This window comes from Dactylosporangium darangshiense (assembly GCF_039537565.1).
GTDB classification, from domain to species: domain Bacteria; phylum Actinomycetota; class Actinomycetes; order Mycobacteriales; family Micromonosporaceae; genus Dactylosporangium; species Dactylosporangium darangshiense.
In genome coordinates this window covers 54,760-108,830 of record NZ_BAABAT010000032.1, presented here as the reverse complement: position 1 = coordinate 108,830, position 54,071 = coordinate 54,760, and the positions used below count along the sequence as shown (strand labels likewise).

Genomic DNA, 54,071 nt, shown 5'->3' with positions numbered 1-54,071 from the left:
CTTCGGCTCCGACCAGGGCCCGTCGGACAACGCCGTCGCCGAGACCCTCGCCGCCGCGACGCGCGCCGTCGACCTGGCCCGGCGCGCGAACGACCCCCTCGCCGTCTCCGCCGCCCTCGACTCCCTCGCTGGCGCACAGAGCTGGGCGGGCGACAGCTTCGGCGCCGCCGCGACCGCGCGGGGGCGTATCGAGCTGCTGTCCGCGGTATCGGTGCAGCCCGCAAGCATGCACGAGCTCACCGACGCCCTCGTCTCGGGCGTCGACACGAGCCTCGGCGTCGGGGACCTGCACACCGCCCGCCGCTGGAGCCGGCAGCTCGCCGACCTGCCGCTGCTGGCCGAGGTCGGCCACTACGCCCTCTCCTGGCGGCTGATGGTCGACGTCCTCGCCGGCGAGGCCCACGACGTGCTCGCCGCGAGCGACCGGTTCCTCGAGGCGTGGGAACGCACCGGCCGCCTCCGCGCGCCCCGCCTGGCCGCCACCGCCGCCGCGGTCGCGATGCTCCACGGCCTGCGCGGCGACGACGGCGCGCGGGCGCAGTGGCTCGGCATCGCCGACCGGCTCGGCGCGACCCCGGAGCGCAGCGTCGGCTACGGCGCCGTCTTCGACGCCACCGTCCACCTCCACCACGGCCGCCCCGAGGCGGCGCTGCAGTGCGTGGCCGCCGAGCCCGCGCAGGTGTGGAAGTGGGTGACGTGGATCTGGCTGCACTGGTACGTCGCCCTGGGCGCCGAGGCGGCCGCGCTCGCCGGCCATTCCGACGCCCGCGCCCGCATCGCCGCCGCCCGCGCGACCGTCGGCGCCAACCCGATCGCCGCCGCCCAGCTCGACCGCGCCGAGGCCCTCCTCGACGGCGACCGGGCCCGCCTGCTCGCCACCGCGGACGCGTTCGAGGCCGCCGGCGCCCCGTACCAGCGGGCCCGGACCCTGCTCCTCGCGGGCGGCGACGAGGCCGCGATCGGTGCCGCGGCGATGACCGGCGGCGGCATCGACCCCGGCGCCCCGCTGCCTACGCTGTAACGGCGCGGAAGGCGCGCCGGTAGGCGGCCGGCGTCGTGGACAGGGCGCTGCGGAAGTGCCGCCGCAGGTTCACCGCCGACGACAGCCCGACGCGCGTCGCGATCGTCTCCACGGGCAGGTCGGTCTCCTCCAGCATCGCGCGGGTCCATGCGATGCGCCGGTCCAGCAGCCACCGCCCCGGCGACGTCCCGAGCTGCTCCAGGAAGTGGCGGTTGAGGGTGCGCGGCGACATGCGCGAGCGCTGCGCCAGGTCGCGCAGGGTCAGCGTCTGGTCGAGGTTGGCGATGGCCCAGTCCAGCAGCGGGCCGAGGGACTCCGGCGCCGGGCGGAGCGTCGCCGGCGCCGGGCCCTGGCGCTGCTCGCCCTCCCGGGCGGGCGCCGCGGAGAGCTGCCGGCCGATCCGCATGGCGAGGGCGGCGCCGTGCTGCTCGCGGACCTGGTTGAGGCACAGGTCGACGACCGAGGCCGAGGCGCCGGCCGTCGCGACGTCGCCGTGGTCGATGTAGAGCACGGAGCCGTCGGCGTTGACGCGCGGGTAGCGCCGGGCGAGGTCGGCGGTGCACTCCCAGTGCACGGCGGCGCGGCGGCCGTCGAGCAGGCCCAGCGCCGCCGGCACGTAGACGCCGCCGAACACGCCGACGATCCGGGCGCCGCGGGCGTGCGCCGCGAGGACGGCGCCGCCGAGCTCGGGCGAGAAGTCCGGGCCGGGGCACCAGCCCGCGACCAGGACCGTGTCGGCGTCGTCGAGCGCGGCCAGGCCGTCGGGGACGACGATGTCCGCGCCCATCGTGGTCGGTATCGGCCCGGGCCGCTCGGCGCACAGCCGGAAGTCGTAGTGCTGCGCGATGTCCGGGCCGTGGTAGCCGAACACGGCGGAGGCGCACGTCACGGGGTACAGCTCCAGCAGCGGGCCCACCAGCGCGACCACCCGATGACGTGTCATGGCACGAATGTACCCAAGGATGGCGCTGCGCAGGCCTGTGCCGGCGCCCCGGCGTGACCAGAATCGGCGATCATGGAGTTCGTCGCATGACCACGGCCGTCGATCAAGGCGCGGTCACGAGCGCCCCGGAAGTGCTCTGGACCAGGGATTTCTCGCTGTACTTCGGCGCGCGGACGGTATCGCTGCTGGGCGACGCGATGATGCCCGTCGCGGCCGCGCTGGCCGTCGGCGCCCTCTACGGGGTGTCGGGCGTGGGGTACGTTCTTGCCGTCTGGACGGCGCCGTTCGTCCTGCTCGTCGTCTTCGGCGGCGTCTTCGCCGACCGGATCGGCGCGCGGACCCTGATGGTCGGCGCCGACGCGGTACGCACGGTCACGCAGGGCACACTCGCCGCGGCCTTCTTCGCCGGCGTACCGCCGATGTGGCTGCTGCTGCTCGCATCCGCGCTCTCGGGCGCCGCGGCCGCCATGTTCCAGCCCGGCGTCAACGGCATGGTGCCGCTGGTGGCACGGGACCCACAGCGCGCCAACGGCACGCTCAAGATCGCCGACGCGATCACCCAGCTCGGCGGCCCGGCCCTCGCCGGCGTGCTGATCGCGCTCACCGGCCCCGGCACCGTGTACGCCGTCGACGCCGCGACCTTCCTGCTCAGCGGCGTGTGCCTGGGGCTGATCCGCCGCACACCGGTCCTGGAGGGCCGGCAGGCCTCGACGGTACTGCGCGACCTGCGCCGCGGCTGGCAGGAGTTCCGCTCGCGCACGTGGATGTGGTCGGTGATCCTCATCTGGATGTGCTTCGGGCTGTTCGTCTTCGGCCCGTACATCCCGCTCGCGTCCCACCTCGTCGGCGGCCGCCTCGGCGAGGCCGCGTACGGCTGGGCGGTCGCCGGCCTCGGCACCGGCACCGTCATCGGCGGCCTCGTCACCATCCGGTTCCGCCCGGCCCGCCCGCTCGCCGCCGGCGCGGTGGCGCTGATCGGCTTCGTCGCCGTGCCGCTGTCGGTCGTCCTGGAGCCGCCCCTGCCCGCGCTGGTCGCCGGCCACATCCTCGGCGGCGCCGCGTGGGCGTTCTGGTCCGTGATGTGGTCGACCAGCGTGCAGACGCTCGTCCCCGCGGAGGTCCTCAACCGGGTCACCGCCTACGAGGTCGCGGGCTCGGTGTCCGGGATCGCGGTCGGCCAGGCGCTGGTCGGCCCGGTGTCCACGCTCGTCGCGCCGCGCGACCTGCTGGCGGTCTCCGCGCTCGTCACCGCCGCCGTGGTCGCGACCCTGCTGCTCGTCCGCCCGGTCCGAACCTTGCGCCGCGCCCCCTAGCCGACGTTCTTGGGCGGCGCCCACTGGGCCGCCCGCGTCGTCGCGGGGCACGTGTCAGGCTCCACGATCTACCTGGCGGCGAACGGCCCGGCCCCGATCTGAGCCCAGTTGGACGCGACGCCGAGGCCGGCGTCGGCGCCGTGGCCTACGGCGCAGGGGCGATGACGGCGCGGGCGCGACGGGCGTCGATGCGGTCGGGGTCGTCGACGAGGTGGCGGATCGTCGCGGCCAGCTCGTCGGCGGAGGCGAGCAGGGCGCGGGCCGCGTCGGCCTCGCCGGCGTCGGCGGCGCTGATCGCCACGGGCGTGCTGATCCCGCTTGGGCCGGCGGCGGCGAGCCTGACGAACTTCGCCGGGTACGTCGCGTGGTGCGTGTGGCTCCTCGCGATGTCCGCCGCCGTCTGGCGCGGCGTGCCGTCAGCCGCGAAGGCCGGCGTGGAGGTGGCGTAGCAGTTCCACGATCCGGTGTATCCCGGGGGAGGCGTGCCGGATCGCCCACCGGACCTCGTCGTCGCCGGCGGCGGTGTCCCCGCCCGCCGCGAGCTCGCGGGCCCGGGCGCAGTAGAGCGCCGGCGACAGGACGTGGCGCACCTGGTGCGGCATGGCCAGGGCGCGCGTGTAGGGTCCCGCGGCCGCGCAGGACGCCGCCCGGGCCGCGGCTGCGGCCACTGGGTCGTCGGCCTCGCGCGCGGCCGCGTGCGCCGCCCAGGTGACCGCCCGCAGCCGGGCCGTGCGCCGCCCGTGGAGGGTGTAGGCCCGCACACCGTCGATCGCCGCTCGCGGCCGCGGGTCGTCGGGCCGCCGCGCCTCGAACAGCGGCAGCACCCGCTCCGCACAGTCCGCGGCCCAGGCGCCGAGCGCGCGGCGGTCCTCGTCACTGAGGGCGAATTCCACATGCATGAGGCTTCATCGTACCGCTGAACCACCGAGGCAGACTTTCGTCACGCTGACCGAAAGTCGGGCCGGTAAAGTCTCAAACCGCGAGTCCCCTTGACCGGACGATTGAGAGCGCTAACATTTATCCCAGTCTAAGCGACTCGCGCGGCGCGGCGGCCGTGCTCCCGACGGATCCACCCAAGGGGTGTCCATGCGCCGCAGCAGCCGTTCCCTCCTCACCGCCGCGCTCGTCGCCGGCGGCGCCGTCGCGGTCGTCGCGGCGCCGCCCGCCGCCTCGGCCGCCACACCCTCCGTCGACGGGTTCACCGCCGGCAACGCGGCCGTCGCCTCCGTCGACCTGGCCGGTCAGTGGTCGTTCACGCCGCAGGGCCGGGCGGCGACGTCGATCGCGGTGCCGGGCGGCGGCTGGTACAAGCAGGGGTTCACCGACGTCACCCGGGCTGTCTATTCGCGCACGGTCACGGTGCCGGACTCGGGGCAGCCGCAGTCGGCGTGGATCGAGTTCGGTGCGGTGAACCATGAGGCGACGCTGTCGGTCGACGGGCGGGTGGTGGCGACCCAGACGACGGCGTTCACCCCGTCGAAGTTCGACATCACCGCGTTCGCCGCGCCGGGCACGACGCACACCATCTCGGTGGATGTGAAGGGGCGCGGCGCGTTGAAGAACGCGGCCAACGGCAAGTATCTGGTGCCGACGGCGGCCGAGTGGTCCGAGGCCGTGCCGCAGGGCATCTTCCGGTCCGCGTTCCTGCGGGTCTATCCGGCCGTGTACGTCAGCGATACCTTCATCCGCACGTCCGTGGCGAACCAGACCCTCACCTACGACGTGTCCGTCACGAACACCTCGGCCAGTGCCCGGACGGTGACGCTGACCGGGTCGCTCTCCTCGGACAACGGCGCCTCCTTCGCCTATCCGGGGCTGCCCAGCCGTACCGTGTCCGTCCCGGCGCGCACGACGACCAAGGTCACGGTCGGCCCGGTCGCCTGGAACCTCGGCACCACCTCCTACTGGTGGCCCAACGTGCCCTACCGGTCCGGATACCGCGCCCAGTTGCACCGCCTCGCCGTGCACGCCGCGACCGACGACGGGCGCGCCAGCGACGCGCTGTACCGGTTCGGGTTCCGGGAGAGCACGCAGAACGGCGAGTACTACTACCTCAACGGCGTGCGGGTGAACTACCGCGGCGACAACCTGCAGGGCGCCGACTACGACCGGATCAACAACGGCGGTGCCGGCGACGCCTACGACACGCTGCCCGGGTTCCTGCCGCCGTCGCCGGGTAACGGCGGCTGGCCGCAGGCGGTGGACAACTACCAGCGGCTCAACTACAACGTCGTGCGCGTGCATCAGGAGCCGGCCAGCCCGTACATGCTCGACGTCGCCGACGAGATGGGCCTGATGCTCGTCGACGAGACCGCGATCCGCGGCTCCAACGGCCTGGAGGACTTCCAGGCCGGCCACGACAACATGGTCGGGCACGCCCGCGCCCTCGTCCTGCGCGACCGCAACCACCCCGCCGTCACGCGCTGGAGCCAGAGCAACGAGCCCGGCCTCAGCGGCGACACCGAACAGTTCGAACAGGACCTCTACGCCGCCGTCAACGGCAACGACGGCACCCGCCCGGTCATCGTCGACGGCGAGGACCCGAACAAGTACCCGAACATGCGCTACGCCAACTTCGCGTCGTTCCCGCACTACCTCGACGGCCTCGGCGCCTACACCGAACGCGTCGTGTCCACGCCCGGCCGCCCCGACGGCGAGACCGAGTTCATCTGGCCCAAGTGCAACACCAAGCAGGGCTTCGAGTGGTTCGCCACCCTCACGGCCGCCAAGCGCGGCAAGGACGCCAGCGACCTGCGCCCGTACACGCTGCTGTCCGGCTGGGCCGGCTTCGTGCCCGGCGTGCGCACCACCGACTTCGTCCCCGAGGAAGGCGGCCGGCCGATCTACGGCGCCGACAATCTCCCCGACCCGTGGTCCAACCCGCAGATCCAGCGCATCCAGATCGGGTTCCACCCGATCGCCGCGATCGACCTGCCCTACTGGTCCGCCTCCGGCATCTCGGACGCCTCCGGCACGTTCCCGCTGCCGCAGGCCGTGGACTCCTACGCCTACAGCGCGCCGGTCACGCGTACCGTCACCGTCTTCAACGACGACTTCTCCGGCACCGCCGTGGGCCTGGTGTGGTCCGCCCGCCTTGACCGCCCCGACGGCGCGCTCGTCGCGTCCGGCTCGGTCGCGCTGACGGTCCCGCTCGGCTCCCGCGTGGCCCAGCCGATCTCCTTCACCACGCCGGACACCGGTTCGCGGGTCTACCTGACCCTGTCCACCACGAAGAACGGCGCCACGATGTTCACCGACTCGGTGGAGTACCTCAGCCTCGGCTCCGCCGGGTCCAATGTGGACGACACCGATCCGCGCGTCGTCTACTCGGGCTCGTGGGGCCACGCCTCCGGCGAGCCCGGCCCCTATCTCGGCACCAACTCCTACACCAACGTGGCCGGCGACACCGCCACCCTGACCTTCGTCGGCACCGGCGTCACCCTGCACGCCGTCACCGACCCGGGCCACGGCGTCGTCGGCGTCTCCGTCGACGGCGGCGCCGAGACCCTCGTCGACGAGTACTCGGCGGCGCGCACCGGCGACGTCGCCGTCTGGACCAGCCCGCGCCTCGCCTCGGGCACCCACACCGTGCGGGTGCGCGCAACCGGCACCCGCTGGTCCACCGTGGACCGGTTCGAGATCGCCACCGCCCCGGCCGCCGGCACCAACTACCGCATCGTGAACCGCAACAGCGGCAAGCCCCTCGCGGTGGCCGGCAACGCGACCGCGGACGGCGCGGCCGTGGTCCAGCAGACGGGCGCCGGTGCGTGGACGGTCGCCACCGCCCCCGGCGGCGCCTACACGCTGCGCTACGTGCCGACGGGCAAGGTCCTCGACGTCAACGGCGGCAGCACGACCGCCGGCCTGCCGCTGCAGCAGTGGACGGCCAACGGCGGGACCAACCAGATGTGGTACCTCCGCCCGTCCGCCGACGGGTACTTCACCATCGTCGGCGTCGCCACCGGCCTGCTCGCCGACGTCTACGGCCAGGCCACCGCCGACGGCGCCGCGGTCGTGCAGTGGAGCGCCAACGGCGGCGCCAACCAGCAGTGGCAGCTCGTGCCGGCCTGACCCTGTACGCTGCGCCGATGCCCGATAACGAGCTGGACGCCCTGCGGGAGCACCCCTTCCCGCAGGGCCAGGTCGCCGCGATGCGCGATGCCGCCTGGATGATGGACGAGCCCGTCGACGAGCTCGTCGTGGCGGCCACCGAAGACGACGCCGCGGACCCGGACGTGCGCCGCGCCGACCCGCCGCCCCCGGCCCACGCGATCGCCGCCGCCGTGCGCGGACTGCCCGGCGCCACGATCGTCGCCATCGACGGCGCCGGCGGCTCGGGCAAGACCACCGTGGCCGCCGCGGTGGCCGCCCTGCTGGACGGCGCCACGATCGTCCACGGCGACGACTTCTACCGCCCGATGCCGGAGCCGGAGCGCGAGCGCCTCAGCGCCGAGGAGGGCTATTGGCGGTACTTCGACTGGGAACGCCTCCGCGACGAGGTCCTCGCCCCGTTGCACGCCGGCCGCCCCGCCCGCTACCGCAGCTACGACTGGGAGACCGGCGACCTCGGCCCCTGGCACGAGATCGCAGCGGGCACCGTGGTCGTCGTCGAGGGCGTGTACACGGCCCGCCCGGAGCTGGCGCGGTACTACGGACTCACCGCGTACGTCGACACCCCGCGCGAGACCTGCCTGCGCCGCGTGCGCGACCGCGGCGAGAACCCGCCGGAGTGGATCGCGCGCTGGCGCGCGGCCGAGGACCACTACATCCGCACGACCGCACCCCAGACCCGCGCGGACATGGTCGTCCGCGGCGACTGAGCCGTATCGTCCGTCCCGATCGGCGTGGCGATCAACCTCTGCACCCGGTAGGCCGGGTCAGAGGGCTACCGCGTGGGAGACCTTCCAGGTGCCCGACGTGCGGATCATCGTCAGTACCACGCGGTTCTGGTCGACCTTCTCGCCGGTGATGTTGGTGTTGCGGCGGTACTGGTCGACGTACAACAGCAGGTCGACGCTGGACGGGGTTGCGGTGATCACGCCCGCTGACGAGACCGCGGCGCGGACGATTGCCTGTTCCGCTACCGCGTTGGCCTTCAAAGCCGCGGTGGTCTTCGCGTACTCCTCGGCGAACTCGCCCGTGATGAACGTGCGGGCGTTCGCGGTGCTGGCGTCGAAGCTGCGGTAGTCGTACGAGAAGATCGCCTGGGCGGCCGGAGTCGCGGCGGCCAGGGACTGGCGTGCCGCGGTCTCGCGGGAGCGGGCCGCGTCGTGCTGGTACCAGGACAGGGCGCCGGCGCCGGCGGCCAGGACGATGGCGAGCAGCAGGGCGGCCGTCGACCGGCGGCGGCGCCGCGCGGTGAGCAGGGGCTTGAGCTTCGGCATGGCAGGGCCCTTCGAAGAGAGTCAGCCGACGAACTGCAGCTTGGCGACCAGCCAGCGGCCGGACGCTCGGTCGTGGGTCAGGTCGAGCTGGATGCGGAAGTGCGAAGCGCGGCCGTCGGGGGACTTCGCGTTGCGGACGGTGGCGTCGATCGCGACCAGGACGACCGCGTTGCTGCGGTCGCCCGACAGCAGCGCGGCGCGCAGGACGGTGCCGCGCGAGTCGACGTTGTTCTCGACGACCGCGGCGCGGACCTGGGGCTGGCCGCGCACGAACTCATCGCGGAAGTCGCCGGTGGCGCCGTCGACGATGCGCTGCAGGTCGCGGTCGACCGTTGCGGCGCTCACCGAGACGAAGTCGACCGTGGTCTGCTTCGCGGCCGCCACGGCCTGCTGGTGTGCGCGTTCGAGGGTGCGGTCGCCGTACCAGCGGTAGGCGAAGACGCCGGCGACGGCCAGCAGCGCGCACAGCAGGGCCGCGAGCAGTGCCGTCGACACAGAGCGACGGGTCCGCTCGGGGGGTGCCGCCGGGTCCAGGACGGGCTCCTCGTCCAGGTGCTCCAGGGCGGCCGTGATGGGGTCGCGGCGGTGGGAGATCCGCCGGCGGACGGCGGCCCGACGGCGGACGCTGCGGGGCGGCAGGCGTTGCTCGTCGTCGGCGGCGCCGCCGCGGACCAGCCGCAGGGCGTGCTTCGAGTCAGCGGACACGTCATACCTCCAGGGATCAGGGGGCCAGGCCCGACAACAGCAGCTGTTTCCAGGACTGGTCGCCGGCGAGCGCGTACTGGCCGCCGGTGGAGCCGAAGAGCAACGGGTTGCCGTCGTCACCGGTCACCGTGGACGACGGCGGGGGTGGGTCGCCGCCGCCCGGGCGCGGGGCGTTGCCGGTGCAGCGGATGCCCTTGCCGTGCTCGCACGGCGGCGGGTTGTTGACGTTCAGGACCAGGCCGAGGTGCGCCGTGCCGTCGCCGGGGGTGACGGTGAAGCCGCCGGCGACCGCCAGCGGGTACACCACGAGCAACTGCTCGATCCCGGGCAGCCGGCGGGCGGCGACGCCGTCGACGGCGATGAGATTGGCCAGCAGGGTGCCGATCTGCGGGTCGAGGTCGTCGAGCAGGGCGACGAGCTCCTGCGCGGCGGGCGGGGCGTCGGCGATGATGCGGCGCAGGTCCGGGTCGGCGGCGCGCAGCGTCGCGGCGATCTGGGCCAGGCCCGCGGCCCACTGGCGGATGGCGGCCGCGGACTGTTCCTGCGTGGCCAGGACGGTGCGGGCGTCGTCGATGAGGGTGCGGGTCTGCGGCAGCGTGCCGGAGGCCTGGCGCAGGATCAGCTCGCCGGCGTCGAGGATGCGGCGCAGGGCCTGCGCGTCGCCCTCGAAGGCGGTGCCGAGCTCGTCGATGACCGTCGACAGGGCCTGCGGGTCGACGGAGCGCACGAGCGCGTCGAGGTTCGCGAGGAGGGTCTCCGGGGCCAGGGGCGTGCCGGTGCGCTCGCGCGGGATGACGGAGCCGTCGCGCAGGTACGGGGCGGTGTCGGAGTCCGGGCGAAGGTCCAGGAACTGCTCGCCGACGGCGGAGCGCTGGGAGACCACGGCGCGGGTGCCGGCGGGGACGCGGACGCCGGCGTCGAGGTGCAGGCGGGCGCGGGCGCCGCCCTCGTGGAGCGCGACGCGTTCGACCCGGCCGACGGGGACGCCGCGGTAGGTGACGGGGGCGTTGGCGAACAGGCCGCCGCCCTCGGCGAGGTCGGCGTAGACGGTGGTACCGCGGCCGAGCAGGCGGTCGCCGAGGCCGACGTAGGTCAGCCCGACGTACACGATGCCGAGCACGCCGACGACGAGGAAGGCGAGCACCTGCAGCTTGGCGGAGCGGCGGATCACGGCAGCAGGCCCCCTCCGAGGACGTCGCCGAGGCCGCCCTGGTTGCCGGTGATCGCGCCGGTGACCGGGGGCAGCAGGCAGGCCGGCGACAGGGCGAAGCCGGGCGGCAGGACGGTGCCGGGCGGGAACACGGTCCCGGGCGGGACGATGCCGCCGGGCGGGCGCAGGCTCCCGGGCGGCGCGGCGGTGCCCGGCGGGATGAGGATGCAGTCCTTCGGCAGGCCGCAGCCGTCCGGCGGCTTCCACCCCGGCGTGAGCACGCCGTCGAGGGGCAGGCACTGCAGCGGCAGCACTGCCGGAGGCTTCCCACCGGCGCCCGATGGCGAAGAAGAGGAAGAGGAGGAAGAGGAGGACGACGATGACGAAGGCTTGGCGGGAGCCGGCTTTGGAGCGGAGATCAGGAGGTTCGACAGGATCGTCGTGGCGTCCAGGTCCGCGGTGGCGCCGAGGTTGACGTAATCGCCGACGATCGCGCCGCTGACGTTGGGCGGGAACGGGAACGTGAGCATGAAGTCGAGGGACTTCGGCAGCGCGTCGCCGGCCTCGGCGAGGCGCTGCAGGATCGGCTGCAGGGCGCGCAGCGACGCCAGGGTGTCCTCGCGGCTCTGCTCCACGACGCGGGTGCCGATCTTGCCCAGGTCGCCGAGCGCCGTCAGCGCGAGGGTGAGCTGCCGGCGCTGTTCCGAAAGGACGGTCAGGCCGGGCGCGAGGGACTGCAGCGCGGTACCGATGACGTCCCGCTGCCTGGCCAGGGAGCCGGAGAGGCGGTCGAGGGCGTCGAGGGCGCGGACGATGTCGGCCTTCTGCGCGTCGAGGCCGCCGACGAACGCGTCGAGCTGGTGCAGGGCGTCGCGGGCCTCGGGCTCGCGGCCCGCGAGGGCGGCGGACAGCTCCTCGTTGATGGTCCTGAGCTGGGCCAGGCCGCCGCCGTTGAGGAGCATGCCCAGCGCGGCGAGGACTTCCTCGACCTCGGCGGCGCGGCGGGTGCGGCTCAGCGGAACGACGGCGCCGTCGGCGAGCCGGCCGTGGGGCGCCTCGGTGGCAGGCGGGTCGAGGGCCACGTACTTCTCGCCGAGCAGGCTGGTCTGGCGCACGGCGGCGGTGGCGTTGGCGGGCAGGCTCACGTTCCGGGCGATGCGCAGCTCGACGCGCGCGGTCCAGCCGGACAGCGAGATGCGCTGGACGCTGCCGACGGTCACGTCGTCGACCTTGACGGCGGCCTGCGGTACCAGATCCAGGACATCGGCGAACTCGGCGGTCACCCGGTAGCCGTCGCCGGACGGCGCGCCCCCCGGCAGCTCGCATCCGCCGGCGGCGAGCACCAACGCGGCAAGGCCGATCGCGGCGCGCCTCATCGGGTGCCCGCCAGGATGCCGCCCAGCGTGAGGTCCTGCGGCACGGAAGGGGTCTGGGTGACGGAGGGGGTCTGGGTGACGGGCGCCGGGGCCGGAACCTTTTGCACGGAGCCAAGGGCCAGGCATTCCTTGGGAATCTGCGCGGCAGGCAGCGCGTCGGCGATGGCGGCGCAGACGTAGGTGGCGGCGTCGTAGGGGCCGAGCGCGTTGTCGCGGGTGTCGAGGGTGCCGGAGCGGGCGTTGTACGCCAGGTTGAGGTTCGACACGGCCAGCGGCGCGACGTCGAGGATCTCGATGATGGCCTTCTGCTGGCGCACCAGGATGCCGGTCACGTCGGCGAGGGCGTCCACATTGGACTTGAGCGCGTTGCGGTTGTCGCGGATGAACCCGGTCACCTGCGATAGCGCGGTGGCCAGGCCGCGCAGGGCGGCGGCGAGGTCGTCGCGCTCCCCCGCGAGCTGGCCGGCGACGTCGGCGAGGCGCTGGTTGAAGATCCGGACCTGCGCGTCGCTGCGGGCCAGGGCGGTGGTGAGCTCCTGCAGGTTGACGAGGGTGCCGAAGAGGTCCTGCCGGCCGTCGGCGATGGTGCCGAGGGCGCGGTCGAGGCCGTCGAGGGTGGCGTGCAGGTCGTCGCCGTTGCCGTCGAGGTTGGCCTTGCCGGCGGCGACGAGATCCGTGAGGGCGCCGTCGGCGTTCGCGCCGCCGGGGCCGAGCGCGCGGTTGAACTCGTCGAGCGCCCGATAGATGTCGTCGATCTCCATCGGTACCGCGGTGCGCGCGACGGGCAGGTCGGCTCCTTCGGCGAGGGTGGCGCCGCCGGTGTACGCCGGAGTCAGCTGCACGTAGCGGTCGCTGACGACGCTGGGCGGGATGATGAGGGCCTGCGCCTCGGCGGGAATCGGCCATTCGGCGTCGTAGCGCATCTCGACGCGGACCGTGGCGCCCTGCGGTGTGACGGCGGTGACCTCGCCGATGCGCACGCCGAGGACGCGGACCGACGAGCCGGGGTGGATGCCGACGGTGCGGGCGAAGTGGGCTACGAGGCGCCGTTGCGGGTGGCCGGGGAGGTAGAGGAACAGGGCGGCGGCGACCGCGGCGGCGGCGGCCAGGGCGACGAGCCGGCGGGTGCGCATCAGCGGCCTCCGGTGGTGGGCACGTAGGGCTGCAGCAGGCCGGCGAGGTAGGAGTCGAACCAGCGTCCGTTGCCCACGACGTTGGCGAAGGCGGCGACGAACGGGCCCATGCGCGCGATGGTCTGCTCGAGGTTGTCGCGGTTGCGCTGCAGGATGGCGACGACGCCGCGCAGCTGCTGCAGCGCGGGTTCGAGCCGGTCCCGGTTGTCGGCGACGATGCCGGACAGCTGGGTCGCCAGGGCGTTGGTGCCGACGAGGAGGTCGTGGATCGCGTCGCGGCGGCGGCTGACCTCGTCGAGCAGCGCCGAGCCGTCGGCGACGAGCTTGCGGAACTCCTCGTCGCGGGCGGCGAGGACGGCGGTGACCTCGTGCGCCCGGGCAAGCAGCGCGCGCAGCTCGGCGTCGCGGTCGGCGACGGTCTGCGACAGCCGCGACAGCCCGTCGAGGGACGCCTTGACGCTGCCGGGGGTGTCGGCAAACGCCTGGGCGATGGTGGTGAAGGCGTCGGCGAGCTGGGTGGTGTCGATGTGGTCGAGGGTGTCGGCGAGTCCGGTGACGGCCTGGACGACGTCGAAGGGCGCGGCGGTGCGCTCGAGGGGGATCTCGGCTCCTTCGGCGAGGCGGCCGGGGCCGGCGGGTGCGAGGGCGAGGTACTTCTGCCCGAGCACGGTCTTGATGCGGATCGTGGCGGCGGTGGCGGTGCCGAGGCGCACGCCGTCGTCGTCGACCCGGAAGGTGACCCGGACGTACGGGCCCGAAGGAGCCCGGGCCAGGCCGACGCCGGTGACCTGGCCGACGCGCACGCCGGCGACGCGGACCTCGTTGCCGGGGGCCAGGCCGCTGGCGTCGCGGAACGCCGCCCGGTAGGCGGTCGCGGTGAGCGCCGCGATCGCGTCGATCTTGAAGGCGCCCAGGACGAGGGCGGCGAGCACGGCGAGGCCGGCGGCGCCGACGGCCGCGGGGTGGCGCTCGCGCAGGCGTTTCATGCCGCACCCGCGCATCGGGCGGCCGGCGAGCTGAACGTCGCCGGGTTGAGCTTCGTGCCGGCGACCGTGACGGTGCCGTCGAAGTCGCAGAGGTAGAAGTTGAACCAGGAGCCGTAGGAGGCGACGCGGGTCAGCCCGGCGTAGCGCTGCGGCAGGTCGGCCAGCGTCCGGTCGATGACCGCGGCGTTGTCGTTGAGCGTGCCGGCGACGGTGCCGAGCCCGTCGACGTCGGCGGCGAGCGGTGCCCGGGCGTCCTGTAGCAGCCCGGCGGTGGCGCCGGTGAGCGTGCCGAGGCCGGCCAGGGCTTCGCCGATCGCGGCGCGGTCGCCCGACAGGCCGGAGACGAACTGCTGCAGGCGGGCGATGACGGTGTCGAGGTCGTCGCGGTGGTCGTCCAGTGTGGACAGCACGGCGTTGAGGTTGGACACGACGCGGCCGATGACGGCGTCGCGGTCGGCGAGGGTGCCGGTGAGCGACGCGGTGGCGCGCAGCAGGCTCGCCACGGTGCCGCCCTCGCCCTGCAGGACCTGGATGATCTCGTACGCGAGCTGGTTGACGGCCTGCGATGTGAGCGCGGTGAACAGCGGCCGGAAGCCGTTGAACAGCACGGTGAGGTCGAGCGCGGGCGTGGTCTGCGATTGCGGGATGAGCCCGCCGGCGCGCAGCGGGGTGCCGTCACCGGGGCCCTCGGTGAGGGCGACGTAGCGCTGGCCGACGAGGTTGCGGTACCGGATCTTGGCCCGGACGCTCGTGGTGAGCGGGATGTCGCCGGTGACGGTGAAGGCGATCTCGGCGGCGGTGTCGTCGACGACCTTGATGTCGCGGACCTCGCCGACCTTGACGCCGGAGATCCGCACGTCGTCGCCCTCGAGCAGACCGGTGACGTCGGCGAAGCGGGCCCGGTAGCGGGTGCCGCCGCCGCCGAACGCGCCGAGGGTCTGCGCGAGCAGGGCGGTCAGCGCGACGGTGACGAGCGCGAACGCGGCGAGCTTGAGCAGTGGGCGGATCATTTGGCGTTCACCACCGCGCCGCGCAGCAGGGGTCCCCAGAGCAGCACGGCGATGTCGGGCACCTCGGCGGGCGGCACGCCCATCGCGGCGCCGAGCAGCGGCTGCAGCAGCCGGCGCTCCTCGGCGGTGCCGGCGTCGGCCGACGGCAGCGCGGCGGTCGTGCCGGGCACGGTGCCGACGGGCAGCTTCGCGGCGGGCGGCCGGGCGGCGCCGTAGTCGTAGCCGTCGTTGATGGGGGTCTGGGGCGCGGGGACGGCCGGGTTGGGCAGGCCGCGGCAGTCGGGGCCGTTGCGGGCGCCGTAGACGGGCTCGTCGCCGGGGCGGTAGGGGCCGTTGTCGCGGGTGATCTCGAGCGTGATGTGCATCCGGCCGCCGGCGAAGACCTGCTCGACGCGCGGCTGGAGCGCGACGAGGCCGCGCATGAGGCAGGGGTACTCCGGTGCGTAGGCGGCCAGCAGCTCCAGCACGGGCCGGCTCACGTCCCCGACCTGGATGAGCTGGTCGCCGTGGCGTTCGAGGAAGAGCCGTGTCACGTCGGCGGCCTCCGTCGCGTCGGCGTAGAAGGTGGCGAGCTGCTCGCGCTCCTCGGCGACGGTGGTCGCGGTGACCGAGGCGTCGCGCAGGATGGCGAGCAGGTCCGGCAGGGCGCCGTCGTAGACGTCGAGGACGGCGGCGAGGCGGCGCACGTCCTCGGCGATGGCCGGCATCTGCTCGTTCAGCGCGGCGAGGTACGCGTCCAGCGTCACGAGGTCGTCGCCGAGCCGGTCGCCGCGGCCCTCCAGTGCCGTGGCGAGGGCGCCGAGCGTGGTGGCGAGCTTGTCGGGGTGGATGGCCTGCAGCAGCGGCAGGGCGTCGTCGAGGACCCGTTCCAGCTCGACGCCGCTCGCGCTGCGGTCCTGGCCGATGACGTCGCCGTCGCGCATCGCGCGTCCGCCGTGGAGCGCCGGTGGGACGAGGGCGACGTACCGCTCGCCGAACAGGGTCTTCGGCAGCAGCCGGGCGCTGACGTCGGCGGGGATCTGGGGCAGCAGCGCCGGGTCGAGGGCGAGGCGCAGCCGGGCGCCGGAGCCGTCGGACGTCACCGTGCGCACCTCGCCGACGACGACGCCGTGCAGCTTCACCTCCGCGCCGGGGTTGAGCTGCAGGCCGGTGCGGGCCGCGCGCAGGGTCACCCAGGCGACGTCGTCGAAGGCCTTGCGGTACTGCAGCACGGCGAGGCCCAGCCCGGCCGCGAGCAGCAGCACGAACGCGACGCCGAGCAGCCGGCGGCTCATCCGGCGATCCGCACGGTCGTCGTCGCGCCCCAGATGGCCAGCGACAGGAAGAAGTCCACGACGTTCACCGACACGATCGCGAGGCGCACGGCCCGCCCGACGGCGACGCCGACCCCGGCCGGCCCGCCGCCGGCGGTGTAGCCGTAGTAGCAGTGCACGAGCACGACGATGACGCTGAAGACGAGGACCTTGCCGAACGACCACAGCACGTCGCCGGGCGGCAGGAACAGGTGGAAGTAGTAGTCGTAGGTGCCGGCCGACTGTCCGAAGTAGACGATGGCCATGGTGCGGGTGGCCAGGTAGCTCGACAGCAGCCCGACCACGTACAGCGGCACGACCGCGACGAGCCCGGCGATCATCCGCGTGGTCACCAGGAACGGCAGCGACGGCACCGCCATCACCTCGAGCGCGTCGACCTCCTCGCTGATGCGCATGGCGCCGAGCTGGGCGGTGAAGCCGCAGCCGACGGTCGCCGAGAGCGCGAGCGCGGCGACGAGCGGCGAGATCTCGCGGGTGTTGAAGTACGCCGAGACGAAGCCGGTGAAGGCGCTGCTGCCGATCTGGTCGAGTGCCTGGTAGCCCTGCAGGCCCACCTCGGTACCGGTGAAGAACGTCATGCAGCAGATGACGCCCACGGTGCCGCCGGCCACGGCGAGGGCGCCGCCGCCGAAGCTGACCTCGGCGAGCAGGCGGACGATCTCCCGTTTGTACCGTGTCAGCGTCCGCGGCGCCCACGAGAACGCCCGCAGGTAGAACGCGAGCTGCCCCCCGAGGTCGTCGAGGCGACGAAGGACCGCCATGTCAGCTCCCCTTCTGCGGCACGATCTGGAAGTACACGGCCGTGATGACGAAGTTGAGCGCGAACAGCAGCATGAAGGTGATGACGACGCTGTGGTTCACCGCGTCGCCGACGCCCTTCGGCCCGCCGCGCGCGGTCATGCCCTTGTAGGAGGCGACGAGCGCGGCCACCGCGCCGAACACGAGGGCCTTGAGCTCGCCGACGACGAGGTCGGGCGGCTGCCCGAGGGCCTGGAAGCTGGCGAGGTAGGCGCCGGGGGTGCCGCCCTGCAGTACGACGTTGAAGAAGTACCCGCCGGACACTCCCACGACGCTGACGAGCCCGTTGAGCAGCACCGCGACGAGCATCGTGGCGGCGATGCGGGGCGCGACGAGCCGCTGCAGCGGGTCGATGCCGAGCACCTGCATCGCGTCGAGCTCCTCGCGGATCTTCCGCGCGCCGAGGTCGGCGCAGATCGCCGAGCCGCCGGCGCCGGCGATGATGAGCGCGGTGACGATCGGCCCGGCCTCGCGCACGACGGCGAGCACGGCCGCGGCGCCGGTGAACGACTGCGCGCCGAGCTGGCTGACCAGGGAGCCCAGCTGCAGCGCGATGACGGCGCCGAAGGGCACCGACACCAGCGCCGCGGGCAGGATCGACACGGAGCTGACGAACCAGGCCTGCTGGACGAACTCGCGGAACTGCCACGGGCGGCGGAACAGCCCGCGCAGCGCGTCGAAGGCGAAGGCGAAGAAGAGCCCGGCGGCTGTCATTGCTGGAACGACCCTTCCGGCGGGACGACGTAGTTGGCCGCGCACCACTGCCCCGGCGGGCGCTCGGCGCGGCGCACCCCGCCGTCGGTGGGGCGCAGCTGCAGCGGGATCGGCGGCAGCGGCGGCGGTTCGGCGCCCGCGTCGGCCTCGGCGCGCAGCTCGTCGGCGTCCTTCTCCTCCGCCATGCCGATCGGGCCGATCCGCTGCGCGTTGAGGAACTGCCGGACCACCGGCTCGGTGCTGGACAGCAGCATCTCCCGGGGCCCGAACATCGCCAGGTGCCCGTGGTAGATGAGCCCGATGTTGTCCGGCACCGTGCGGGCGGTGTTGATGTCGTGGGTGACGATGAGGAACGTCGCGCCGGTGCGCTGGTTGAGGTCGACGATGAGCTGGTTGAGGTAGGCGGTGCGGACCGGGTCCAGCCCGGAGTCCGGCTCGTCGAAGAGCACGATCTGCGGTTCGAGGACGAGCGCCCGGGCGAGCCCGGCCCGCTTGCGCATCCCGCCGGAGATCTCGCCGGGCAGCTTGCCCTCGGCGCCGGCGAGCCCCACCATGTCGAGCTTCTCGGCGACGATCCCGCGGATCTCGCGCTCGGGCTTGCGGGTGTGCTCGCGCAGCGGGAACGCCACGTTGTCGTAGATGTTCATCGACCCGAACAGCGCGCCGTCCTGGAAGAGCACCCCGAAGAGCTTGCGCACCTCGTACAGCTCCCGCTCCCGCAGTCGCGTCAGGTCGCGCTCGCCGACCCAGATCGCGCCGCGGTCGGGCCGCAGCAGGCCGACGAGGGTTTTCAGGAAGACCGATTTTCCGGTACCCGAGGGGCCGAGCAGCACCGAGATCTCCCCCGCCGGCAGGGTGAGCGTCACGCCCTGCCACACCGGCTGTGTCCCGAAGGACTTCGCGAGCCCTTCGACACGGACCTCGACACCCATCGACGCCTCCTCTCGTGGTTGACATCGCAGGAGGGCCGGCGCGCGTAACACCTTTCTCGAAAATTTCTTCGCCCGAGTGGTGGTCTCGGGCCGCGACGGATACCTTGCGGTAACCCCCAGCGCGAAGGCGTGTCTGTTTGCTCATGACCGACGATCTTGTGCACAGTGCCGTGCACGGCGACCCGGACGCCACGGCGGCGCTGCTGGCCGCCCTGCGCCCGGGCGTGGTCCGCTACTGCCGCGCGAAGCTGGGCCGCATCGGCGGCGCGTACACCACCGCCGACGACGTCTCGCAGGACGTCTGCCTCGCCCTGCTGCGCGCCCTCCCCCGCTACCGCGACCAGGGCCGCCCCTTCACCGCCTTCGTCTACGCCATCGCCGCGCACAAGGTCGCCGACGCGCAGCGGGCCGCGGCCCGGTCCGCCGGCACCGCGCCCGTCGACGGCCTCGACGAGCGCCCCGACTCCTCGCCCGGACCCGAGCAGCAGGCCGTCAGCACCGACCTGGCCCGCCGCCTCTCCGGCCTCCTGGCCCGCCTGCCGGAGCAGCAGCGCGAGATCGTGGTCCTGCGCGTGGCGGCCGGGCTGTCGGCGGAGGAGGTCGGCGAGATCGTGGGCATGTCGGCGCCGGCGGTGCGGGTCGCGCAGTCCCGCGCGCTGGCGCGCCTGCGTACCCTGGCGGGCGACACCCTGGGCGAGGTGGCGGCATGACGGATCGCAACGACGCTGTGCCGGGCCGTGGAGGCGACCCGCCCGTCGAGCTGTCCACGATCCAGGCCGACGATGCCCTGCTTGACGCTCTGGCCCTCGGCGACTCGCTCGACGCCGACACCGACGCCGACCCGCTGGCCGGCCTGCTCACCGACTGGCGCGCCGACCTGGCCGCGGACCTGCCCCCGCTGCGCACGGACGTGGCGGTCGCCTTGGCCGCGGGTTTGGACGCGGGCGCGGGCTTAGGCGCGGACCCGGGCGCGGGCTTGGACGCGGGCGCGACGGTCGAGACGCCGGTCGCCCTGGACGCGGGTGCGCCGTCCCTTCGCAGCGGCGCGCCGGCCTCCGTTTCGGACATTTCCGGAATGCCGCCTAACGGCTGGCGGCGAGTCCCACGGCCGGGGCGGGGCCTGCGAAGGGCCTTCACCGGGACCGTCGCGGCGGCCGTGCTACTGGCCGGCGCCGCGGTCGGCGCGCGCCAGTCCGGCCCGGACGGTCCGCTGTGGCCACTGACCCAGGTGTTGTACCCGGAGCAGGCACACGAACGCGCCGCCCGCCAGGCCATCGCCGAGGCGGAGGAGGCGATCGCGACCGGCGACGTCGAAGCCGCCCGCCGCAAGCTCGACACCGCCGCACACGAGGCCGCGCAGGTCGACGACCCGGCGGCACGGCAGCGCCTGCTCGACCGCATCGACGAACTGCGCCGCTCACTGCCGGGCGCGCCCACACCGGCGGCCACCGCGACGACGCCCGCCACCCCGGCGACCCAGACCCCGGCGCCGACCGCGACCCAGGCCCCCGGCGCCACGCCACAGCCGACACCGGGCGGCGGCGGGCAGGGCACCCCAACCGGCGGACCGGGGCAGTTGATCCCGGGCCTGCCGACCCAGGTCATCCCGTCGGTACCGGGCCTGCCGCTGCCGACACCGGGCCTGACGTCGCTGCTCCCGCTGCCGAAGCTCAGCGGCTAAGACCCGCCGTTCCCCGATAAATCGAGTAATCGGACTACTATCCGAGTGTATATCCTCAGTGTATACACTCGGCGAATGAACCGACTCGGGGAGGGGCTATGGCACGTATGACACGCAGGAGCCTGGTCAGGGCGGCGATCGCGGCGGGAGTCGCGGTGCCGTTCGGGCTGGCCGGACGTGACAGCGCGGCGGCGGCCGTGCACGAAGCGGCACCGCTCACGCTGCCGGGGCCGACCGGGGCGTTCCCCGTGGGGACCGTGGCGCTGCGACTCGTGGACCGGTCGCGGCGCGATCCTCTCGCGACGACGAACCGGTACCGGGAGCTCATGGCAAGCGTCTGGTACCCGGCGCGGGACACGCAACGGTACGCGCCGGCGCCGTGGATGGCGGCCGACCTGCTGACCGTGTTCCTGGAGGCGGCCGGGTTCCCGGGCGATGCGGTGGCGGCGCCGGTCACCGCCGGGCATGCCGGTGCGCCGGTCTGGCGGGGCGGGGAGCGGCTGCCCGTCGTCGTGTTCTCGCACGGAGCGCACGACCATCGGGGCGACGCGACGATCGTGGTGCAGGAACTGGCCAGTCACGGGTACGTCGTGGTCACCGTCGACCACACCGGCGACGCGTTCAGCAGGTTTCCGGACGGGCGGATCATCACGCCGGTGGACCCGCTGGGGCCGGCCGACTTCGCCGCGGACGTGCGGTTCGTGCTCGACTGCGTCGAGGACCTCGCGCGGGGGCGCAACCCGGACGCGGACGGGCGGAGGCTGCCGGCTGGGTTGTGCGGCGGGGTCGATCCGCGGCGCGTCGGGATGTTCGGGTGGTCGAAAGGGGCGACCGCGACCGCGCTCGTCATGCTCGCCGATCGGCGGGTGCGGGCCGGGCTGAGCCTCGACGGGCCGATGCAGCCGGAGATCACGGCGGACCTCGACCGGCCGTTCATGCTCATGACCGCGGAGTTCACCCGGGCCGCGGAGCCGAGCGTCGCCCAGCTCTGGTCGCACCTGAAAGGCTGGCGGCGCAACATCCAGGCCGACGGGGCGGTCCACCGCTCCTACGTCGACCTCCAGGCGCTGATGCCGCAGTTCGCCGCCATCGTCGGGATGAGCGACGAGGAGCTGCGGGAGTGGATCGGCACCCTCGACCCCGGGCGGGCGGTGGCGATCCAGCGGGCCTACCCGCTCGCCTTCTTCGACCGGCACCTGCGCGGGCGGCCGGCGCGCCTCCTCGACGGGCCCAGCCCCGCGTTCCCCGAGGTGCGGTTCATACCGTAGCGAGGCGCTCGACCAGCTTGCGGCAGGTGCGTTGCAGGGACTCGTCGTTCTCGATGGTGTCCATGTGGCCGCCGCGCCGCGGGCGGGCGAGCTCCGCGCGCAGCTGTGGCAGGGCGGGTGCGGCGGCCGGGCCCATGCGGTCCAGGCAGTCGGTGACGTCGTTGGCCGTCGCACCGTTCTTCGCCCACGCACGCAGCAGCCGCTCGAGCACGAGCGGTGCCTCGGGCGGGCCGCCGAGGCGCCAGACCGCCTCCGCGCCGGCGATCTCGATCCACTCGCCGCCGCTGGTCGCGAGCTCGCGCAGCCGGGGCAGCGCGGCGCGCTCGCCGACCTCGGCGAGGAGCTCGGCCGCGGTCGTGCGGTGGTAGTAGATCGGCGACTCGAGGAGGTCGTACAGCAACGGCGTGACCTCCCGCGGGTCGCCTCCGGCCGACCACAGCGCGGGGACCGCCGCCTCGCGCACGAAGTGGTCGGTGCCGGCGGCGGTCAGCGGGCGGATCGCCGCGAGAACGGGCTGCGCCACGGCGCCGGGCGAGCCGAGGACCGTCAGCGCCTGCAGGGCGGAGGTGGTGATGCCCCAGGCCTCATGGCGTACCGCTGCGAGGAGGGTCTCGACGATCATGGGCAGGGCGGACGGGTCGCCGAGGGCCGACATCGCGCGCAGCGCCGCGCGGGCGCTCATCTCGTCGCGCCGGCCGGTGAGGTCGGCGCGGCGCAGGTGCTCGGCGAGGCGCGGGACGAGCCGGTCGACCGCGTGCGGCAGGCACCCGGCGACCTGCACGGCCCGCCACGCGTCGACGCCGCCGTCCAGGGCCGCGAGGACGCCCGGCACCGCGCGGGCGTCGCCGAGGCGGGCGACCTTCCGGGCAGGGGCGTCCGTGTCTAAATGCCGTGAAGTTCCTGGCTGATCAAGTCCTCCAGAACGCTGAGGCCTCGCTGCTCGGCGGTGGCGTACGGGCTGTGGTCCGCAACGAGGTCGGCGTTCCAGGCGCTGATATCGCGCAGGACATCCTCGATCAGTTGCGGATCAGCATCGGCAAGCGCTTCGACAAGCCGTACCGTCACGTCCCGAGCAGTGCCGGCGTTCGCCTGCCGCAGGCGCTTGATCGCCGGCCGCAGGGGAGCCCCGGCCTCGGGACAGGCGGCAACGAGCGCGGCAAGAAAGAACTGCCCCAGCTCGGATTCCGTATCCCATCGCGCGGTGAGCCGCGCGAGGGAATCGGCTACCGCCCGACGGGCCGCGACAGCCTCGGGCGCTTCCTCCTGCGGCTGGCCCAAGGCATGCCGGGTGTCGGCAAGAGCCGACAAGTCGCGCCGGCCCACCGTGGCAATCATGAACAGGTCCATGAGAATCCAGGCGTGGTAGCGATCGCCTATCCGCTCGTCCGTGGCCAGTGCGACAAACGTAGGCACCATGCTGGCGGTATGCGGATAACAGGTGCCTTGGTGCATGGCGCCATCGAAGAGGGCGCCGAGCAGGTCGCCGGCATCGGCCCACTCCTCGTCCCAGGCATCGTCCCGGGCATCGTCGACCGCACCGTCGGCCGGCTCCTCGTCGGCGGTCAGCCGCTCGGCGATCGCTGCCATCTCGGCGTGCTCGTCACGGTTGGCTCGGTATGCCAGCCGTGCCGCTGGGCGGGGTCCCGGCCGAGGCGGAATGGCGGGTTCTGTCAGCGCGGCCAGGCGACGGACGACCTCATCGTCGGCAAGTTCGTGGACGAGTCCGACGCGGGTGAATGCATCGAGCACCGTGGACACGAGTCCACCGCCAGGGCCGTCTGCGACGCCGCCATGGCGGCGAGCGATCGCCTTGACCGCCGCCGATTCGGCCGCTGGGATCACTTCCGCCGGGCGCGAGGGATCCCAGAACACACTGAATACATCCCACCAGCCCGTGAACTCAGGCCGCATGCCCGGTTTGCCGTACCACCAGCTGGTCGGATCGAAGCTGAAGTGATCGACGATGCGCACGGCAACCAGCCGATGCCCGCGCCGCGCGAGTTCGTCGGCCACCGTCCGAGCGGCCTCCTCGGAGGGCAAGGTAAAGCGAGTACGTTACCGCGAGCTGCTCGTCGCTCATCGCGAAATCTCATCACATCGTGCATGAGCGCCGCAGTGCTGCCCGGGCCAAGGAGGCAGGCACGCAGTACCGAGTTCAGGTGGAGCGCGTATCGATACGCACTCCTGGCCGGCACACGCGCACCCCGGTTGCCCGCGTGATCGGCGGCGGGCATGATGCGTGCATGATCGACGAGTCGGCAGTGCCTTATCAGGCCCGGTACCGCGTGAGCCCGACAATCTGGGGGCTGGTGCTGGCCAGTCTGATCGCGGGCACCGTCGCGCTGGCGGTGGACGGTTCCGATGACCTGGGACTGGTCGTCGGCGCCGGTTGCTACGCGGCATCCGCCACCCTGCTCGCGCTCTACGGCCACGCCGCGCTCACCGGCAAGATCGGGCTTCGAGTTGATCGGAACGGAATACAGTTCGGTGGACGGCCGCCGCTGTACCGGGCGATGACCGATTTCGTGGCCTGGTCGGACATCTCGGCGGTCTACCTGTACCGCGTGCGCATCTTGCTGTTCACCGAGACCTATGTCGGCCTGCAGGGCCATGACGGGCCGGCCCCGCTGCCGCAGCGGATCCCGGCCAACGCGGTGAGGATGATCTGGCACGTCCCGGCCGACGTAGTGGCGGCAAGCCGTTCCACCAACGGATTCAAGGTGGACCCCGCAGCGCTCATTGCCGCCGTGAACCTCGTCGCACCGTCCGTCCCGGTCGTAGATCTCACTGCCGTGGCGCCGATGTTGGCGCCCACCCCACGGCGCTCCACCTTTGGCTGAGCCTGGATTTCATGGCATCCGCATCTTCCGCTGTTGCCGTATAGCGAGGCAGCGCTACGGGACAGCACGATGAGCCAGAGAACCCCGTCCCTGACACCCGCCGGTCTCGCGTGGGCGCACGGATCTGCAGCGGGCCGGTCGTTGAGGCGGCATCCGGATCTCATGGGTTCTGTCGGGTCGGTTCTTGGAACAGACTCCCTGCTGGCCGGTCGAGACGCCGTTACCAGGCCAGGGAGTGGAGTGACTGGTACGGCTCCTCACTGGGCGCGGGGAAGACCCAGCCGTGGTCGGCCACAATCGTCCTGGAGGGCGTCACGTGCACTCCAGGTCAGGGTGAGGTGAATCAATAACCGGGCTCGCCGCCAGCGGCCAGCCGAGCCGCTGCTTCGGCAGGAGTGTCGTCGTAGCCCGGCCGGGCCACGAGGACCGACTGGAAGAAGTAACCCTGCGTCTCATCGGGGTCGTCATCCGCCGCGAACGGCCGCCACATCGCGAGGTACACATCTCGCGCGGTAAACCCGTCATCGTCCTCGTTGGGCACGAGGTCGATATGGCCACGAAGCCGCTGCACGACCTCCAGCGCGGGCAAGCCGAAGATATCAACGCCGCGGTACCGAACGACGTCCTGCTCGTGCGGACGCCACACCTCGATCGCGTTGACCCGGTCCCGCGTCCTTCCGACGCCGAAGCCCACGCTGAACCCAAGCCCGCTCGGCAAGTGCACAGCCAGCTCACCGTAGGCGGTCGGTTTCAGCGGACCGAACGTTTCGAGCGCCGCCTGCGCCTCGCCCGACGTCATGCCAAGCCTGAGCGGACCGACCCCGTGCGGTGGATCGAGCAGAAGCTCCATCCGTTGATCATCGCAGCCCCGCCGTCCGCGGAGAAGCCTGGACAGCGAGCGCGGGATGTCTGCCGCAATCCGCGCGATGGCTGTGGTCCGCAAGGAAGCCGCGGGCCATGAAACGAACGCCAACCTCATCGCCGACGGTCTGGACCACCGACCAATGACCCGGCGTCAGGAGACCGATGGCGGCCAGCGGTGTCTGCGCCACTCGTCCCATGTCGCGAATCCAGCCGGTGGGTCATCAATGGGTTCACTGCCGTCGAGCTCGCCTGGCGTTGGGATGTCGATGTTGGCAGCCCACTCGGCGAGTTCCTCGTCGGACATAGGCCAAGTCGTGTGTGGCGCTTCGGCTTGGCGCTGATCAAGTCGCCTGCGCTGCTCGGCTGGGGTGAGTTCGAAGTAGCGCATCTCCACCGTCGCTCCCAGGTCTGCTGCTGCCTGGCGGAGAGCGGAGCGCTCGTCTCGACTCCAGAGGCCGTAGTCGATCACGACGTTGTTGCCCAGTTCGAGGGCGCGCAGCCCGATCTGGATGAGCCGTCCTTCGATCACGTCCTGAGCCGATGGCGGATTCTCGTGCCCGTAGAGAGCCTTCACCCATTCGTCCTTCGTGAGACGAAGTGCTTTCTGCTCGATCTCGATGCGCCGAGCAGCAGTGGTCTTCCCGGTGCATGGGAGTCCCACAGTCAGGAACAGTGTTGGTCGCCTCATCATCACCCGCTTCCGACCGAACGCCTCATCATTGCTGACATTCGCTCGTACCGCGATCCGCGCTCTACGCAGCGTGATGTCCCCAGCAGTTGCTCGGCGTGCGGGTCTGCCGATGACAGCGCGTGTCCGCGCTCGGAGTCGGCTCGGGCATGATCGCGTACCGTTGCGGGTGTGACGAGGCGACGGCGACGCCCACTTGAGCAGGTGTTCACTGAGCTGCGGGTGGCATGGGCGCTGCCCGAACCGGCCCATATTTTTCGTACTCGACATTCGATCGCAGCCGTCTACCTCGACGGAGGATTACGCCGGACCGTGAACGTCAGTCGCGGCACCGGGCCTGTGCTCAACTGGGGTGTCTACGCCGTTGACGACGAACTGGACCGCCTTGCGCCAGGTACGGTGTTCATGGCCGTGTTCGATGTGCAGGACGAGCTCGTCGTGGAGGGCAATCCGCCTGAGCGCCGTCGCCGGGGCGAATACGCCTGGCCGTGGATTGATGATCGGCTCGAACCGAGGCTGGTTGCCGAGGGCCAGCGCTTCGCCAGCAGGATGCTGTGGTTCCTGAAGGACCGTGCCGAGCTGGCCCGCGTACTGCTCGCCGGCACGGGTGATGAGCCAGGCCAGTGGCGACGTGACGGCATCGTCGCGACGCGCTTCTCGGGCGCAGCCAGCGGCCTGGTACAGGCCACTATCCTTGCCCGGCTCATCGGCGACGCTGAGCTGGAGCGCATGGCCAGGGCGAAGCTTGATGCCGCAGCCGACGTTGAGGTCGCTGAATACGGCGGCCCCTTCAGTGCGGCTGTCGGCTATTTCGCGACTAAATACGGCGCGTGGTCTCCCGTCGACCTGTCCGACCTCTCCCCGCCGGCCTGAAACCGTCGTCGGACAAGAATTTCCCGACTTCGACCAGCCGCAACCTGGACGCGATCCGTGCGCTGATCTGCCGCGCTCCGCGTGGAAGGCCAACCTTCAGCTCGACGCCGACGGCTTCCCTCACGAGCATTGGCCACCGTTCGCCCTGCACTTCGTCTTTCTCCTTCGAGACACCGCGCCCGTTGCCTTCGCTGAGACTGCAGCAGGCGACACGACATCAGTATGGCCCTTACGGATGGGCGACTGACCGCGATTCTCACCGGCAGCGACTGGCCCGGCACTGACTCGGCCACGCCGTTCTGCAGTAACCCGCCCCGGCCGTGATCAGGCATCCGAGGACCGGCAAGGTAATCAAGCACCGGCCGGAGGCGGTCCTGACAAGGTGCACGCATCTGCCGCATCGCGCGTGCGTGGTCAGCCGGGCTCGTCATGCCACCGACGCGCGTTCAGCGCCGACCGGTGCTGACCCGCCGAGGAGTGTATGTCCCGGTGCGCGTGCTGGACCGGCCCGCGGGCAGGCGCCTGCAGACGAGGGCTGCGATAGGGTGAGTTGATCTTCAGGCTCGTAGTGTGGGGGCTGCAGCAGTGACGACCGACGTGACACCCGAACTGGCCGAGGCGATCCAGCGCGGTTACGACCAGCGCGACCGGGCGAACATGGCGCCGACGATCGCCTACTTCCAGGCGCTGCTCGCCGAACACCCTGACCACCCCGTCCTCGTGTACGAGGTGGGTGGCGCCTATGACACCGCAGGCCAGGAGGAGACCGCCCGCGGCTACTACGAGCGGGCGCTCGCCCTCGGCCTCGACGGCGACGTCCTTCGGCGGTGCCTGTGCCAGTACGCCAGCACCCTGCGGTGGCTGGGCGAGCTGGGCGAGTCGCTGGCGGTGCTCGACCGGGCCCGCAGGGAGTTCCCTGACTCCGACTCCGTTCGCGTCTTCCGCGCCCTGACTCTCAACGACGCCCAGCGGCCAGATGAGGCGGTGGCCGAGTTGCTCACCGTCGTGACCGGGCACGCGAACGTCACCGACCTCGGGCGTTGGGCGGTCGGGCTGCGCGGCCTTGCCCAATGGCTCGCCGACGGCCGCCCCGAATAGGAAGCGTCAACCCTGCACAAGGCCAGTGCAGGGGGTTAGACCACGGTGACGTTGGCCGATGCACGGCGGCCGCGACTGCGGGTCCTCGCCGACTCGGGGCTGCGGGCACGGGTGACCGCGGCCACCAACAAGGCCGAGGCCTACAACGGGTTCCCCGCCTGGACCCCGGTTCGGCAACCAGGGCGTGATCGCCGAGAATGACCCGGCCGAGCAGGAAAGGGCGCTCGTCCGGGATCGGCGCCGGCTCGATGCTGGCGGCAGCGCGGCTGGACCATCCCGGCGCGCGATGCCGGCGGGGCGTCGACCGCCGGCCTCGGGCTGGTCCGCCATACGAGCAGCGTCATCGCGGCGACCAGCGGGGCGGTGGCGATCGGCGACCTAAGGGCGGCAGCCGGTGTCAGCAGTACTCATCTGGCACAGCGGTTCAAGGAGCTCATCGGCGTCACGCCGAAGCGGCTGGCCCGCACCCACCGCTTCGCCGCCACCGTGTTCGCGATCAACCCCGCCGGACCGATCGACTGGGGCGACCTCGCCAGTCGCGCAGGCTACTTCGACCAGGCCCACTTCGGCCACGAGTTCCGGGCGTTCACCGGGTTCACGCCGACCCGGTACGTCGAAGTCCGGCGGCAGTTCCTGCGCGAACATCCCGGCCACGTGCTGGACGGCTGGCCGCTACCGGCCGATTGATTTCTTACAAGAGCGACAGCTCACGACACGCAATTTGGGGGCACCCATAAGCAGAGGAGAGCCTCGTGGGCAAGGTGGTCATGTACAGCTCGGTGTCGGTGGACGGCTTCGTCGCGGACGAGAATGACCAGCCCGGACCGCTGTTCGAATGGTTGTCCAGCGGTGACGTCCCGTTGGACGAGAGCGGCGCGGTGAAGGTGTCGCAGACGTCCTACGACTACACCCGGCCGTACTGGGACCAGATCGGGGTGACACTCGTCGGCCGCCACGTCTTCGACATGACGGACGGCTGGGACGGGAAGCCTCCGGGCGGGATCGACCACGTGGTCGTCGTGACGCACCGGCCGGAGCCCGAGGGCTGGGACCCCGAGGCGCCGTTTCACTTCGTCGACGGCGTCGAGGCAGCCGTGGCCAAGGCGCAGGAGCTCGCGGGTGACCGCATTGTCGAGGTCGCCGCCGGCGACGTCGGTGGCCAGATGCTTGCCGCGGGCCTGGTCGACGAGGTGCGCATGGACGTCGTACCCGTCGTGTTCGGGTCCGGCAAGCGCTACTTCGGGTCGGTCCACGCGCAGCACCTGTTGGAGGATCCTGACGTGGTGATTCAGGGCAACCGGGTGCTTCACCTGCGCTATCGGGTGCGCCGTTGACCGATCGGTGACACAAGATCGGGCGCACCGGTTGGCGAACCCCTGCGGTCACAGAACATCAACCGCTTGTCTCGGCGTGGTACAGAAGGACGTGGTTGCCGACCCTCCGCAGTGGATGCCGGGCCGGCCGCCGTCGAGCGGAGGGTTGGGTATGACGCGGATGAGAGCAGTCGTGTACGACCGTTACGGGCCACCGGACGTGTTGCGGATCGAGAGCCTTCCCATACCGTCACCCACAGCCGGGCAGGTGCTCGTCAGGATTGCGGCGACGTCGGTCAATCTCAGCGACTGGGAGACCCTGCGCGGCACACCGCTGTATTCGCGCATCGGTGGGCTGCGTGCGCCGGCACGCCGGACACTCGGCTCGGACATCGCCGGTTGGGTCGATGCGGTCGGCTCGGGTGTGACCCGATTCCGGCCCGGTGACGAGGTGTACGGCGACAACCTCGCCCTCAAGGGCGGGTTCGCCGAGTACGCGATCGCTCCCCGCTGGCGGCCGCTCGACCCGCGTGAGTTGCCGCTGGCTCCCTGCGGCTTGCGCCTGCTTGACTACACCGACATCGAGCTCCGGCTGCCCACGACGTTCGACGACTACCTGCGCTACACCGTCACCGGAATCAACATCGACAGCGCCATCACCCGCGGAGCGTGCAGCGCCGACGAGGCTCGCGACTGGTGCCGGGACACGCTGGCACCGGTCTTCGCGGCCGGCGACCTGACCGTCGTCATCCCGGGATACCTCGCAACCGTGGGCCGCGCCGCCGACGAATGACCCCTCGTGTCGGGAATCGCGGGCTGACGCCGCCGGAACGTACGCGACGTCAACCGCCAAGCCAAGTCGATCGGGCTGCGCGCTCATCAGCGTAAGGCGTTTGGGGTCAAGTCTTGGTCGGTGCCTCGTCCGTCGTCTGTCCCTGCATAGCGGTAATCGGGTTGGTGAGACGACGGGCGGGGCTGCCCATGATGAGCGTCGAGGTAACCGTGGTTCCTCAATGCCGCGTGGGGCTCGCCCCGACCGTCCTGGATCGACACGCAGAACGTCTTTCTATGCCGTGATGCGCTCCTCGTCAGCACGACTTGTCTCAGCGTGGGCAGGGTCGGCCTGGGACGTCGTAGCGTCGGCGTGGGCACCCGCTCGGACACACGCCGGCTGCCAGGACTTCAGCGCGGAGGGAGCCTGGCACGCCGGGATGATGCACGACGTCGTGAAGGAAGCCGCTGAGTTGCGGCCCCGACGCAGATATCTGGCCGCCGTTGGCGTGCCAGCGCACTGCCATCTCGGGAAAGTTCAAGGTGTACGTGGCGCACCACCGGACGTGGCCGTCCTCGTCCCGTGTGAGCCGTTCCAAGACCTCACGCGGCGTGTCGAAATTACGAGCCACCAACAGACGAACCGGCCGAACATCGTCAGCGGCCAGCTCGCGAAGTCGACCAGGGGGCGTGGCCGGGTCGCGCGCCTCCAGCACGCGTTGATAGCCAAGCATGCGCTCAGCCCGCGTCCTGATCGGCCTCGCCCCTTCTACGACCGGGCGGCCCGGCCTGTCGATGCTTGTCGACGCCCGCGATGTCGGGTGCGGTGAGCGTTCCAGCCGATTCATCGGCTGGCGCTGGCGCCGTAGCCGTGGCGCATCCGGAAGCGCATCGGCTCGGTCCCGGTGGCAGTGACATGAGCAATCAGCTGCGACCGCAACGGCTCCGGGACTTCGGCCCGCAACGGCCGGGTCCACCCGAAGCACGTGAACAGTTCCGCTGCGCCGTCGAGCTGCCCCAGTGACAGCGGAGCCACCAACAACGCATCGAGGATCGTCTCAGTCGACTCGGCGAGTAGAAGTTGTTGGGGCAGGGACTCATACCAGAAGGTGCCGTTCTCGCGTGCGCAGCGATCTCATCGCCAGCCACCACGATCCGCGCGGCGTCGGCACGGTCGAGCTCGTCAGGACCAGCCTCGACGATCAGCACCTCGGCCGCGTTGGCCAGGATCCCATAGAGCCGCGCAGTGCTGGGCCCCTTGTTCCTTTTCGCCATGGCGGCGAGCGTACTGCTGTCGGCCTGCGGCCGAATCCTCCGATGATCCACACCTGATGCGCATGCGTCCCGGAGCGCGCTGCTTGGGGCGGTAACGGGAGTCAGGCGTCGCTGGGTCCGGGTGTCCAGCCGGTGCGTTGGGCCCATGCGTCGGCGTGTCGGATGATGTCCCAGACGAACGGGTCCTTCGCCTCGACGTAGCCCTGCCGGTCGTGGCGGAACCGGGCCGCGCATTGGCGCTTCACGGCGGCGTACTCAGCGACTGCCGTGGGATGTGACCGCAGATAGTCACGGAACAACAGCGGGAACTGCTGGGAAAAGCTGCCCAGCTGGCGTACGTGGACATGCGTCCGGCGATGGCCCGGAGGTTCCCTGAAGTAGCGCTTGGTGCGCTCCGGGTTGTCGGCCCGGTAGACGTAGCCGAGCCTGGCCAACGGTTCTCGGAACATGTCGACCGGGTCGAGCGATCGCACCGACACCTGGATGTCGATAACCGGCTTGGCGGCCAGTCCGGGCACCGCGGTAGAGCCGACATGGTCGATCCGAACCGCGACATCGCCCAGCGCGCCGCGCAGCGTGATTCCCAGGCCGGCAAAAACCGTCACCCAGTCGCGGTCGTAGTTGACGATCTCAACCGGACTCGACATTCGGCCATGGTGCCACGCCGCCCACGACGGGCCAATCCAACGACATCCGATAAGTGTGCACATCCTCGGCACCGCCGGCGTTCCAACCCCTGTGACGGACTGGCCAGCCGCGCGACGGCCGAGGCGTGTGCCATCGAGCACGGCTACCGGTTCGTCGACACCTACCAGCCGCTCACCCGCTTCTGGCCGTTCCAGCTCATCGAGTCGGGCATCTTCGTCGGGCTCTCGATAACGGTGCTGGCCGTGGCGGTGTGGTGGATCCTCCGCCGGACAGCCTGACCTGCCGCCTACGGACGCCACGAGGCCATCGACGTCGACCGCTCCGAGTCCGGGCACGCCGCTGCGGGTGTTGAGGGGGTGTGGGTGGAGCGGAGCTCCCCCACCGCGAGCGCAGCGAGCTAATTAACGGAACAGAAACGGCAGGCCGGCGTAGCCGAGTTGCTCGGCGAACTGGTCGCCGTCGACCTTGCCGGCCAGCTCCAGGCTCACCATGCCGTGTGTGAGGGCCCACAGGTGCAGGGCGACCGGTTCCGGGTCGCCGGGCAGGAACAGGCCCTCGCGCTGGCAGCGCTCGACGCCCTCGACCAGCGGGCGGTACGTGGCCTCGGCGGCCTCGGTGCGGGCGAAGCCGCTGTGGAACATCAGGCCGTACAGGTGCGGGCTGGCCAAGGCCGCCTCGCGGTAGGCGAAGCCCAGGGCGGCCAGGTCGGACAGGGGCTCGTCGGTGTGCGGCACGGCGGCCAGGGCCTCGCCGAGGCGGCGGAAGCCCTCGCGATGCATGGCGTCGAGGAGGCCCTGCTTGTCGCCGAACAGGGTGTACACCGGCATCGTCGACACGCCCGCCGCCGCGGCGACCTTGCGCAGCGACAGGCCGCCGGGGCCCTCCTCGACGAGGATGCGGGCCGCGGCGTCGACGAGCCGGGCGGTGAGCTCGGGGTTGACGGTTGCCACGACCGAGGACTATAACAGCGTTATGAGCGATAACGTTGTTATACCGCTCCATGCCGCGGCCGCGACCGTCTCGCTGTTGCTCGGGGCCTACAACCTGCTGCGGCGCACCCGCGGCGATCGCGCGCACCGGCTCGCCGGGCGGGTGTGGGTCGCCGCGATGTACGTCACGGTCCTGACCTCGTTCGCCATCCGCTCCCTCGACCCGGGGCACTTCAGCTGGATCCACGGGCTGTCGGCGTTCACGTTCTGCACGCTGAGCATCGCGCTGTGGGCGGCGCTCACCCACCGGGTGCGCATCCACCGGCAGTTCATGACCGGGTCCTACCTCGGGCTGCTCGGCGCGTTCGTCGGCGCCGTCGTGGTGCCGGTGCGCGACATTCCACAGTGGATCGTCCACCGGCCGGTGGAGCTCGCGCTCGGGTTCCTCGCGTGCCTCGCGGTCGCCGGCATCGTCATCGCCGCCGGGCAACGCGGGAACTACGACCAGGCCAAGGTGGAACGGGTGCGCCAGTAGTCCTCGGGCGGCTCGGGGGTCACGCCGGGGATCTGCGTGACGGACAGGGCGCGCAGGTTGCTCGCCAGCTGCGCGGTCGTCGCCGCGCCGGAGAGCACGACGGTGGCCCACGGCTGGTGCAGTACCGCCGCGATCGCCTCGGCATCGTGGTCCGCCAGGCGACCGTTGGCCATGGCCTCCTTGACGATGACGAAGCAACCGGCGGCGTGCGCCTCGGCGAGCGCCGGCCCGGCCGAGGGTTCGAGCCGGTTCCAGGTGGCCTGCACGCTGCGGAACAGCGGCTCGCCGCCGACCTCGACGCGCAGCGCTGCGCGGATCGCGTCAGCCTGGCGCGGGCCGCTCACCGACAGACCGACCGTCACGCCGGTCGCGGCCAGGCCGGCGAGGCGGCGGTGCAGCTCCGCGTCGGCCAGCGCCGGGCTGTCGGGGGTCACCGAATGGATGTGGTACACGTCGAGGCGCCCGCCCAGCAACGCCCGCGTCTCGGCGAGCTGCCGCTCGAACGTGGCCACGGAGTGGTCCTTGGCCTCGTGCACGGGCGCGTCGACGCGCCAGGCGGCCGTGTACGTGTACCCCCACTTGGATCCGACGACCACGTCCGGGTGCCCGGCGACCCAGCCGGCGACGAACTCCTCGGCCAGGCCGTAGGAGCGCGCGACGTCGACGTAGCGCATCCCGGCGGCGTACGCGGCGTCGAGCAGTTCGTGGCTGCGGCGGCGCAGCGCGGCGATCGAGCGGTCGGCGGGCAGGTCACGGTCGCGGCCGAGGTTGATGTACCCGGGCCGGCCCACGGCCGCCAGGCCCAGCCCGATGCGCCGGGGTCCGGCGTGCGGGCCGAGGCGCGCAAGGCCCATCAGAGGCCCATCAGGCGGGCTGCAGGTGCTCGGCGAGGATGGTCAGGTGCGTCTCGCGCGCGGCGGTGTGCCGGGCCAGGCCCTCCGGCGTGACGGTGACGAACACGCCGCGGCGGTCGGCCTCGCACAGCGCGCGGGCCACGAGGCCGTGCTTCTCCAGGCGGGCGACCGCGCGGGACAGGGCGCTCTGGCTCAGGTACATGTCCGCGGCGAGATCTTGCATGCGTCGCTTCTCACACTCCTGTTCGATGAGACGGTCGAGAATCTCGAACTCGCTCAGCGTCAGGCCGTGGCGCTCCGACAGGGCCCGCTCCAGGTGCCCCGCGACCTCGTTGTAGCTGGTCAGCAGCGAGCGCCAGCGCTCGATCAGGACTCCTTCGGACCTCATGCGCGGCATCCTACTCCGCTGAGGGTGAAATTGCACCTGCATTAAATGCAAACGGATTTAGTGCATGGACATTGGATGCACACGCATCTAGTGTCTCCCCTCGTGACTATGACACTCACCAAAGCACCACGGGCGGCAGAGCAGATCTGGACTCCACGGCTCTGGGGCGTGCTGGCGGTGCTGTGTGCCGTGCTGTTCCTGGACGCCCTCGACGTGTCGATGGTCGGCGTCGCGCTGCCGTCGATCGGCGCCGACCTGAGCCTGTCGACCACCTCGTTGCAGTGGATCGTCAACGGCTACGTGCTGGGCTACGGCGGCCTGCTCCTGCTCGGCGGGCGCACCGCCGACCTGCTGGGCCGGCGGCGTATCTTCCTCGTCGCGCTCGGCGTGTTCGCCGTCGCGTCGCTGGTCGGCGGCCTCGTCGACGACGGCAACCTGCTGATCGCGACCCGCTTCATCAAGGGCCTCGCCGCCGCGTTCACCGCGCCGACGGCCCTGTCGATCCTCACCACCAACTTCCACGAGGGCCCGGCCCGCAACCGCGCGCTGTCGGTCTTCTCCGTCTTCGGGGCCAGCGGGTACTCCTCCGGCCTCATCCTCGGCGGCCTGCTCACCAGCGCCGGCTGGCGCTGGACGTTCCTCATCCCGGTCCCGGTGGCGATCGCGGCCCTGGCCGCCGGCCTGGCGCTCATCCCACGCGACCCTCCCGCGGCGGAGGGCGGCCACGACCTGGTCGGCGCGGCGACGCTGGTCGGCGGCATGCTCCTCGCGGTGTACACCGTGGTCTCGGCGCCGGCGCGGGGCTGGATGGACCCGGTGACCCTGGCCCTGGCCGGCGCCGCCGTGGCGCTGCTGGCCGCGTTCGTGGCGATCGAGCGGCGGGTCGCGCACCCGCTCATCCGCCTCGGCATCCTGCGCTCGGGCTCGATCGTGCGGGCGAACCTGAGCATGGTGGCGCTGTTCGGCTCGTACCTGAGCTTCCAGTTCATGATGACCCTGTACCTGCAGGACGTCCTGCACTGGTCGCCGCTGCGCATGGCCCTGGCCCTGCTGCCGGCGGGCCTGCTGGTGGCGTTCGGCTCGCCGTTCGTCGGCAAGCTCATCACCCGCTACGGCACGGCACCGCTCATCGTCGGCTCGATGCTGTCGATGAGCCTCGGCTACGCCTGGTTCCTGCTGACCGCGGGCAGCGCGCCGCACTACGCGGTGACGACGCTGCCGACGATGCTGCTGCTGGGCGGCGGGTTCGCGTTCGGCTTCAGCGCCATCATGGCCCAGGCGACGCAGGGCATCGCCGACGCCGAGCAGGGGCTGGCCTCCGGCCTGGTGCAGACGTCGGGGCAGGTCGGCGCGGCGCTGGTGCTGGCCGCGGTGACGGCGGTCATCGCCACGAACAGCCCGGCCGGGCGGCACGACTTCACCCAGTTCCACCCGGGCATCAACCTGGTGACCGGCGTGGCGGTGGTGGGCCTGCTGCTCAGCCTGGTCCCGCTGGTGTCGCGCCGGACGGCCGGCGCCCACCGCGGCTGATCCACGGCATGACGATGGCCGGCCTTCCCGCGGGGAGGCCGGCCATCGGCCTGTTCAGGCGTGCACGAACGGGGTCGTGGTGGCCAGCTCGACGAAGCCGAGGCGCTTGAGGATGGGTCGGCTGTCGTCGGAGGCGTCGACCTGCAGGTAGGGGTAGCCGGCCGCGGCGGCCTGCGCGGCGCGGTGCGCCACCACGGCGCGGAAGACGCCGCGGCCGCGCCAGTCCTCGGAGGTGCCGCCGCCCCAGATGCTGGCGAACGCGGTGCCCGGGTGGAACTCGATGCGCCCGGCGCAGATGGGGCGGTCGCCGGCCATCGCCACGACCGCGCGGACGGTGTCGGGGCGGGCCAGCACCGCCCGGCCGATGGCGGAGTGGTCGCCGCCGAAGACCTCGTCGTGCACGCGCACCAGCAGCTCGGCCTCGTGCGGTGACGTGACGGGCACCAGGTGTACACCCGGTGGAAGCTCCGGCACCTGTGGCAGCGCCGCGACCTCGGCGACCAGCAGCGCCTCCGGCGGACCCGGCTCGAAACCGGCCGCGAGCAGCCGGGCCGGCAGGTCGGCGGGGCGGTCGTGCGAGTACAGCTTCCACTCCCACGGCAGGCCCGCGCCGGCGAAGCGGCGCACCTGCGCGGCGATGACCGCGGCCGGGTCCAGGCCGGTGAGGTCCGTCCACGTGATGCCGGTCCAGTCGTCGTCGGCGGACAGGACCCGCACCACGCCGGGCTCGTGCTCGACGATGGCGCCCGGGCCTTCCTGCGGCTGCTGGCGGATCTCGCGGTCGTATCGGGCGATAATCTCCTCGGCGTCCATGCGCATCACCCGACACCGGCGATGCCGAAGCCGCAACCGAATTCCGCGATGACGGCGATCGGGCCGTGCAGGTGCGCGTTGAACTCGGCGAGGTCCTCGGCGGGCACCCACAGCTCGTCGATGCCGCTGCCGCCGGCCCGGCGGGTCGCGTACCGGCGGCAGAACATGGTGTCGACCCGGAACTCGGTGACGTAGCCGCGCCCGCTCGCGGGGACGTTCCACTCCTGGGCGATCTGCTCGGCGTACACCCGGTTGAGCACCGGGTAGAAGATGGGCTGGTCGGGCAGGCGGGGCGGGAACGCGCGCCAACCGGCCTCGTCGAGCAGGCGGTGCTCGCCGGGCCCGATCGGCCGCCACAGCACGGTCGTGCCGCCGGGCTCCTCGACCCGGCCGGTGAGGGCCCGCCGCAGCAGCGCGACGACTCGTGGATCGTCATGGTGTACCGCGGGAGAGTCCGCGAACGCCACGAAGTCCACCTCGCCGACGAGCCAGCGCCACCCGTCCTCCGGCGGGTCGGCGCGCAGCGCCGCGGCCAGCAGCGTCGCGTCGTCGAGCGGGTACGCGCCCGCCTCGCCCCGGTGCCCGACGGCCGCGGCGAGCAGGTCGCCCGCCTGGTCGCCGTCGACCCGCAGTACCGTCACGGTCTCGCCCCGACCGAGCGCATAGATCATGGCTCGATCATGCAGCACCTGCGGGCGACGCAACGGTGTGAGCCGAGTACGGCTACTCAGCCCGGATTGAGTACCTCGGCGCCCGCGCGGGCCGGGGCGCGGCTGGGACGCTCGTGGCATGCGCGAACGGGGATCGAGGTGGGCGGCGCTCGCCGCGCAGCTCGGCGCGGTCTGGGCGGTGGGCACGGTCGCGCCGCTGCTGGCGCTGCACGCCGTGATGGTCGCGGCGTTCGGCGGCGGCTCCGGCCCGGCCGCCATCGCCCTGCTGGTCAGCGCGGTGGCGCTGTGCGCGGCCCTCTACGCGGTGATCGCCCACACCCGGGCCGCGTCGGCGCTCGGCGCCACCGCCGGCAGCCGCGTCCTGTGGTCCGTGCTCGTCGGCGCCGGCGGCAGCTTCGGCTGGATCGCCGGCTGGGCGTTCACCGACGCCGCCTCCCTCGGGATGAGCGGCAACCTCGCCGTGGCCGCACCGCTGGGCGGCGTCGCCTTCGCGCTCGCCGCCGCGCTGCTCGCGCGCGGCTGGCCGGTGCGCACCGCCGCCCTCGGCGCCGTCGTCGCGCTGCTGTTCGCCGGCGTGGCCGGGGCGCGCCGCGAACCCCCGAGCGACCTCGACGCGCGCATCCAGCGGGCCGGCCTGCAGCGGGAGCTCGCCTACGCGGTGGCCGTCCCCGGGTACCGCCCGATCGGCCTCGACTACGGCGACGACCTCGGCGGGCAGGAGTTCTTCCCGGCGACGGACCCGCAGGGCGCGGGCATCACGCTGTACGTCACCTTCTCCCGCGGCGACGTCATCTGCTCCGACACCGTCGAGTGCTCCCCCGACGGCCCCGGCGTCTGGTACGTGCGCCGCTCGTATCAGCACGGCTACGTCGTGGAACGCGGCACGGTCAACGTCTCCGTGCGGGCCGCCCCGACCGTCGACAAGGCTCTGCTGCGCCGGACCACCCTCGCGGCCCGCCCGGCAACCGACGACGAGCTGCTCCGCGCGCTGCCCCCGGCACGGACCCGCGACAACATGGACCGCTTCCGCGACTGGCTGCGCGGCCTCTAACCGCGGGCCGCGCGCCGCCGGTAGAACGAGTGGACGGCGGCCTGGCCGGTGTAGTTCGGCCCGGCGGCGTCATCGGCGCCGAGGTACTCGTACGGCAGCTCCACGTCGCCGCGGTCGTCGCGGCCGATCCGGCGGCGGCGCCCGTCGTAGCTGAAGCCGGCGTCGCGCAGGTCGGCGGCCAGGCGGCGCCCGGCCGGGGCACCGTCGGGCAGCCGCACCGCGGACAGGTCCAGGTCGGCCACCAGGCGCCCGCCGTCGGTGAGCCAGCCCGCGGCCCGCGACAGCAGCGACAGCTTGTCGCCGACGTAGTGCAGGCCGTGGACGCTGGTGATGAGGTCGTAGCGGCGGCGCGGCGTCCAGGTGAGCACCGGGGCGGCGCTCAGGCGCAGCCACGGCACGTCCGGCGCCGGGTCGAACGCGTCGACCAGGTCGACGCCCTCGACCAGCACGCGGCCGGCCACGCCCTGTTCGCGCAGCCGGCCGGCGGCCTGGATGAGCGCCCGGCCGGTGCCGCAGCACAGGTCGAGCCACGCGACGGTGTCCGGGGCGCCGGTGACCCGCAGCAGGGCCGCGAGGACGTCGACCGGGTTGAAGCCCAGCTCGAGCTCGTAGCTGTTGACGCCGGCGAGCTGCCGTTCGCGGTTCATGTCGGAGTTCGCCACCACTGCCGATCCGGCGAGGGCGTCGTCGTCGAGCAGAGGAGGCACGGCGACATGATCGCAGCTAAAGCCGGTGCCGGGAACCCCCCATGATCGACTGTTCATCTCGCTCGCCGCGCTCTGCCAGCTAGCTCGCTGCGCTAGTGCCGGTGCCGGGAGCCCCCGTGGTCGTCGCCGGCCCGGTCGTCGCGGCCGTGCCCGTCGCGCAGGCCGCCGTGGTCGTCGATCGACGCGCTGGCCGACGGGCCCGGGGAATGGGTGCCGTGGTCGTCGCCCACGTCGTGGGACGGGCGGTCGTCGATCGAGGCGCTGACCGACGCGCTCGGGGAATGGGTCCCGTGGTCGTCGCCCACGTCGTGGGACGGACGGTCGTCGACCACGACGCGGGACGGGTGGTCGTCGCCCCGGCCGGGGCCGCTCGCCGCGAGGGCCGTCCCGCCGATCGCCACGGTCGCTGCGGTCGTGACGGCGATGAGCAGAAGTCTGCGCATGTCGGTACGCCTTTCGATTCGCTGTCGAGTTGCCTCGTGCGACCAACGGTGCCCGGCGTTGCGTCAAGGGCCTCCTGGGCTACGGCTAACGATCGGTTAAGAGCTCGAGGGTCACGCGGGAGCCGGCGACGGTCATGCGCCCGCCGGTCGACTCCGCCGTCCGGCGGGCGATGTCCAGGCCCAGGCCGGTCGAGCCGCCGCCGCTCACGCCGCGCTCGCCAGCCGACGGGGCGATGCCGGGCCCGTCGTCCTCGACGACGAGGTCGGCGCCGCGGGCCGTGCCGAGCAACGAGACGGAGAAGCCGGTGCCCTCGTCGGTGTGCGCGAAGACGTTGCCCAGCAGGGCGTCGACGGCGGCGGCGAGGTCGGCGGCGGACGCGGCGACCGGCAGCGGGCCCGGGTCGAGCTCGCAGCGCACGGCGCGGCCCTGGTCCTCGGCGAGGACGGCCCAGAACGCGATCCGCCCGGCGACGACCGCGGCGGCGTCGCAGGACGGGGCGGCGCGCTCGCGGCGGGCGTCCTCGATGACGGCGGTCAGCGCCCGGTCGAGTGCGTCGACGTGGCGCAGCATCCGCGCGGCGTCGCCCGGGTCGGCGAGGCCCTCGGCGTCGAGGCGCAGCGCGGTCATCGGGGTGCGCATGCGGTGCGACAGGTCCGCGGCGGCCTCGCGCTCCTGGCGCAGCAGGTCGCGGATGCGCGCGGCGAGGCGGTTCAGCGCGGCGGCGACGGCGCGGACCTCGGGCGGCCCGTCGCGCGCCGGGGCCCGCCGGTCGAGCTCGCCGGCGGACAGGGCCTCGGAGACGGCGGCGAGGGTGCGGATCGGCCGCACGACGGCGACGGCGAGCCGGTCGGCGACGGCGAGGCCGAGCAGCAGCAGCCCGGCGCCGACGGCGGCGAGCACGAGCCAGGAGCGGGTCACGCCGCGGCGCAGGTCGGCCTCGGGCACGAACGAGCGCACGACCGCGGTGCCGCCGGGCAGGCCCTGGACGGCGACGACGATCTCCCGGCCGTCGGCGTGCGCGACGGTGAAGCTGCCCTGCTGGGCGGCGAGGCGCACCGCCGGGGTGGCGGCGACGGCTGCGCCGACGGTGCCGCCGCCGGGCAGGTAGACGGTGACCGGGTGCGCACCGTCCACATTGGCCTGTTCGACGGTGAGCCGCAGCGACTGCGCGTCGGCGGTGGCCACGAGCGCGCCGAGCGACTGCGCCTGGACGAGGGCCGCGGCGACGGCCCGGTCCTCGGCGGCCGCGCGCAGCAGCAGCGCCAGCGGCACCAGGAACGCGGCCAGCACCAGCACCATCGCGGCGGCGACCAGCAGGGCGAGGCGGCGCCTCACGGCGTGGACCCGAAGCGGACGCCGACCCGGCGTACCGTGTGGATGCGCCGCGGCTCCTGCGCGGTCTCCCCCAGCTTGCGCCGCAGCCACGACAGGTGGACGTCGACGGTCTTGTCCGCCGCCGTGTACGGCACCTGCCACACCTCGGTGAGCAACTCCCGCTTCGACACGACCTCGCCGGCGCGGCCCACCAGGTGGTACAGCAGGTCGAACTCCCGCGGCGTCAGGTCCAGCGCCGCACCGTCGAGCGTCGCGGTGCGGGCCCGCGGGTCGACGCGCACCCCGTCGGCCTCCACGGCCGGGTCCCGCTCCTCCGCCTTGCGGGCGGTGCGGCGCAGCACGGCGCGGATGCGGGCGTCGATCTGGTCGGCGCCGTAGGGCTTGACGACGTAGTCGTCGGCGCCGGCGTCGAGAGCGCGCACCATCTCGCCCTCGGTGCGCCGGGCGGTGACGACGATGACCGGCACCTGGCTGACCCCGCGCAGCATCCGCAGCGCCTCGCGCCCGTCGAGGTCGGGCAGCCCGAGGTCGAGCAGGACCACGTCGGGCGCCTCGGCGACGACCAGCCGGAGGCCGTCGAGCGCTGTCCCGGCCGGTACCACCACGTGCCCCCGCCCGGCGAGCGCCCGCACGATCCCGGTGCGGATCTCAGCGTCGTCCTCCACGATGAGCACCTTTGCCATATCGCGAGGATAAGCCGATGTAACCGGGGGCCGCCCGTGCTCCGTCTTACCCGTGTGAGGGACGACGAGGCACAGTTCCGGGACTTCGTCGGTGTGCAGCTGGAGCCGTTGCGCGGCCTGGCGTACCTGACGTGCGGGGACTGGCAGACCGGCGAGGACGCGGTGCTCACCGTGCTCGCCCGGCTCTACGCCAGATGGCGGCACATCGACAACCCGCTCGCGTACGCCCGCACCGCCGTGGTGCGCGCGGCGATCGACGAGACCCGCCGGCCCTGGTGGCGGCGCAAGGAGTCGGCCGGCGACGCGCTGCCCGACCGGCCGCTGCCGGGCGACGGCACCGGCGAGGTCGATGAGCGGCTGCGCATCCGGGCCGCCCTGCTGCACCTGCCGGCTCGGCAGCGGGCCGTGGTGGTGCTGCGCTTCCTGGAGGGGCTCAGCGTGCAGCAGACGGCGGAGGCGATGGGCTGCCCGGAAGGCACGGTCAAGGCGTACACCTCGCGCGGCCTCGACGGCCTGCGCCGGATCCTCGGGACCGACTTTTCCATCGAGACACACACGGAGGGGCACTATGAGGTCCGATCTGGCTGAGCTGCTGCGGGAGGCGCGTACCGCAGTACCGCCGCCGCGCTTCGACATCGAGGACGCCGTCGCCGCCGGCCGCCGGCGGCGGATGCGCCGCCGCGCGGGCTGGGCGGGCACGACGGGCGCCGCCACGCTGGCCCTCGGCCTGGCCGCCACGGTCCTGGCGCCGCACCTCGGCCGTTCGCCCGACCCCGTCGCCGGAAGCGCCTCGCCCCGCACGCCGCAGTTCGCGTTCCCGGCCGACCCGCTGATCGGCAACATCCAGGCCGCGGACCTCGAGGGCACACTGCGGATGTCCGGGACCGTGCTCGTCGCGCCGACGTTCCAGGCGGCCCTGGTGACCCGCCCGGACCTGCCCGGCGTGCGCATCGAGGACGACGGCACGCGGCACGAGTACGGCATCGCCGCCGCGGTCGTCGTCGTGTACCGCCCGGGCGCCTTCGATGCGGCGGCCTTCACCGGTGGCGAGCCGGTCTCGGTCGACGGCCGCCCCGGCCGGTACCTCACGTCGTACCAGATCGGGACCGGCCGGCCCGGCGGCCCGGCGGTGGCGTGGCAGTACGCCGAATATGCCTGGGCTGTCATCGCGGCCACCGACCAGCGCCCGGCGCCGAGCCTCGAGCAGCTGCTCGGCCTGGCCGTGGCGCTGCGCTCGGGTGAGCCGCGGGTCCCGAGCCTGGCCTTCAGGCTGGGCACGGTGCCCGCCGGCTTCACGGTGCAGGCGGCCGGCACGGCGGACCCCGGCCTGACCGTGAGCCTGCCCGGCGAGTCGTTTGTCAGCCTGGTCAATCCGGGGGGCCAGGAGATCGCGCTGACGCTGCACCCCTCCTGGTGGGGCGAGCACCACGGCACCGCCGGCGAGGCAAGCTGCCCGCAGCAGGGCCTTTGCTACACCACCTCCCCGGACGGGAAGTGGCAGGTCGAGGCCGACGGCCGCCAGGAGGCCGGCGACGACGAGCTCCTGGCGATGCTGCGCTCCATCACCTTCGCCGACCCGGCCAACCCCTACACGTGGTTCCCCCTGACCACCGCGGTCCCGTCCTCCTGACCCGTCGGGCTGGGTTCCTATATCGCGAGGTTAACCATTCCTTAGCGTTGCGCGGCGCAGACTGGTCGGCATGAGGATGCGCTGGACGCTGGCGGTGGGCGCGTGGCTGGCGGCCGCGGTCCTGGCCACGGCCGCGTCGATCGGCGCGGTGAACTCGCTGCGCCAGGGCCTGTTCGGCGGCCCGGCCGACTCGCCGCGGCACGAGTCCGAGGTCGAGGCGGAGCTGTCTGCCGGGCCCTCGCCCGCCGTTGTGGACAGCCCGTCGCCGTCGGCTCCGGCTTCGGCTTCGTTTGAGGAAAGCCCGCCGGCCTCCGTCACCCGCGCCCTGTCGACGGGTGGCGGCAGCCTCGTCGTGTCGTGCGACGGCGGGACCGCCACGCTGATGTCGTGGATACCGCGGGCCGGGTTCGAGGCCGACCACGTGGTGCGCGGGCCGGCGGACGTCGTGTCGCTGCGGTTCAAGGCCCGCTCCGGCGGCGGGCAGTTCCGGGCCCGGGTCACCTGCGCCGGCGGCGAGCCGTCGCTGACCGTCTCCGGCGACGACTGAGCACCCGGATGCGGGTTCCTCGACGGGAGCTACCGCTGATACGCTTTCCCCGATGCCTACCGACGAGCGCAGATCGGGGGTCCCGTCCGCCAAAGGTGAGTGCTGATGAGCATTCACGACACGGACGGCACCGATCGCCTGGAGTACTGGCTGCGGATACGTGAGTTCGCCGTACCGCCGCCGATGATCGAGACAGCCACCGCCCGGCGCCTCGCCGGGGACTGGGGCGGGGCCTGCGCCGCGGCGCGGTTCGACGTGGATCTCAACCTGCGGTGGCTCGCGCGTGAGCGCGGGACCGAAGCCGCGGCATGCATCCGCGCCGACCTGCGCCACCTCGCGCCCGACTTGCTGCGGTGGCACATGCCACGGATCGCACCCGACGGGCTCCTGCGCCCGGGACTCACGGTGCGCCTGGCCCGGCACGGCGACCTGCACCTCGTCGCCCGCACGCCGCCCGGCTGGGCCGGCGCCGGGCAGCGGATCAGCCTCGCCGTGTGGGACGGCGGCGCCGCCGGTCGGCACCCGCACCCGCGGCCCGACCGGCACCACCGCTTCGACCTGCACCGGCACCTGTGGGACGCCCGGCGCGCCGGCGACCTCGCCGCCCGCTCCGGCGGGCCCGGCCGATGGTCCGCCGAGGCCGCGATCCTGCGCCAGGCCGACGCCGACGACGACGTCCTGGTGCGCCTCGGAGGGGGCCGGCGGCTGCGGCTGCAACGCGACGGGACCACCCGCCCGGCGCGGCGCCGCGACGCGGGCCTGCCCGTCCTGCCGTACGCGGCGACGTGGGAGCCGCCCGACGTCGGGTTGCTGCGCGCCGGGCTGATCGACCCCGGCCGCCTCCATCCGCTCGTCGCCGCCGCGCTCGCGCCGGGGCACGACCACCGTGCCGCACCCGGGCGCGACGACGGCACCCGCATCGTGGACTGCCGCGGCGCCCGGCACCGCATCGGGCTCGTCGACGGCGTGCTCGTCGCGCTCGACCACGAGCCCGCGCAGCTACGCCGGGAGGAGCTGCTCGCCGCCCTCGGCGGGCCGCCGCTGCCGTGCCTGCAGGCCATCGACGACGCGCACCGGCACCCCGAGTGCCTCGACGACGTACGGGCACGCCTGGACCACGGCGACGCCACCGGTGCGCTCACCGCGGTGGAGGCGCTGCTCGGCCCCGGCGCCTTGCTGCGCAACGGTTCCCTCCGCGACGCCTTGGACAACGCCGTGCGTGGTCGTGTCGCGCACGGCCTCTACCGCGCTGGCCTGTCCGGCCTCGCTCCCGCGACGCCACCGCGCGAACCTCGCCGCTGACGTTTTCCTGATCTTTCGACCTTCTCGGACATTTTAGGGTGATTGCTGCATGCCTACGCTCGACATTGCCGCCGACCTGCTTGCCCTCCTGCGCGACACCGACTCCGAACCGCGCGCCGACACCCAGCTTGAGGCGCTGACCCTCGCCGTCGCCGCCGACCTGCCCGTCCTGCTGTGGGGCGAGCCCGGCATCGGCAAGACCGCCGCGCTCAACCAGCTCGCCGAGGCCCTCGACCTGCCGTTGACCACCGTCATCGCCAGCGTGCACGAGCCCTCCGACTTCGCCGGGCTGCCGGTGGTCGGGGAGGATCCCGCGGTACAAGGCGTGCCCATGGCTCCTCCGGACTGGGCCGTCCGCCTGGTGCGCACCGGGCGCGGGCTGCTCTTCCTCGACGAGCTGTCCACCGCGCCGCCCGCCGTGCAGGCCGCCCTGCTGCGCCTCGTCCTCGAACGCCAGGTCGGCGCCCTGCGCCTGCCACCGCAGGTGCGCATCGTCGCCGCCGCGAACCCGCGCTCCTCCGCCGCCGACGGCTGGGAGCTCAGCGCACCACTGGCGAACCGCTTCGTCCATCTCCAGTGGACATACGACCACGACGTCGTCGTGCGCGGCCTCGGCGGCATCTGGCCGCGCGCCGAGCTGCCCCGCCTCGACGCAGCACGCCTGCGCGACGCCGTCGCACACGCCCGCCGCGCCGTCTGCGGCCTGCTGTCCGTACGCCCGACACTGGTACACAAGCTCCCCGGCGCCGAGGCCCGCCGCGGCGGCGCCTGGCCGTCCCCGCGCAGCTGGGAGATGGCCCTGCGCCTCATCGCCTTCGCCACCGCCGCCGGCGCCTCCCGCGACGCCCTGTCCATGCTGGTCCGCGGGACCGTCGGCGACGGACCCGGCCTGGAACTGCTCGCCGCACTCGACCGGATGGACCTGCCGGACCCCGAGGACCTCCTGGAAAACCCGGCCGCAGCGGTACTCCCCGAGCGCGGCGACATGCGCCAGGCCGCCCTCGACGCGGTCGTCGCAGCAGTACGCCAGCGCCCGACCCGCCAGCGCTGGGACGCCGCCTGGTCCCTGCTGGCCCGCGCCGCCGAGACCGGCCCGCCCGACCTCGTCGTCGTCCCCGCCACGACCCTCGCCGCCCTGCGCGACCACGAGTGGGACGTCCCCGTCGCCATCGAACGCCTCTCCGGCGCCGTCGACCTGACCCGCCGGCTGGCCGCCCGATGACGATGGACTACCAGAAGCTGTACGCGGCCCGCCTGCACGCGGCCCAGGCCCGCCCGTACCTGGCCACCGCCCTCTACGCCCTGCACCCGGTGCCCTCCGTGCGGGTGCCGACGATGGCCGTCGACCGCCACTGGCGCTGCTACATCTCCCCCACCTTCGTCAACCGCACCCCGCTGGAGGAACTGGCCTCCGTCTGGGTACACGAGGTCTCCCACCTGCTACGCGACCACCACGGCCGCAGCGACCGGTACGCCCGCAACGACCGCCTGCGCTCGAACATCGCCGCCGACTGCGAGATCAACGACGACACCTACGGCGACGGCCTGCCCCAGCCCCGGGGCGCCGTCACCCCGGCCGCGATGGGCCTGCAACCGGGCCTGCTCATGGAGGACTACCTGCGGGACCCGCGCCTGGCCGCGTACGACCACGAGTCCGCCTGGCTCGACTGCGGCAGCGGCGCCGACGGCCTGGACCGCCCCTGGGACCTCGGCCCCGACGGCGCCGACGGCCTCACCCCGCAGGAGCGCGACGCCATCCGCTTCCGCGTCGCCGAGGGCATCCGCGGCCGCCCCGGCACCACACCGCGGGGCTGGCGCCGCTGGGCCGAGGAGGCGTTCCACCCGCCCCTGCCCTGGCGGACGCTGCTCGGCGCGGCCGTGCGCGCCGCCGCATCCGCGCCCGGGGCCGGCGAGGACTACGTGTACGCGCGCCCGTCGCGCCGCGCGGCCTCGCTACCCGGGATCGTCCTGCCCAGCCTGCGCCGCCGCCCGCCACGGGTCGCGGTCGTCGTGGACACGTCGGCCTCCGTCAGCGACGCCGAACTCGGCAGCGCGTTGCTCGAGATCGCCGCGATCACCCGCGCCGTCGGCGGCCGCCGCGACCTCGTCACGGTCGTGTCGTGCGACGCCTCCGCGCGCCTCGTCGTGCCACTGTGCCAGGGCGAGGGCATCGCGCTGGTGGGCGGCGGCGGCACCGACCTGCGGGCCGGCTTCACGCGCGCGCTGCGGACCACGCCGCGCCCGGACGTCGTGGTGGCCCTGACCGACGGCCAGACCCCGTGGCCGTCGCAACCCCCACCGTGCCGCACGGTGATCGGCTTGTTCCGCCGCGAACGGGCGCGACTACGGTTCGTGTCCAACGAGGGCGAGTACGAGCCGGAGCCTCTGCCGGACTGGGCCCGCGTCGTCGAGATCGCCACGTAGCGACATGCTTCGACGACACCGCGTCACATCGTTGCTTTCGATTTTTCGGCCGGGTGTAGGATTAGGTTTAGAAAGAGAGGAGCGCACCGCCCGGCTCCTTGTGTTCTTAGCTTGGCCGCGTTCCTCGGTCCGGTTCTTAGGTCGGTGGCCGCCCGGCTCGGTCGATGCAGGGGTCGGAGCTTGGGTCGGTCGGCGCTGGGGATCTGCCGGGGTCCGTCGCGCAGGGGCCGGTGCCGGCGGGTACGGCCCGCGAGGTGGTCAGGTCGTGAGGGCGTTTCGCAGGGCGGCGGCCGCGGCGGTCAACGAGCCGTGGATCAGCTCGGTGCGATGCACCAGCCGCGGCTCCGACACCGGCACGCCGCGCAGCCCCGGGTTCAGCGCCGCGGCCGGCAGCAACACCAGCCCCGCGCCCGCCGCGACCAGCCCCAGCAGCGCGCCGGTGTCCGTGCCGGGATAGACCAGCCCGCCGCGGAATCCCTCGGCCCGGGCCAGCGCGCGCAACTGCGCCGGCGGCGTCGCCACCTCCGGCGCGTCCAGCCACACCGCGTCGGCGAGGTCGGCCAGCCGCACCGAGCGGCGGCCGGCGAGGGGATGGCCGACGGGCAGCGCCACTACGACCGGCGCCTCGGCCAGCACCGCAGTGGTGAGCTCGCCGGCGTCGGGCAGCGGCAGCGGGTCGGACGGCGCCGCCACCCCGTCGACGAGACCCAGGTCGAGCCCGCCGGTGGCGACCCCCGTCGCCACCTCGGACCGTCCACCCACGCGCAGCGTGAACGCCACCCGCGGCATCGCCCGCTGCACGGCCACGAGCCGGGCCGGGTCCAGGCCGCACAGCGGCGTCGCGCCGAGGACCACGGCGGCGGGCGGCGGGCCGGCCAGGCGCGCGACGTCGGCGCGGGCCGCGGCCAGGCGCAGCAGGATCGGGCCGGTGTGCTCCAGCAGGCGGGCGCCGGCGTCGGTGAGCGCGACCGGGCGGCGGCGCAGCAGCGGGGCGCCGACGTCCTGCTCAAGGGCCGCGATCTGCTGGGAGACGGCGGACTGGGTGTAGCCGAGCTCGTCCGCGGCGGCCGAGAACGAGCCCAGCCGCGCCACGGCCGCGAACGTGCGCAGCAGGTGCGGGTCCACGACATCAGTATTGCTTATTTCGGTACCGCAAAGAGTCGTTGGACTGATGCACCCTGCCCACGGCAGGCTCGAGGCATGACGGAAACTCGAACCGCCCGCGTCGCGCTCGTCGGCGACCGCTCGGCCCACGTCCGCTCCCACACCCGCATCCCGGGCCTGATCGACGCGCTGCGCGAGCGTCACGGGCTCGCGCTCGACGCGTACTGGATCCCGACCGAGGAGGTCGCGGGGACCGAACTCACCGGGTTCGACGGCATCTGGCTGGTGCCGGGGTCGCCGTACCGCGACGAAGGCGGGGCCCTGGCCGCGGTGCGCGCCGCGCGGGAGCACGGGATCGCGTTCCTCGGCACGTGCGGCGGCTTTCAGCACCTGATGCTCGAGATCGCCCGCGACCTGTGCGGGCTGCCCAACGTCACCCACGCCGAGAACGACCCCGACGGCGGCGACGCGCTCATCGTGCCGCTGGCCTGCTCGCTCGTCGGGCACGAAGGGGCGGTGCTGCTCACCCGCGGCAGCCTCGCCGAGCGCATCTTCGGGGTGGAGCGGTCGGTCGAGCGGTACCAGTGCTCGTACGGGCTCGACCACGCGTACCTGCCGGCGCTCGAGGCCCATGGGCTGCGCTTCACCGGGCACGACGACTCCGGTGAGGTTCGCATCGCCGAGCTCGACGGGCATCCGTTCATGCTCGGCACGCTGTTCCAGCCGGAGCTCGCGGGTGACGGGACCTACTGCCATCCGGTCATCCGGGCGTTCGCCACCGCGGCGGTGTCGGTCAGCGCGCAGCGCGCCGCCGCCTGACGGGCTCACCGCCGCCTGACGGAGCCGAGGCCGGCGGAGGCTGACGGAGATCGGTGAAGGACGGCGGCGAAGGGCCGCGGAGGGCGGAAGTGAGAGGGCCGGACCAGAAAGGACGAACGCGCGCGCCGCTCAAAGGAACATGTAGAGCGGGCGGTGCGCTCCATATTTCCAAACCTAATCCTACACCCGGCCGAAAAATCGAAAGCGGCGATGTCACCTAGCGTTGTCGATGCCTCACCCTCGCGTGAGGTTACTCGAGCAGTGTGGCGTTGTGCAGGATCAGAGGGGACCAGGACGGGGCGCCGCGTGTGCCGTGGCGAGGGTCGACCGCCACGAAACGGGCGCCGGCCGTGCGGGTGAAGGTGTGGCGCGAGTTCCAGTCTACTGTGGAGCGTTGCTGGATGCGCTCGCGGCAGCGCCAGGACCGTGCGGTGTAGTCGACGATTGCTGAGTGGCCGTGTACCTGGGAGAAGGGCATCGGGGGGCCGGACTCCAGCCAGGACGGGTACAACCTGGTGGCCGCCTCGGCCCACAGCGGGCCGTCGGTGTGCCACAGCAGAGGCTCCGGGCGGGTGTTGAGCAGAGCCGCCGCCGTTGCGGCGGTGACCGGCTCGCCCAGCTCCGTCCAGGCCGCCGCGGTCAGGCCGGCGTGGGTGACGAGCAGGTCCTCGCCGTCCTCGGTGCGCACGGCGGCGGCTATGCGTAGGCGGTCGCGCAACCACCAGTCGCGTAGCAGTGCCGCGTCGGGCTCGGCCAGAGGGACGGGCCAGAAGGGGGCGATGCCGCCGCCCACGTACTGCGCCTCGTGGTTGCCGGCCAGTTGCACCCAGGTCGAGGGCGGGCGGGAGGCCACGTAGGCCAGCACGCCGGCGCTGTCGGGGCCGCGGTCCACCAGGTCGCCTACCTGGATGACGACCGTGTCGAGGGACAGGGACTCGAGGTCGTCGACGGCGCGGGTCAGCTGCGTCAGGCAGCCGCCCACATCGCCGATGATCGCGATGGTCGCCACCGGGCGAACGATAGCTCGCCGAAGATGTACCGTCAGCGGCGGCGCAGGCTCCACTCGAAGCTTCCGACGCACACGACGACGCCCTCGGCGTCGGTGACCTCGGCCTCGGTCATGGTGCGGGCGACCTTGGCCGCGCCGGAGCAGACGGCGGCGACCGCGGTGCGCTCCTCCTCCTCGAGGCGGCACGTCGCCGTCAGGCGGCCGCGTGCGGGGGCGAGGAAGCGCAGCTCGGCGGCGGAGCCGAGCGGGATCACGCCGTTGAAGCCGTCGGGGGTCTCGATCGCGGCGATGATGGCGGCCAGGCCGGCCGCGTCGATGAGGGTGATCAGGCCGCTGGAGTGCAGGGAGCCGATGACGTTGGTCAGGGCGGGCGGCACCTGGGCGGCGACCTTGCCGACGCCGTCCGCGGCGCGCACCACCTCCAGGCCCAGCGTGCGGTGGGCGGGAATCGGGTCGAGCAGCCGCCGGGCCAGGTCCGTCGCGTCCATGCCGGGACCGTAGGCCGGGGACGGCCCGAGCGGAAGACCCCCGACGAGGCCGCCGGCCTACAGCAGCAGGGACAGCAGGGCCCGGTCGCTGCCGGGCGGGGCGACGAGGGCGATGCCGGCGGGCGGGGAGGCGCCGGTCGGCACGGAGACGCTGGGCAGGCCGAAGGCGCTGGCCGGGACCGCGCAGCGCAGCGTCTCGCGCCGCCAGGCGTCGCGGCCGGCGACGCCGAGGTCGCGGGGGTGGCCGGGGCCGCCGGCCGGCAGTGCCAGCCAGGCGTCGTCGCCGAGCAGGTCGAGCAGTTCGGCCCGCCATGCGGCGATGCGGGCGCGGGCCGCGGCCTCCTGCTCGGCGGACACGCCGGCGCCGAAGCGGAACCGGGCCTCGACGTCGAGGCCGAGGGAGCGCGGGTGTGCCTCGATCCAGGCGCCGTGCGCCCGCCAGGCCTCGGCCGCCTGGACCTGCCGGAAGGCCAGCAGCAGCGGGTCGGGGTCGTCCCAGGTGGACAGCGACGCCTCGGCGACGGGCAGGCCGAAACTGGCGGCGGTTCCCGCCGTGCCCCCGAGGCAGAGCAGGCGGGACGGCGGGGCTTGCGGGCCCGGCGGCAGCAGCACGTCGCCGACCACGGCCAGTGTCGCCGCGTCCCGCGTGATCCAGCCGACGGTGTCGAACGACGGGGCGAGGGGCAGCACGCCCTGTGTCGGGACGGCGCCGTGGGTGGGTCGCAGGCCGAAGAGGCCGCAGCAGCTGGCGGGGACGCGGATGGAGCCGCCGGTGTCGGTGCCCAGGCCGATGTCGGCGTGGCCGGTCGCGACCGCGGAGGCGGGGCCGCTGGACGAGCCGCCGGTGACGAGGCCGGGCGCGGCCGGGTTGGGCGGGGTGCCGTAGTGCTTGTTGGTGCCGGAGAGCGAGTACGCCAGCTCGTCGGTGTGCGCGATGCCCTGCACGACGGCGCCGGCGGCACGCAGCCGGGCCACGGCGGGTGCGTCCTCGGCGGCGGGCAGCGCCTCGGCGAGCCAGTCCGGGTTGCCGCCGCCGACCGCGAAGCCGGTGACGGCGAAGAGGTCCTTGACGGCGAGCCGCATCCCGTCCAGCGGTCCGTGGCCGGTGGCCGGGGCCAGCGGCATGCCCTTGACCCGCCACACGCTGGGGTCTGCTGTCACGTTGTGCAGGGTACTGCGTAGCGCGGCTCGGCGCGCCCGGTCACGCTGGGTGACCACCTCCGTGTAAACGGCTACCAGGTCGGCGGGCCGGGCCAGGTGGCGGCGGCGAGGGCGTTCTGGCCTGCGGCGTTGGGGTGGAAGAAGTCCTGCGCGGTGACCATGTCGAGCGTGAAGCGGACCCGGTGCGCCGCTCCCCCGTCGTCGCGGCACCGCGGGCCGTAGGCGCGGCACGCGGCGGCGAGCTCGGCGTTGTACGCGTCGACGCGGGCCGCGAACGCCTTGCGCCGCTCGGCCGCGGCGGGCGCGGTCGAGGCCGGGTCGGCGAGCAGCGCCGGGCAGAGGCCGAGCGACCACGCCTTCACCGCCAGGCGGTTGGTGTGCCCGATCTCCCAGAGGCGGTTGATGTCGGGGATGCTGACGACGAGGACCCGCGCGCCGGGCAGCCCGGCGTGCAGCACCGCCAGGGCGGCGTCGACGTGCCGGCGGAACGTCTCGACGGGGGTCATGTCGGCCAGTGCGCCCCGGCAGGCGTCGTCGGCGCCGATGAGGATGGTGATGTACCGCGCGCCGGCCTTCACCGCCGCGCCGGCCTGGCCGGCGAGGGCGTCGGCGCGCACGTTGACGGCGGCGAGGTTGTGGTTGCCGCCGCGCAGGCCCGGGTTGTCGCGCAGCAGCCGCCGGTAGTGGCTGTCGACCTTGGTGCCGTCGCCGGTCGACCAGGAGTTGCGCGGGCACGGGCTCGGGGCGAGGCAGGAGGCGAAGGCGTCGGTGATGGAGTCGCCGAGTGCGGCCATGGAGGCGATGCCGCCGCTTGCAGCCGGCTTCGCCGCACCTGCCGCGCCCTCGCAGGCGATGGCGAGCAGGGCCAGGCCGGCCAGCAGCAGGGTCCAGCCGCGCATGCGCAGCAGTCTATGCCATGCGAGCTCCAGGCGTCCTAGGATCCTAGTTTGTGGAATATTCCCGGTACCCCGGTGTTGACCATGATCTGTGAGTGAACTTCCGCTTTCGGTGCTCGACGTCGCACCGGTCTCCGTCAACGGCTCCGCCGGCGAGGCGCTGTCGCACACCACCGAGCTGGCGCGCCGCGTCGAGGCTCTCGGGTACAGCCGGTTCTGGGTCGCCGAGCACCACAACATGCCGGCCATCGCGAGCTCCTCACCGGCCGTGCTGCTGGCCCACCTCGCCGCCGCGACAAGCACCATCCGGGTCGGTTCGGGGGGTGTGATGCTGCCCAACCACGCCCCGCTGGTCGTCGCCGAGCAGTTCGGCACCCTGGAGGCGCTGCACCCGGGCCGCATCGACCTCGGCATCGGCCGCGCGCCCGGCACCGACCAGTACACGGCGCTCGCGCTGCGCCGCACCATGGAGGGGCTGTCGGCGGAGCACTTCCCCGAGGAGCTGCAGGACCTCATCGGGTATTTCGAGGGCACGGGCCGCATCCTCGCCTCACCCGGCCAGGGCGAGCGGCCCGACGTATGGCTGCTCGGCTCCAGCGGGTACAGCGCCCAGCTCGCCGGCGCCCTCGGCCTGCCGTTCGCGTTCGCGCACCA

Annotated in this window: 60 protein-coding genes (2 of these 60 only partly in view); 26 read left to right on the top strand and 34 right to left on the bottom strand. The window is 73.0% G+C overall.

Annotated features, from left to right (window positions below):
- On the top strand, positions 1–1,021 hold the 3' portion of the coding sequence (locus tag ABD901_RS40460) for an ATP-binding protein (protein ID WP_345135781.1). The gene continues 1,799 nt to the left of window position 1, outside the view; the window shows 1,021 of its 2,820 coding nt (coding positions 1,800–2,820); its start codon lies beyond the left edge, outside the window; it ends in the stop codon at positions 1,019–1,021.
- On the opposite strand, the gene ABD901_RS40455 is transcribed toward ABD901_RS40460, so the two are convergent.
- A complete protein-coding gene (locus tag ABD901_RS40455) occupies positions 1,011–1,964 on the bottom strand; it encodes a GlxA family transcriptional regulator (RefSeq protein WP_345135780.1) in 954 nt (317 codons plus the stop codon). The genes ABD901_RS40460 and ABD901_RS40455 overlap by 11 nt on opposite strands.
- 86 nt (positions 1,965–2,050) lie before the next feature.
- Between ABD901_RS40455 and ABD901_RS40450 the strand changes: the two genes are divergently transcribed.
- On the top strand, positions 2,051–3,277 hold the full coding sequence (locus ABD901_RS40450) for an MFS transporter (protein ID WP_345135778.1): 1,227 nt from the start codon (positions 2,051–2,053) through the stop codon (positions 3,275–3,277).
- A 145-nt stretch (positions 3,278–3,422) separates the two neighbouring features.
- On the opposite strand, the gene ABD901_RS40445 is transcribed toward ABD901_RS40450, so the two are convergent.
- Positions 3,423–3,578 carry a hypothetical protein gene (locus ABD901_RS40445; protein ID WP_345135776.1) on the bottom strand — a complete coding sequence of 52 codons (156 nt, stop codon included), beginning with the start codon at positions 3,576–3,578 and terminating at the stop codon, positions 3,423–3,425.
- A 4-nt stretch (positions 3,579–3,582) separates the two neighbouring features.
- On the opposite strand from ABD901_RS40445, the gene ABD901_RS40440 reads away from it, so the two are divergent.
- The gene (locus ABD901_RS40440) at positions 3,583–3,726 is read left to right on the top strand and encodes a hypothetical protein (protein ID WP_345135774.1); all 144 of its coding nucleotides are present in this window, start codon (positions 3,583–3,585) and stop codon (positions 3,724–3,726) included.
- Here the strand turns inward: ABD901_RS40440 and ABD901_RS40435 are convergent.
- Positions 3,694–4,176 carry a putative immunity protein gene (locus ABD901_RS40435; protein WP_345135772.1) on the bottom strand — a complete coding sequence of 161 codons (483 nt, stop codon included), beginning with the start codon at positions 4,174–4,176 and terminating at the stop codon, positions 3,694–3,696. The two genes, ABD901_RS40440 and ABD901_RS40435, sit on opposite strands and share 33 nt — an antisense overlap.
- 187 nt (positions 4,177–4,363) lie before the next feature.
- Here ABD901_RS40435 and ABD901_RS40430 point away from each other — a divergent pair, with 187 nt between their 5' ends.
- Complete coding sequence (locus ABD901_RS40430) at positions 4,364–7,348, top strand: RICIN domain-containing protein (protein ID WP_345135770.1); 2,985 nt, start codon at positions 4,364–4,366, stop codon at positions 7,346–7,348.
- A 17-nt stretch (positions 7,349–7,365) separates the two neighbouring features.
- A complete protein-coding gene (locus ABD901_RS40425) occupies positions 7,366–8,097 on the top strand; it encodes a uridine kinase family protein (RefSeq protein ID WP_345135768.1) in 732 nt (243 codons plus the stop codon).
- A gap of 57 nt (positions 8,098–8,154) precedes the next feature.
- On the opposite strand, the gene ABD901_RS40420 is transcribed toward ABD901_RS40425, so the two are convergent.
- From ABD901_RS40420 to ABD901_RS40370, 11 genes are read right to left on the bottom strand one after another with little or no spacing between them, the layout of a single operon-like run.
- Entirely contained in the window at positions 8,155–8,661 is a 507-nt protein-coding gene (locus ABD901_RS40420; protein ID WP_345135766.1) for a hypothetical protein, read from the bottom strand.
- A 21-nt stretch (positions 8,662–8,682) separates the two neighbouring features.
- Positions 8,683–9,366, bottom strand: a complete 684-nt coding sequence (locus tag ABD901_RS40415; RefSeq protein WP_345135764.1) for a hypothetical protein — start codon at positions 9,364–9,366, stop codon at positions 8,683–8,685.
- Between the two features lie 16 nt (positions 9,367–9,382).
- Complete coding sequence (locus tag ABD901_RS40410; RefSeq protein ID WP_345135762.1) at positions 9,383–10,537, bottom strand: MCE family protein; 1,155 nt, start codon at positions 10,535–10,537, stop codon at positions 9,383–9,385.
- Positions 10,534–11,892: an MCE family protein gene (locus ABD901_RS40405; RefSeq protein ID WP_345135760.1), complete on the bottom strand. Its 1,359-nt coding sequence runs from the start codon at positions 11,890–11,892 to the stop codon at positions 10,534–10,536. Before ABD901_RS40405 ends, ABD901_RS40410 begins: the two co-directional genes overlap by 4 nt.
- Positions 11,889–13,025: an MCE family protein gene (locus tag ABD901_RS40400; RefSeq protein WP_345135758.1), complete on the bottom strand. Its 1,137-nt coding sequence runs from the start codon at positions 13,023–13,025 to the stop codon at positions 11,889–11,891. The genes ABD901_RS40405 and ABD901_RS40400 overlap by 4 nt, the downstream gene beginning before the upstream one ends.
- Positions 13,025–14,011 carry an MCE family protein gene (locus ABD901_RS40395; RefSeq protein ID WP_345135756.1) on the bottom strand — a complete coding sequence of 329 codons (987 nt, stop codon included), beginning with the start codon at positions 14,009–14,011 and terminating at the stop codon, positions 13,025–13,027. The genes ABD901_RS40400 and ABD901_RS40395 overlap by 1 nt, the downstream gene beginning before the upstream one ends.
- Entirely contained in the window at positions 14,008–15,021 is a 1,014-nt protein-coding gene (locus ABD901_RS40390) for an MCE family protein (RefSeq protein ID WP_345135754.1), read from the bottom strand. Before ABD901_RS40390 ends, ABD901_RS40395 begins: the two co-directional genes overlap by 4 nt.
- A complete protein-coding gene (locus ABD901_RS40385) occupies positions 15,018–16,295 on the bottom strand; it encodes an MCE family protein (protein WP_345135752.1) in 1,278 nt (425 codons plus the stop codon). Before ABD901_RS40385 ends, ABD901_RS40390 begins: the two co-directional genes overlap by 4 nt.
- Complete coding sequence (locus ABD901_RS40380) at positions 16,292–17,095, bottom strand: MlaE family ABC transporter permease (protein ID WP_345135750.1); 804 nt, start codon at positions 17,093–17,095, stop codon at positions 16,292–16,294. The genes ABD901_RS40385 and ABD901_RS40380 overlap by 4 nt, the downstream gene beginning before the upstream one ends.
- Position 17,096: 1 nt before the next feature.
- Positions 17,097–17,846, bottom strand: a complete 750-nt coding sequence (locus tag ABD901_RS40375) for an MlaE family ABC transporter permease (RefSeq protein WP_345135748.1) — start codon at positions 17,844–17,846, stop codon at positions 17,097–17,099.
- On the bottom strand, positions 17,843–18,778 hold the full coding sequence (locus ABD901_RS40370; RefSeq protein WP_345135746.1) for an ABC transporter ATP-binding protein: 936 nt from the start codon (positions 18,776–18,778) through the stop codon (positions 17,843–17,845). The genes ABD901_RS40375 and ABD901_RS40370 overlap by 4 nt, the downstream gene beginning before the upstream one ends.
- A 143-nt stretch (positions 18,779–18,921) precedes the next feature.
- On the opposite strand from ABD901_RS40370, the gene shbA reads away from it, so the two are divergent.
- From shbA to ABD901_RS40355, 3 genes are all read left to right on the top strand, one after another.
- Positions 18,922–19,488: an RNA polymerase sigma factor ShbA gene (shbA, locus tag ABD901_RS40365; RefSeq protein ID WP_345135744.1), complete on the top strand. Its 567-nt coding sequence runs from the start codon at positions 18,922–18,924 to the stop codon at positions 19,486–19,488.
- A complete protein-coding gene (locus ABD901_RS40360) occupies positions 19,485–20,459 on the top strand; it encodes an anti-sigma-D factor RsdA (RefSeq protein ID WP_345135742.1) in 975 nt (324 codons plus the stop codon). The genes shbA and ABD901_RS40360 overlap by 4 nt, the downstream gene beginning before the upstream one ends.
- Before the next feature lie 98 nt (positions 20,460–20,557).
- Positions 20,558–21,727, top strand: coding sequence for an alpha/beta hydrolase family protein (locus tag ABD901_RS40355; RefSeq protein ID WP_345135740.1), 1,170 nt, complete (start codon positions 20,558–20,560; stop codon positions 21,725–21,727).
- Here ABD901_RS40355 and ABD901_RS40350 read toward each other — a convergent pair.
- Positions 21,717–22,559, bottom strand: a complete 843-nt coding sequence (locus ABD901_RS40350) for a HEAT repeat domain-containing protein (protein WP_345135738.1) — start codon at positions 22,557–22,559, stop codon at positions 21,717–21,719. The genes ABD901_RS40355 and ABD901_RS40350 overlap by 11 nt on opposite strands.
- A 50-nt stretch (positions 22,560–22,609) precedes the next feature.
- Positions 22,610–23,740 carry a hypothetical protein gene (locus ABD901_RS40345; RefSeq protein WP_345135736.1) on the bottom strand — a complete coding sequence of 377 codons (1,131 nt, stop codon included), beginning with the start codon at positions 23,738–23,740 and terminating at the stop codon, positions 22,610–22,612.
- Between the two features lie 230 nt (positions 23,741–23,970).
- Between ABD901_RS40345 and ABD901_RS40340 the strand changes: the two genes are divergently transcribed.
- The gene (locus ABD901_RS40340; RefSeq protein WP_345135734.1) at positions 23,971–24,567 is read left to right on the top strand and encodes a hypothetical protein; all 597 of its coding nucleotides are present in this window, start codon (positions 23,971–23,973) and stop codon (positions 24,565–24,567) included.
- 343 nt (positions 24,568–24,910) lie between these two features.
- On the opposite strand, the gene ABD901_RS40335 is transcribed toward ABD901_RS40340, so the two are convergent.
- Together ABD901_RS40335 and ABD901_RS40330 are read right to left on the bottom strand one after the other, a co-directional pair.
- Positions 24,911–25,417, bottom strand: coding sequence for a hypothetical protein (locus ABD901_RS40335; RefSeq protein WP_345135732.1), 507 nt, complete (start codon positions 25,415–25,417; stop codon positions 24,911–24,913).
- A gap of 165 nt (positions 25,418–25,582) precedes the next feature.
- Positions 25,583–26,119 carry an ATP-binding protein gene (locus ABD901_RS40330; RefSeq protein WP_345135813.1) on the bottom strand — a complete coding sequence of 179 codons (537 nt, stop codon included), beginning with the start codon at positions 26,117–26,119 and terminating at the stop codon, positions 25,583–25,585.
- Positions 26,120–26,323: 204 nt separating this feature from the next.
- Between ABD901_RS40330 and ABD901_RS40325 the strand changes: the two genes are divergently transcribed.
- From ABD901_RS40325 to ABD901_RS40305, 5 genes are all read left to right on the top strand, one after another.
- Positions 26,324–26,992 carry a hypothetical protein gene (locus ABD901_RS40325; RefSeq protein WP_345135730.1) on the top strand — a complete coding sequence of 223 codons (669 nt, stop codon included), beginning with the start codon at positions 26,324–26,326 and terminating at the stop codon, positions 26,990–26,992.
- A gap of 585 nt (positions 26,993–27,577) precedes the next feature.
- Positions 27,578–28,090: a tetratricopeptide repeat protein gene (locus tag ABD901_RS40320; RefSeq protein WP_345135728.1), complete on the top strand. Its 513-nt coding sequence runs from the start codon at positions 27,578–27,580 to the stop codon at positions 28,088–28,090.
- Positions 28,091–28,453: 363 nt separating this feature from the next.
- Positions 28,454–28,777 (top strand): helix-turn-helix domain-containing protein, encoded by a 324-nt coding sequence (locus ABD901_RS40315; protein ID WP_345135725.1) that lies wholly within the window; start codon positions 28,454–28,456, stop codon positions 28,775–28,777.
- 65 nt (positions 28,778–28,842) lie between these two features.
- Positions 28,843–29,424, top strand: a complete 582-nt coding sequence (locus ABD901_RS40310; RefSeq protein WP_345135723.1) for a dihydrofolate reductase family protein — start codon at positions 28,843–28,845, stop codon at positions 29,422–29,424.
- Between the two features lie 115 nt (positions 29,425–29,539).
- Positions 29,540–30,196 carry an alcohol dehydrogenase catalytic domain-containing protein gene (locus tag ABD901_RS40305; RefSeq protein ID WP_345135721.1) on the top strand — a complete coding sequence of 219 codons (657 nt, stop codon included), beginning with the start codon at positions 29,540–29,542 and terminating at the stop codon, positions 30,194–30,196.
- 310 nt (positions 30,197–30,506) lie between these two features.
- Here the strand turns inward: ABD901_RS40305 and ABD901_RS59210 are convergent, their stop codons facing one another.
- Positions 30,507–30,908 (bottom strand): hypothetical protein, encoded by a 402-nt coding sequence (locus tag ABD901_RS59210; RefSeq protein ID WP_425556785.1) that lies wholly within the window; start codon positions 30,906–30,908, stop codon positions 30,507–30,509.
- A 388-nt stretch (positions 30,909–31,296) separates the two neighbouring features.
- Here ABD901_RS59210 and ABD901_RS40300 point away from each other — a divergent pair, with 388 nt between their 5' ends.
- Positions 31,297–31,506 carry a hypothetical protein gene (locus ABD901_RS40300; protein WP_345135719.1) on the top strand — a complete coding sequence of 70 codons (210 nt, stop codon included), beginning with the start codon at positions 31,297–31,299 and terminating at the stop codon, positions 31,504–31,506.
- 44 nt (positions 31,507–31,550) lie between these two features.
- Here ABD901_RS40300 and ABD901_RS40295 read toward each other — a convergent pair whose 3' ends face one another.
- Positions 31,551–32,096 carry a GrpB family protein gene (locus tag ABD901_RS40295; RefSeq protein ID WP_345135717.1) on the bottom strand — a complete coding sequence of 182 codons (546 nt, stop codon included), beginning with the start codon at positions 32,094–32,096 and terminating at the stop codon, positions 31,551–31,553.
- Positions 32,097–32,498: 402 nt separating this feature from the next.
- A complete protein-coding gene (locus ABD901_RS40290; protein WP_345135715.1) occupies positions 32,499–33,047 on the bottom strand; it encodes a TetR/AcrR family transcriptional regulator in 549 nt (182 codons plus the stop codon).
- 22 nt (positions 33,048–33,069) lie between these two features.
- On the opposite strand from ABD901_RS40290, the gene ABD901_RS40285 reads away from it, so the two are divergent.
- A complete protein-coding gene (locus tag ABD901_RS40285) occupies positions 33,070–33,561 on the top strand; it encodes a DUF2306 domain-containing protein (RefSeq protein WP_345135713.1) in 492 nt (163 codons plus the stop codon).
- On the opposite strand, the gene ABD901_RS40280 is transcribed toward ABD901_RS40285, so the two are convergent.
- Together ABD901_RS40280 and ABD901_RS40275 are read right to left on the bottom strand one after the other, a co-directional pair.
- The gene (locus tag ABD901_RS40280; RefSeq protein ID WP_345135711.1) at positions 33,525–34,415 is read right to left on the bottom strand and encodes an aldo/keto reductase; all 891 of its coding nucleotides are present in this window, start codon (positions 34,413–34,415) and stop codon (positions 33,525–33,527) included. The genes ABD901_RS40285 and ABD901_RS40280 overlap by 37 nt on opposite strands.
- A 10-nt stretch (positions 34,416–34,425) precedes the next feature.
- Positions 34,426–34,803, bottom strand: coding sequence for a MarR family winged helix-turn-helix transcriptional regulator (locus ABD901_RS40275; protein ID WP_345135709.1), 378 nt, complete (start codon positions 34,801–34,803; stop codon positions 34,426–34,428).
- Positions 34,804–34,911: 108 nt separating this feature from the next.
- Here ABD901_RS40275 and ABD901_RS40270 point away from each other — a divergent pair, with 108 nt between their 5' ends.
- Positions 34,912–36,333 carry an MFS transporter gene (locus tag ABD901_RS40270; protein WP_345135707.1) on the top strand — a complete coding sequence of 474 codons (1,422 nt, stop codon included), beginning with the start codon at positions 34,912–34,914 and terminating at the stop codon, positions 36,331–36,333.
- A gap of 54 nt (positions 36,334–36,387) precedes the next feature.
- Here ABD901_RS40270 and ABD901_RS40265 read toward each other — a convergent pair whose 3' ends face one another.
- Positions 36,388–37,146 (bottom strand): GNAT family N-acetyltransferase, encoded by a 759-nt coding sequence (locus ABD901_RS40265; RefSeq protein WP_345135705.1) that lies wholly within the window; start codon positions 37,144–37,146, stop codon positions 36,388–36,390.
- Positions 37,147–37,151: 5 nt separating this feature from the next.
- Positions 37,152–37,556 (bottom strand): ADP-ribosylation/crystallin J1, encoded by a 405-nt coding sequence (locus ABD901_RS40260; protein WP_345135812.1) that lies wholly within the window; start codon positions 37,554–37,556, stop codon positions 37,152–37,154.
- A gap of 379 nt (positions 37,557–37,935) precedes the next feature.
- On the opposite strand from ABD901_RS40260, the gene ABD901_RS40255 reads away from it, so the two are divergent.
- On the top strand, positions 37,936–38,868 hold the full coding sequence (locus tag ABD901_RS40255) for a hypothetical protein (protein WP_345135703.1): 933 nt from the start codon (positions 37,936–37,938) through the stop codon (positions 38,866–38,868).
- Here ABD901_RS40255 and ABD901_RS40250 read toward each other — a convergent pair.
- From ABD901_RS40250 to ABD901_RS40235, 4 genes are all read right to left on the bottom strand, one after another.
- Positions 38,865–39,575 (bottom strand): class I SAM-dependent methyltransferase, encoded by a 711-nt coding sequence (locus tag ABD901_RS40250; RefSeq protein ID WP_345135701.1) that lies wholly within the window; start codon positions 39,573–39,575, stop codon positions 38,865–38,867. The two genes, ABD901_RS40255 and ABD901_RS40250, sit on opposite strands and share 4 nt — an antisense overlap.
- Before the next feature lie 92 nt (positions 39,576–39,667).
- Positions 39,668–40,018 (bottom strand): hypothetical protein, encoded by a 351-nt coding sequence (locus ABD901_RS40245; RefSeq protein WP_345135699.1) that lies wholly within the window; start codon positions 40,016–40,018, stop codon positions 39,668–39,670.
- Positions 40,019–40,103: 85 nt separating this feature from the next.
- Positions 40,104–41,354 carry a sensor histidine kinase gene (locus ABD901_RS40240; RefSeq protein WP_345135697.1) on the bottom strand — a complete coding sequence of 417 codons (1,251 nt, stop codon included), beginning with the start codon at positions 41,352–41,354 and terminating at the stop codon, positions 40,104–40,106.
- On the bottom strand, positions 41,351–42,037 hold the full coding sequence (locus tag ABD901_RS40235) for a response regulator transcription factor (RefSeq protein ID WP_345135695.1): 687 nt from the start codon (positions 42,035–42,037) through the stop codon (positions 41,351–41,353). Before ABD901_RS40235 ends, ABD901_RS40240 begins: the two co-directional genes overlap by 4 nt.
- Before the next feature lie 54 nt (positions 42,038–42,091).
- Here ABD901_RS40235 and ABD901_RS40230 point away from each other — a divergent pair, with 54 nt between their 5' ends.
- From ABD901_RS40230 to ABD901_RS40205, 6 genes are all read left to right on the top strand, one after another.
- Positions 42,092–42,625: a SigE family RNA polymerase sigma factor gene (locus ABD901_RS40230; protein ID WP_345135693.1), complete on the top strand. Its 534-nt coding sequence runs from the start codon at positions 42,092–42,094 to the stop codon at positions 42,623–42,625.
- Positions 42,606–43,667: a hypothetical protein gene (locus ABD901_RS40225; protein WP_345135691.1), complete on the top strand. Its 1,062-nt coding sequence runs from the start codon at positions 42,606–42,608 to the stop codon at positions 43,665–43,667. Before ABD901_RS40230 ends, ABD901_RS40225 begins: the two co-directional genes overlap by 20 nt.
- A gap of 70 nt (positions 43,668–43,737) precedes the next feature.
- Positions 43,738–44,214 carry a hypothetical protein gene (locus ABD901_RS40220; RefSeq protein ID WP_345135689.1) on the top strand — a complete coding sequence of 159 codons (477 nt, stop codon included), beginning with the start codon at positions 43,738–43,740 and terminating at the stop codon, positions 44,212–44,214.
- A 105-nt stretch (positions 44,215–44,319) separates the two neighbouring features.
- Positions 44,320–45,516 (top strand): hypothetical protein, encoded by a 1,197-nt coding sequence (locus ABD901_RS40215; protein WP_345135686.1) that lies wholly within the window; start codon positions 44,320–44,322, stop codon positions 45,514–45,516.
- 49 nt (positions 45,517–45,565) lie between these two features.
- The gene (locus ABD901_RS40210; protein WP_345135685.1) at positions 45,566–46,738 is read left to right on the top strand and encodes an AAA family ATPase; all 1,173 of its coding nucleotides are present in this window, start codon (positions 45,566–45,568) and stop codon (positions 46,736–46,738) included.
- Complete coding sequence (locus tag ABD901_RS40205; RefSeq protein WP_345135684.1) at positions 46,735–47,940, top strand: vWA domain-containing protein; 1,206 nt, start codon at positions 46,735–46,737, stop codon at positions 47,938–47,940. The genes ABD901_RS40210 and ABD901_RS40205 overlap by 4 nt, the downstream gene beginning before the upstream one ends.
- Before the next feature lie 258 nt (positions 47,941–48,198).
- On the opposite strand, the gene ABD901_RS40200 is transcribed toward ABD901_RS40205, so the two are convergent.
- Complete coding sequence (locus tag ABD901_RS40200; RefSeq protein WP_345135683.1) at positions 48,199–49,065, bottom strand: LysR family transcriptional regulator; 867 nt, start codon at positions 49,063–49,065, stop codon at positions 48,199–48,201.
- Positions 49,066–49,140: 75 nt separating this feature from the next.
- On the opposite strand from ABD901_RS40200, the gene ABD901_RS40195 reads away from it, so the two are divergent.
- Positions 49,141–49,863 (top strand): CTP synthase C-terminal region-related (seleno)protein, encoded by a 723-nt coding sequence (locus ABD901_RS40195; RefSeq protein ID WP_345135682.1) that lies wholly within the window; start codon positions 49,141–49,143, stop codon positions 49,861–49,863.
- 250 nt (positions 49,864–50,113) lie between these two features.
- Here the strand turns inward: ABD901_RS40195 and ABD901_RS40190 are convergent, their stop codons facing one another.
- The 4 genes from ABD901_RS40190 to ABD901_RS40175 form a co-directional block, all read right to left on the bottom strand.
- The gene (locus ABD901_RS40190) at positions 50,114–50,872 is read right to left on the bottom strand and encodes a metallophosphoesterase (RefSeq protein ID WP_345135680.1); all 759 of its coding nucleotides are present in this window, start codon (positions 50,870–50,872) and stop codon (positions 50,114–50,116) included.
- Positions 50,873–50,904: 32 nt separating this feature from the next.
- Positions 50,905–51,360 carry a PaaI family thioesterase gene (locus tag ABD901_RS40185; RefSeq protein WP_345135678.1) on the bottom strand — a complete coding sequence of 152 codons (456 nt, stop codon included), beginning with the start codon at positions 51,358–51,360 and terminating at the stop codon, positions 50,905–50,907.
- A 57-nt stretch (positions 51,361–51,417) separates the two neighbouring features.
- Positions 51,418–52,521, bottom strand: a complete 1,104-nt coding sequence (locus ABD901_RS40180) for an amidase family protein (RefSeq protein WP_345135675.1) — start codon at positions 52,519–52,521, stop codon at positions 51,418–51,420.
- 71 nt (positions 52,522–52,592) lie between these two features.
- The gene (locus ABD901_RS40175) at positions 52,593–53,420 is read right to left on the bottom strand and encodes a GDSL-type esterase/lipase family protein (protein WP_345135674.1); all 828 of its coding nucleotides are present in this window, start codon (positions 53,418–53,420) and stop codon (positions 52,593–52,595) included.
- Positions 53,421–53,508: 88 nt separating this feature from the next.
- Between ABD901_RS40175 and ABD901_RS40170 the strand changes: the two genes are divergently transcribed.
- A protein-coding gene (locus ABD901_RS40170; protein ID WP_345135671.1) for an LLM class flavin-dependent oxidoreductase crosses the window boundary here: on the top strand, positions 53,509–54,071 show its 5' portion. 445 nt of this gene lie beyond the right edge of the window; the window shows 563 of its 1,008 coding nt (coding positions 1–563); the start codon lies at positions 53,509–53,511; its stop codon lies off the right edge, out of view.

Excerpts from the sequence above, each read along its gene's own strand:
- ABD901_RS40430 (WP_345135770.1), top strand. The coding sequence starts at position 4,364 with ATGCGCCGCAGCAGCCGTTCCCTCCTCACCGCCGCGCTCGTCGCCGGC.
- ABD901_RS40395 (WP_345135756.1), bottom strand. The coding sequence starts at position 14,011 with ATGAAACGCCTGCGCGAGCGCCACCCCGCGGCCGTCGGCGCCGCCGGC.
- ABD901_RS40455 (WP_345135780.1), bottom strand. The coding sequence starts at position 1,964 with ATGACACGTCATCGGGTGGTCGCGCTGGTGGGCCCGCTGCTGGAGCTG.
- ABD901_RS40335 (WP_345135732.1), bottom strand. The coding sequence starts at position 25,417 with ATGGAGCTTCTGCTCGATCCACCGCACGGGGTCGGTCCGCTCAGGCTT.
- ABD901_RS40285 (WP_345135713.1), top strand. The coding sequence starts at position 33,070 with ATGAGCGATAACGTTGTTATACCGCTCCATGCCGCGGCCGCGACCGTC.
- ABD901_RS40405 (WP_345135760.1), bottom strand. The coding sequence starts at position 11,892 with ATGAGGCGCGCCGCGATCGGCCTTGCCGCGTTGGTGCTCGCCGCCGGC.
- ABD901_RS40330 (WP_345135813.1), bottom strand. The coding sequence starts at position 26,119 with ATGAGGCGACCAACACTGTTCCTGACTGTGGGACTCCCATGCACCGGG.
- ABD901_RS40390 (WP_345135754.1), bottom strand. The coding sequence starts at position 15,021 with ATGATCCGCCCACTGCTCAAGCTCGCCGCGTTCGCGCTCGTCACCGTC.
- ABD901_RS40275 (WP_345135709.1), bottom strand. The coding sequence starts at position 34,803 with ATGAGGTCCGAAGGAGTCCTGATCGAGCGCTGGCGCTCGCTGCTGACC.
- ABD901_RS40295 (WP_345135717.1), bottom strand. The coding sequence starts at position 32,096 with ATGTCGAGTCCGGTTGAGATCGTCAACTACGACCGCGACTGGGTGACG.
- ABD901_RS40255 (WP_345135703.1), top strand. The coding sequence starts at position 37,936 with ATGCGCGAACGGGGATCGAGGTGGGCGGCGCTCGCCGCGCAGCTCGGC.
- ABD901_RS40245 (WP_345135699.1), bottom strand. The coding sequence starts at position 40,018 with ATGCGCAGACTTCTGCTCATCGCCGTCACGACCGCAGCGACCGTGGCG.
- ABD901_RS40435 (WP_345135772.1), bottom strand. The coding sequence starts at position 4,176 with ATGCATGTGGAATTCGCCCTCAGTGACGAGGACCGCCGCGCGCTCGGC.
- ABD901_RS40420 (WP_345135766.1), bottom strand. The coding sequence starts at position 8,661 with ATGCCGAAGCTCAAGCCCCTGCTCACCGCGCGGCGCCGCCGCCGGTCG.
- ABD901_RS40270 (WP_345135707.1), top strand. The coding sequence starts at position 34,912 with ATGACACTCACCAAAGCACCACGGGCGGCAGAGCAGATCTGGACTCCA.
- ABD901_RS40375 (WP_345135748.1), bottom strand. The coding sequence starts at position 17,846 with ATGACAGCCGCCGGGCTCTTCTTCGCCTTCGCCTTCGACGCGCTGCGC.
- ABD901_RS40205 (WP_345135684.1), top strand. The coding sequence starts at position 46,735 with ATGACGATGGACTACCAGAAGCTGTACGCGGCCCGCCTGCACGCGGCC.
- ABD901_RS40355 (WP_345135740.1), top strand. The coding sequence starts at position 20,558 with ATGGCACGTATGACACGCAGGAGCCTGGTCAGGGCGGCGATCGCGGCG.
- ABD901_RS40195 (WP_345135682.1), top strand. The coding sequence starts at position 49,141 with ATGACGGAAACTCGAACCGCCCGCGTCGCGCTCGTCGGCGACCGCTCG.
- ABD901_RS40175 (WP_345135674.1), bottom strand. The coding sequence starts at position 53,420 with ATGCGCGGCTGGACCCTGCTGCTGGCCGGCCTGGCCCTGCTCGCCATC.
- ABD901_RS40400 (WP_345135758.1), bottom strand. The coding sequence starts at position 13,025 with ATGCGCACCCGCCGGCTCGTCGCCCTGGCCGCCGCCGCCGCGGTCGCC.
- ABD901_RS40380 (WP_345135750.1), bottom strand. The coding sequence starts at position 17,095 with ATGGCGGTCCTTCGTCGCCTCGACGACCTCGGGGGGCAGCTCGCGTTC.
- ABD901_RS40305 (WP_345135721.1), top strand. The coding sequence starts at position 29,540 with ATGCCGGGCCGGCCGCCGTCGAGCGGAGGGTTGGGTATGACGCGGATG.
- ABD901_RS40185 (WP_345135678.1), bottom strand. The coding sequence starts at position 51,360 with ATGGACGCGACGGACCTGGCCCGGCGGCTGCTCGACCCGATTCCCGCC.
- ABD901_RS40385 (WP_345135752.1), bottom strand. The coding sequence starts at position 16,295 with ATGAGCCGCCGGCTGCTCGGCGTCGCGTTCGTGCTGCTGCTCGCGGCC.
- ABD901_RS40215 (WP_345135686.1), top strand. The coding sequence starts at position 44,320 with ATGAGCATTCACGACACGGACGGCACCGATCGCCTGGAGTACTGGCTG.
- ABD901_RS40280 (WP_345135711.1), bottom strand. The coding sequence starts at position 34,415 with ATGGGCCTTGCGCGCCTCGGCCCGCACGCCGGACCCCGGCGCATCGGG.
- ABD901_RS40225 (WP_345135691.1), top strand. The coding sequence starts at position 42,606 with ATGAGGTCCGATCTGGCTGAGCTGCTGCGGGAGGCGCGTACCGCAGTA.
- ABD901_RS59210 (WP_425556785.1), bottom strand. The coding sequence starts at position 30,908 with ATGCTTGGCTATCAACGCGTGCTGGAGGCGCGCGACCCGGCCACGCCC.
- ABD901_RS40210 (WP_345135685.1), top strand. The coding sequence starts at position 45,566 with ATGCCTACGCTCGACATTGCCGCCGACCTGCTTGCCCTCCTGCGCGAC.
- ABD901_RS40235 (WP_345135695.1), bottom strand. The coding sequence starts at position 42,037 with ATGGCAAAGGTGCTCATCGTGGAGGACGACGCTGAGATCCGCACCGGG.
- ABD901_RS40265 (WP_345135705.1), bottom strand. The coding sequence starts at position 37,146 with ATGGACGCCGAGGAGATTATCGCCCGATACGACCGCGAGATCCGCCAG.
- ABD901_RS40370 (WP_345135746.1), bottom strand. The coding sequence starts at position 18,778 with ATGGGTGTCGAGGTCCGTGTCGAAGGGCTCGCGAAGTCCTTCGGGACA.
- ABD901_RS40425 (WP_345135768.1), top strand. The coding sequence starts at position 7,366 with ATGCCCGATAACGAGCTGGACGCCCTGCGGGAGCACCCCTTCCCGCAG.
- ABD901_RS40340 (WP_345135734.1), top strand. The coding sequence starts at position 23,971 with ATGATCGACGAGTCGGCAGTGCCTTATCAGGCCCGGTACCGCGTGAGC.
- ABD901_RS40450 (WP_345135778.1), top strand. The coding sequence starts at position 2,051 with ATGACCACGGCCGTCGATCAAGGCGCGGTCACGAGCGCCCCGGAAGTG.
- ABD901_RS40360 (WP_345135742.1), top strand. The coding sequence starts at position 19,485 with ATGACGGATCGCAACGACGCTGTGCCGGGCCGTGGAGGCGACCCGCCC.
- shbA (WP_345135744.1), top strand. The coding sequence starts at position 18,922 with ATGACCGACGATCTTGTGCACAGTGCCGTGCACGGCGACCCGGACGCC.
- ABD901_RS40220 (WP_345135689.1), top strand. The coding sequence starts at position 43,738 with ATGAGGATGCGCTGGACGCTGGCGGTGGGCGCGTGGCTGGCGGCCGCG.